We start from the raw sequence: 56,321 nt of genomic DNA, 5'->3' as shown, positions 1-56,321 counted from the left end.
GCGGGCAACGCGGGCCTGAACGTCGGCCGGCAGGACTGGACGACGGGGACGCTGGCGCTGGGCGGCCGTTGGATGGGTCTGGTGGGCAGCAACATCTTCGGCCGGGAATCGCTGGCGGAAATCCGGGTCAACGCGGCGCAGGACCTGGGAGACCGGAGAGGGGAAACGAACGTCTCCCTGCTGGGCAACCCCGGCTTCGCGCAAAGCGTGAGAGGGGCGAAAACGGGAACGACGGCGCTGCAGCTGGGAGCGGGGTTAAGCGTGCCGGTGGGAACGAAGGGAACCATCTACGTGAACGGGAACGCGGACATCCGTGACGGGTCCAGCTCGGTCAACGGAAGCGTCGGCTACCGCTACGACTTCTAAAAGAAAGAAAACCCAAGGAGAAGGCACCCCACCCACCCCCGAAAAGCCTTCCTCCTGGCCCTCCAGAGCCGTTCCGGAATAATTCCGGAACGGCTCTGAGTTTTTGTTTATCGGAAGATTATTCCTTTGGCCTGTTTCCAAAAAGGATGATTAATTCAAATGACGTTTTACAAGAACAAACGGCCAAGATATCAACATTTCTGTTGCGGAAACCATTGTATCCGGCAGATGATCAATTAGGAAACAATTTCTCATTCATTTCCAGAGGAAACCTGCTCTGTAAAAAAATTTCCAGAAACAAAGATAACATCCGGATGAAGAACAAAAACATCCCGGCCTCTCTATTTGGAAGAATAAACCTGAAGCATGGCGAAAAATAATTTTCCGGGCAGTTTTTCTTTCCATAGCCGGGAATACTCGATTCCCGGTACATTGCATTCTGTTATCCCCCTCCAGTAAAAATAAAAAAGACGGCCTCCATGCGGAGACCGTCCTATGATTAATTTGTCTGCCGGCAGGATGCCTTAAGACCGGCGACGGCGCATCATCAGGGCGGCCAGTCCCAGCAGTCCCAGGGAAGCCGTGGCAGGTTCCGGCACTGAAGCCAATTCTCCCGTCATGGAAGCCGTGAATGTAGAATCATTACCCCTTCCCTGATTTGACTCAACGAATACATAAACGTTTTCAGAAGTCAGTTTGTTTCCGGAAAGATCTGCCGTCACAGTAATCGTGCCGGACGTCGCCTGCGACTCTACCGCCTGCCAGCCATTTTCCGTCTGGTAGGCCAGATAAACCCGATAAGTGCCGCCGGTGGAGGTAGCCAAATCCACTGTGAATGTCAGAGAAGAATAAAGCATCAGCAGAATACCCCGCAGCATCCAGGGAAACTTTGAGGCCTACGCCGGAACCGCCATATCCCCGTCTATTGGTATAGGTCACCGTTACAGAACCGTCTTCGCTCCCAACAGCGCTTTTAAAATAACTTGAGGTTTCAGAAGATGTATTGGCTTTAGATCCGCACCATCCGGAAGAATTCGCCAACCACTCATTCAAGTGATTCGCCATGGCGGAAGGATCGCCACGGTAGGCTTGGAAGGAAGAATTAACATCGCTTCCTGAATCATACCCTGACAGATCAATCTGGACGGTTGCGGCCGTTGCGGAAAGAGCGGCAGCCCCCAGCAATACAATTGTGGTTCCCAGTATTTTTTCCATCGTTTACTAATGTTAGTAACTATAAAACGGAGATAGCGGATTTTGAATCCGAATTTATCGATAAAATATTTATTGTTAAAAAATTACAATAAATAATATATCAAAAATTATAGATAGAATATCGGTAAGAACAAAATATTGATTTCTATAATTTTCTTACCACCAATTTTTTTTATTGATACCGGATTCAAAATCCTATTTGTTGAAGAATCAACGTCTCCCATCCGATCCGATTTTTCAAGACAGACGGGGTCATTAACAAATTCAAAACAGTTGTGCTGACGTTTCCCCTGTAAACAAATCGAAGTCCGTTAAAAAAGAATCCGCGGATTCCACTGGCACCAACAAACCCGTTAACATTGCAAATACCGGTATCAAGAAGAATGACGCCGCTATGAACGGCGCATTCCTTCCGCAACCTCAGGGAATGAATGCCGCTGCCGGTGCGCAGGATGCTCTGCTCTTTCGGCCATCCTGGCCGTGAAGCCGAAACGGCAGGCATCATTCATTGTCCATGAAATAGGCCTGCAAAATACAAATGATATGCAGGACAATAGGAACGAGTGCAAAGATGAACCAATACAGGAGGCCGTAAGCCGCACCTACCACCAGGAACCAGAGAATGGCCTGGACAAAGTGGCCCTTGTACAACTGGCCGAGGCCGGGAATAAATAGGCTTAAAATGGCTGCTAAAAAAGATTTCATATGCTGGCTTGGTAAGAAATGGCCGCACGGGAAAAGGTTCGCGTGCCTGTACCAGTTGAGAGCCTTCCTTCTTCCCTCACGTTCAATCTCCCGGCGCAGCCCCTGTCATGAATGACGGTTTTCCCGGAGCGAATGAAGCCGACGCGGCAGGGAACGGGAGGCAGTCATGTTCAAGTCTTGACCGCCGCATGGGCTATGTTACCCTCCCCGCGCACAGGGCACTCATGTTAGAAGGGTAGAGACCACCATGTCCATTGAACTGACTCGCAATTTCTCCATTATCGCTCACATCGACCACGGAAAGACCACCCTTTCCGACCGGCTGCTGGAAAAGACGAATACCATTTCCGAACGGGAGAAGCAGGATCAGCTTCTGGACGCCATGGATCTGGAGCGGGAAAAGGGCATCACCATCAAGTCCCACCCCGTTACCATTTTCTACAAGGCCGGGGACGGAAAGACTTACAAGCTCAATCTTCTGGATACGCCGGGCCATGTGGATTTCTCCTATGAAGTGTCCCGTTCCCTGGCGGCATGCGAGGGAGCCCTTCTTATTGTGGACGCGGCCCAGGGAGTGGAAGCCCAGACACTTGCCAACATGCACCTGGCCATGGATCTGAACCTGGCCATTATCCCCGTCATCAATAAGATTGACCTTCCCAGTGCCAACCTGCCCAAAGTATACCGCCAGCTGGAGGACATCGTCTGCATCCCCCATGAGGAAGCCATCCATGCCTCCGCCAAGATGGGCATCGGCATTGATGATATTCTGGAAGCCGTTGTTCAGCGCATCCCTCCGCCTGAAACGGAACAGGACGGCCTTCTGCGCGCCCTGGTGTTCGATTCCGTTTACGACGCCTACCGCGGCGTAGTCTCCTATGTGCGCGTCATTTCCGGCAGCGTGCACCGCGGCATGAAAGTCAAACTTTTCGCAACGGACGAAGTGTATGAAGTGAAGGAAGTGGGTATCTTCACCCCCAAAATGACCCGAACGGATTCCCTGGAAGCCGGCGACGTAGGCTACATCATCGCCAACATGAAATCCGCGGCTGATGTCAAGATCGGGGACACGTATACGGATTACATGCGCCCCTGCCCATCCCCCCTGCCCGGTTTCAAGGAAATCCGCCCCATGGTCTTTTCCGGCATTTATCCGGTGGATTCCTCCGATTTTGAAGCCCTGAAAGCGGCCATGGCGAAGCTTCAGATTAATGACGCCGCTTTCTCCTTCCAGGCGGAATCTTCCGTAGCTCTGGGCTTCGGGTTCCGTTGCGGCTTCCTTGGCCTGCTCCATATGGAAATCATCCAGGAGCGTCTGCGCCGGGAATTCAACATGGATATCATCTCCACCTACCCCTCCGTGATTTATGAGGTCACCAAGACCAATGGAGAGGAAATCAATGTGGACAATCCCAGCCTGCTCCCGGAACCGCAGGAAATTCAGGAAATCCGGGAACCTATCGTCAAGGTGTTCATTATGCTTCCTGGGGAATACATCGGGGATATCATGCAACTTGTCCTGGAAAAACGCGGCAGCGTGGACAATACGGAGACCATTGACGATATGCGCGTAATGCTCACCTGCACCGTCCCTCTGGCGGAAATTCTGGTGGATTTCAACGACAAGCTCAAATCCATGACGCGAGGCTACGGCTCCATGGATTATGAATACGCCGGCTATCAGGCCGCCAAGCTCATTAAAATGGACATGCTCATCGCCGGGGAACCGGTGGATGCCTTCTCCATGATTGTTCACCAGGACAAGGCAGCCTCCCGCGGCAGGGAACTGGCGGAACGCCTGAAAAACGTCATTCCCCGCCAGCTCTTCACCGTCGCCATTCAGGCCTGCATTGGCGGAAAGATTATTGCCCGGGAAAGCATCTCCCCCATGCGCAAGGACGTGACGGCCAAATGCTACGGCGGGGACGTCACCCGCAAGCGCAAACTTCTGGAAAAGCAGAAGGAAGGCAAAAAGCGCATGAAGGCCATCGGAAAAATCAACATTCCGCAGGAAGCGTTCATCAAGGTGCTGAAAACGGGGGATTAACCCATTTTCTTCCCGGCTTTATATCGTTTTTCCGTTTGAATATGGGAAAACAGTTTATTTGCAGGGAGAATATATTGGCTATTTTGGAAAACAGGGTATTACTCGCGTTTTAATCGGCAGATTTCCTTCCCATTACTCTGATGATAGAGAGTATAACAAGGAACTGTTTCTGTTTTCCCGGGTTCTCGCGGCCTGCGTTTTGGTGAGCATTCATGCCCCGGCTAAATGAGCCACTTCACGTGGTCCTTCTTCCGTAGCAAACATTCGTTCAAAAGCGCCAGAAACAGCCTTTCCATCAGGATTCAATGGATGAAAATGGACCATGAGACACTTCCTGCACTACTTCCCCAACCATTCCCGGGAGGAGGAATGCTACATCAGGCTGCCGGCTACCGGGAAAAGGAGGAAATCGACGAGCTGATCTACCGGACCGTGGGCCGCGTTCCGGAGTCCGAATTCCTGTTCAGGAGAAACCGGGGCAAACGGTACGAAAAGAAGCTGCGCACCGGCAGGGCGAGCCACATCAACGACCGCTACATGCACCCCCCTGGATATCGCCATACGGGACCGGAAGCAGAAGGAACAGGAAGCCAAGAAATACTGAAACCGCTGCGACCGTTGAACAATTCCCGGTTGCGTATTTTTCCCTGTTATGCTATCAGGTCAGTCATGAGTCTGCCCCGGCTGTCCATGTTCCTGTTTGCGTCCGCGGCTCTCTGTTCCTGCGTGGGAACCTCTCCGGAACAGGAAGAACCGAAGGTAAAAAAAAGCCTTTCGGAATACATGCAGGATAACAAGACCAATTCCATCGCCAATGTGCCGACGGGGCTGTTGAGCACTACCCCGAATCAGCAACAGGCCACCCATCTTACCGCCACCACACAGGAGGAAATGACCAGGGCAGACAGCGGGGCCGTCTATTACACGGACGCTCATGACCCGGACGCCCCCATCCCCGGGCTGGAAGAAGCTTTCGCCCAGCGTAAGGAAAACGAACGCTGGATCCAAAGCTATCCCACCGCCCTCCGGGAAGCCCAGAGTACCGGAAAACCCATTCTCATCTGGTTCCACCATTCCGTGGGCAGCCCTCCCAGCAAAAAGCTGGGGGCAGAACTCCTCCATACGAAGGAATTTGAAGACTGGGCGAAAAGGAATGTCGTCCGCGTCTGTTACGACCAGGCGGAAAAATTTGAAAGCGAACCTGTTTACAGGAAGCGCCAGAAGATGCTGGAGTATGTGAAAAAGGCTCCCTCCCTGTTTGGCGTGAGAGGAACGCCCGTGCTTCTGGTCATGTCTCCGGACGGCTCCAAAGTGGATACGTTGCGCGGTTATTATACCGGACAAAACGCCCTTTATTTTGACCAGATCAAGAACAGCGTCAAACTGGCGAAGCAGCAATATGAAGAGTTTAAAAAAACGCTGATTCCCAAAGGCTACCGGGTCTGGACAGGAGTCAACGGAAATACCGTCTTCGCCAAACTTTCCCGTTATTCGGAAAAGACCCAGACCCTCTGGCTTCAGGAGCTGGACGGACACCAGAGCAGAACATCCCTGAAAAAGCTCAGCCTTGAAGATAGAACATGGCTCCTGGAACAGAAAGAATCCCATGAAAACAACGGCCGGAACAAGCGCTCCGGCCCACGTGGCACCTGAACGGCTTTTCCCCTGCCGTCCGGCTGCGGAACGGTTTATTCATGGGCTTCCGCTCCATCCCCATTTTTGTATTGAAATATGAAACTGATGTTTTATTTTTCCTAAAACTCTCTTCCAGCATTTTTTCTTTCGGGGATGTGGTCTTTTCCGTACCGGCAGGAATGCCCTTGCGGACAAATTCCGCCGCTTCCCCCCTCTCCAACCATTGCCTGTTTAATTCATGATTTTAACAATGAACCGTCATGCCGCCACCGCCCTGATGCTTGCGGCCTGTCCCCTGTCCGCTTCCGCGGACCAGCCTCAAAAGCAGACGCCGGACCAGCGCCCCAACATCGTGGTCATTGTCACCGACGACCATTCCTACCAGACCCTGGGCACCTGTGAAAAGGATTCTCCCATGCCTTATCCAAACTTCCGCAAACTGGCGGACGAAGGCATGGTCTTTGACCGGAGCTACTGCGCCAACTCCCTGTGCGGACCTTCGCGGGCTTGTATCTACACTGGCCGCCACTCCCATATGAACGGGTACCTCTTCAACGAACATGCGGCTCCCTTTGACGGTTCCCAGCCCACTTTCCCGAAAATGCTCCAAAAGGCCGGTTACCAGACGGCCATTGTCGGCAAGTGGCACCTGGAAGCCATCCCGCCGGGCGCCAAGGGAGATACGTCCAAATATGAATCCGACCCCACCGGATTCGATTACTGGGAAATTTTCCCCGGCCAGGGCAACTATTTCAATCCGGATTTCATCACTCCCGGCAAGGACGGCAAACGCGTGGTGAAAACGGAACCCGGCTATGCCACGGAACTGGTCACGCAAAAAAGCCTCAAATGGCTGGACCAGAGGGACAAGGACAAACCCTTCATGCTCGTCGTGGGTCACAAGGCACCCCACCGTTGCTGGTGCCCCTCCATTCAGAATCTGGGCCGCGCCAAACAGTATGCGGACGCCATTGACCCGCCCGCCAATCTGGAAGACGATTTTGCAGACCGCCCGGAATTCCTGAAAATGACGGAACAAACCCTGCTCAACCATTTCAACGTATGGTCTGACGAGCACCTGATCAAGGAGGTGGTCCCGGAAGACATCCAGAAAATGCTTTCCTGCCCGGAATCCAAGACCCTGCATACTCAGTATGACTGGGAAATGCCGGAATGGGTGCGCATGGACCCGCAGCAGAAGGAAGCCTGGTACAACTACCACAAGGCCCGTACTGTACAGCTTGTCAAAGATATTAAAAACGGGAAAATCAAAACGCAGCGCGACATTTTGCTGCGCCGCTGGCGCCATTATATGGAAGACTATCTGGGCACCGTTCTTTCCGTGGACGAAAGCATCGGCCAGATCATGGACTATCTGAAACAGAACGGCCTGGACAGGAATACGCTGGTGCTCTACTGCGGAGACCAGGGATTCTACATGGGCGAACACGGCCTGTACGACAAGCGCTGGATTTTTGAAGAATCCTTCCGCATGCCCCTCATCATGAGATGGCCTGGCCACATCAGGCCGGGCGTGCGCTCCTCCGCCATGGTGCAGGAACTGGATTATGCTCCCACTTTCTGCGACGTGGCCGGGGTAAATACCAAGGAAAATATGAATACCTTCCAGGGCCGCAGCCTCACTCCCCTGTTCAAGACCGGAGAACATCAGGATTTCAAAAACCGTTCTCTTTACTACGCTTTTTACGAAAATCCGGGTGAACACAACGCTCCGCGCCATGACGGCCTGCGCACGGACCGCTACACGCTGTCCTATATCTGGACCAGCGACGAATGGATGCTCTTTGACAACCAGAAGGACCCGGCCCAAATGCACAACGTCATCAACAAACCGGAATATGCGGAAACCGTGAAAGAACTCAAAACCCTGTACGGCAAGCTCCGCAAAGACTACCAGGTACCGGAAGGCTTCCCCGGGGCCACCGGCAAACTGGCCGTCAAGCCGCAGTGGGACTGCGCTCCCTCCAGAGATTGACGCCGCCATTCACCGTTCCTCCCGAAACACGGTTGTCCGGAACACGCCATTGACGACGGAGGGACAGGGTTTAAATCCTCACACAAACAACAACCATTACTATACGGCGCCGCATGAAATCAATTTTGCTAGCCGCAGCGTTCCTGGGTTCCCTCTGCTGGGCCGGAACCAATCCCTACAACATTATTCCGGAGCCCGTCAACGTGACGACAACTTCCGGAACTACCAAAAACCTCAAAATCATCCATGAGCAAAAAGTCGCCGGACTGGGCAATGAAGGGTATGCCATGAAACTGACGCCCGGCGGCGTGGAACTCCGTTATACCACGCCCAACGGGAAGGCCATGGCCATGGCGACCCTGTTCCAGCTCCAGGACCAGCTTTCGGATACTCCTGAGGGCCTTCCCTGCGGCAGCATCCAGGATTCCCCCGACTTCGGCTGGCGCGGCATGATGGTAGACGTAGGCCGCTACCACTATCCCATGAAGGAGATCTACAATTTTGTGGACGCCATGCATTATTACAAATACAACGTCCTGCATCTCCATCTGACGGAAGACCAGGGCTGGCGTCTCCCCGTGCCGGGCTACGACAAGCTCCGCACCATCGGCGCCGTCCGCCCTTCCGCTCCGGAAAACCAGAACAATTCCCTGCTGGCCAATGAAGGCATGTATACCAAAAAGGAACTCCAGGACCTGGTAGCCTACTGCAAAGCGCGCGGTATCCAGGTGCTGCCGGAAGTGGAAATGCCGGGCCACAATATGGCCCTGGCCGCGTCCTATCCCGAATTCTGCTGCAACACCAAACGGGCCCAGGTATGGACGCACGGCGGCGTTTCCTCCAAGCTGATTTGCCCGCAGAAACCGGCCACCAAAAAGTTTCTTAAGGATACCTTCAATACCGTCCAGCAGATATTCCCTTTCCCGTACATCCACATCGGCGGTGACGAATGCCCCATGGGAGACTGGAAGAAATGCCCGGACTGCCAGGCCGCCCGAGCCAAAAAGGGCCAGGGGGATAATGTGGAAGTCCAGATGAGCGATTTCACGAAAAGCCTGACGGCCATACTCTCCAAGCACCGGAAAAAGCCCATCCTTTGGTATGACATCAACAAGAGCTATTACCACAAGGGGGAAACCGTCATGTCCTGGCTGCCGGGAGAATTCCCGCGTTGCATTGATAAGACGAAGGAACAGGGCATCGACCTCATCGTCACCCCCCAGTTCAAGTACTACCTGGCGCGTACCCAGATGAAATTCCCGGCGGACGACGTGCGCGCCCGGCCCGGCGGAGCTCCCATCCTGCTGAAAGACTGCTACAACTTCGATCCCCGCAACGGACGGGACAAGAATGACGTCAAGCACATCAAGGGAATCAACCTCTGCATGTGGGCGGAATGGATTCCCTCCGGCGAATTGCTGATGTACATGACCTACCCCCGCGCCATGGCTGTTTCCGAAACCGCGTGGGGCAGCCACAAGAACCGTCCAAGCCTGGAAGAGTTTGAAAAGAAAATGGAAACCCACAAGAAACATTTCCAGAAGCGTTTCGGCTATACTCTGGAACGCACTGTGGAAAACAAACCCTACCGGGAAAAATTCATCACCCAGGAGGAAATCGAACGTATTAACGAGAATTATAAAAAGGGCCAGCAAAACGCGGACAAATAGCGTTTCCTTTTCTCTCGCCATCCTCTGATTTCTTCAAAGCCGGGGACGCGGACAACCGCGGATCCCCGGCTTTCTTTTCCCGCTTGACCGGAAAGCCCTCTTCCCTTCTAATCGTTCCGCCATGTTACACCTTTACGATACCCGCACCAGAACGGCCCAGGCCATTTCCCCCATGGATGGAAAAACACTGCGCTTTTACTGTTGCGGCCCCACGGTGTACGGCCCGGCCCACATCGGCAATTTCCGCACTTTCGTGATGCAGGACGTCTTCCGCCGCGTCCTGGAGCTGGGGGGGGTTCCCACCACGCACATTCGCAATCTGACGGATGTGGATGACAAAACCATCCGGGATTCTCAAAAAGCCGGCGTTTCCCTGGCGGAATTCACCGCAGGCTGGGCGGACCTGTTCCACCGGGACTGCGCCGCCCTTAATTGCCTGCCTCCCCATGCGGAACCCTCCGCCGTGGGCCATATTCCCGAACAGATACGGATGGTCCAAACATTGGTGGAAAAGGGCCATGCCTATGTCTCGGAAGACGGTTCCGTGTATTTCAGAATTTCCTCCTTCCCGGAATACGGAAGGCTTTCCCACCTGGACGAACGTGAACTGGATTTAGGAAAAACCGCCAATACCCGGTCCAACGCAGACGAATATGAAAAGGATTCCGTGGCAGACTTCGTGCTGTGGAAGAGCCGCAGGCCGGAAGACGGCGACAACTTCTGGACCTCTCCCTGGGGAGAAGGACGCCCCGGATGGCATCTGGAATGCTCCGCCATGATCCATAAATACTTCGGCAATGACTTTGATCTCCATTCCGGCGGCGTGGATCTGGTATTCCCCCACCATGAAAACGAAGTGGCCCAGTCCCGCTGCGCCTGCGGAGGCGGCTTCGCGCGCCTGTGGTTCCACATCACGCACCTTCTGGTGGACGGCGGCAAGATGTCCAAATCCCTGGGCAACATGTATACGCTGGCGGATTTGGACAAACTGGGCCACAAGCCGTCCGCGGTCCGGTACGTACTGGCGGGGGGCTATTACCGCCGTCCGTTGAACTTTACCCTTTCCTCGCTGGAAGACGCTAAAGCCGCGCTGAACCGCCTGGCCAAATTCGACACGCAGCTCAGGAACGCCTCCGGAACGGATTCCGTTCCCTCCTATGAGGAATTCTGCGCGGCATTCCCGAAATTGGGAATTTTCCAGCCGGCATGGGACAGCCTGAACGATGACCTGAACACTCCGGAAGCCCTGGGCCATGTTTTCAGCGCCATCAAAAAGGCGGATATCCCCTCCCTTTCACCGGAGGAGGCGCTCCGCCTGCGGAATGCCTTCCATTTTATCCTGGCCGCCTTCGGCATTATTCTTCCAGAGGAGGAACGGGAGGAAGCCCCGGAAAAAGTTCGCATCCTGGCGGATCAGCGCTGGCAGGCCAAACAGAACCGGGACTGGACGGAAGCCGACCGTCTGAGGGCGGAAGTGGCAGCGCTGGGCTGGGTCATCAAAGACCGCAAAGACGGATACGACCTGGCACGCAAATAAACGAATGGACGCCTTTTCTCCCATTCCCGATCATACGGGCTTCAAGGCCAGGAACCTGTTTGCGGACGGGCAGCAAATCCTGAAAGGCGGAGCTTTCGCCAAAATAGCCCCCGGCGGCGGCGGCCCCCTTTCCCCGCACCGCCATGCCCACGCTCATTTATTCATTGTCACCCGTGGAACGGTCTCTGTCATGCTTGACGGAAAAGAAAGAACGGTTCACGAGTACGAATCCCAGCTCGTTCCCGGCGGCGTTCTGCACGCCGTCTGGAACAAAAATCAGGAACCGGCGGAAATTCTGGGCCTGACGCTGGAAACGCCCCCTTCACCCGCACCATGATGCAATGAGTTCCCGCCAGCGTACCCTGGGCCATGCAGCCGCCCTCATGACCATTCTCATCTGGGGAACGACTTTCGTCTCCACCAAGGTGCTTTTGCGGGATTTCACACCCGTCACGGTACTCTTCACCCGCTTTGTAATAGGATATGCTTTTCTCTGGTGCCTGAAACCGCGGTTTCTTCCATTCTCCGGTTGGAAAAAGGAATTCCTGTTCGCCGGAGCGGGATTGACCGGGGTTACCCTGTACTTCCTGCTGGAAAACATCGCCCTGACCTATACCTTTGCCTCCAATGTGGGGATTATCGTGGCAGTGGTTCCTTTCTTCACAGCCCTTCTGGCTCATTTCCTGCTGAAGGGGGAAGGCTTTTCCCGCCGTTTCTTCCTGGGTTTTGCCGCCGCCTTTACGGGTATCTTCCTCATCATGGCAAACGGAGCCTTCGTGCTGGAACTGAATCCGGCGGGAGACATCCTGGCTCTGGGAGCGGCCTTTGTCTGGGCGGCGTATTCCATTCTGATGAAAAAAATCGGCGTCAACACGTCCAACATGATCATCTGCACGCGCCGCATTTTTTTCTATGGCATCGCGCTGATGATCCCCGCCCTGTGGGTCCTTCCGGCAAATATGGACTGGCGTCTGATGGCAAAACCCGTCAATGCCGTTAACCTGCTGTATCTGGGCCTGTTCGCTTCCGCACTGTGCTTCCTGACCTGGAACCGCGTGGTGGAAATTCTGGGAGCCGTCAAGTCCAGCGTTTACATTTACATGGTACCGGTCGTAGCCGTGGTGGCCTCAGCCATCATTCTGGGGGAACGCCTGACCTGGATATCCCTGGCGGGGATCCTGCTTACCCTGTTCGGCGTCACGATTTCAGAGTACAGGAAAAAAACACGGAAAAGCGGGAAGAAAAGGCCATCCTGAAAGAAATCTGATTTTTCCCGTTCCGGTTCTCAATATCTTCCCCCCTTGCAGGGAAATGGACGGAAGCCGCTTTCAGGACATGCCAGGCTTATGATTTCCCGCAACGGACAAACATTCATTTATCACGTTGCGGAAAAGCTTGTCTCCGGATTAGATATCCGGCAACAACAAAGTTTCCTAAAGAAAATCCCCTCAGCTCCCGGAAACGCTTCTTTCCGCCTCTTCTTGAATGCGCGCTTCCGTCTCTTCAATCTTTTCCGAAAGATCTGCCCATTGCGTAAAACAGGTTTCCAGCTGCCGGTCCGTCTGCTGAAAACGGGAGGTAAGCTCCATGACGGCTTCCGTATCAGCCGCCACTTCCGGACGCTCCAATTGAGAAGTAATTTCCGTCTTTTCCGTTTCCAGCCGCGCTATTTCTTCTTCCAGCAGCTCCAGTTTCTCCTGAAGCGGACGTAGCAGGCGCGTCTTCTTCTGACGGATTTCCGCCTCCATGCGCCTGCGTGCCTTGCGATCCAATCCGGCGCCCGGTTCCGCCGCTCCGGAGGGGGGTGAGGCGGCTGCGGCAGCCAGGGCCTGCTCCCTCTCCACCTTTTCCAAATAATCAGAAACATTGCCCAGGTAAACGCGCGGTTTCTCTCCCGGTACAAATTCCAGCACTTTCGTCACGATGGGATCCAAAAAACTGCGGTTGTGGGAAACGATGCAGTAGGAACCCGGATATTCGGACAGAGCCTTTTGAAGCACCTGCTGGGACTGGATGTCCAGATGATTGGTCGGTTCATCCAGAATCAGGAAATTGGCCGGATGCAAAAGCATGCACACCAGCGCCACGCGGGAGCGCTCGCCTCCGGAAAGCACGCCAACGCGCTTGTGTACGTCATCCCCCCGGAACAGGAAACAGCCAAGCAGATTCCGGACCATGGGCGCAGATTCCCGCGTGGCGGCAGCTTCCACGCATTCCAGAATCGTTTTATCCGGATCCAGATCATCAGCATGCGTCTGGGAGAAAAAAGCTACCTGCGTATGGCGTCCCATGGTCACGCTGCCGGAACTGGGGGCCTCTCCGCCGGAAATAAGGCGGGAAAATGTGGATTTCCCCGCCCCGTTTACTCCTACAATGGCAATGCGGTCCCCCTTGACGATTTCAAAATCCACATTCTCAAAAACGGAAACGGAACCATAATGTTTGGAAACCTTTTCCAGCCTGACCACAGAATGGGCGCCAGCGGGAGGAGCAGGAAAGTGAAAGTTCATGACGGCATCATCCTCTTCCACCTCAATCAGTTCCACTTTTTCCAACTGCTTGATGCGGGACTGAACCAGAGAAGCCTTGGTGGCTTTATAACGGAAACGGTCGATAAATTCCTTCGTTTTGGCAATCTCCCGGTCCTGAGCCTTTTTCTGGCGCAGCAGAATTTCCTTCCGCAGCACGCTTTCTTTCAGAAAATAGGAAAAATTGCCCGCGTACTCCTCCGCCCGGCCGTGGTAAAAAGCAATCGTACGGGAAACCAGAGCATCCAGAAGCGCCACATCATGGGAAATAAGGATGATAGCGCCCCGGTAGGAGCGCAGATATTGTTCCATCCACCGTTGGGACTGGATGTCCAAATGGTTGGTAGGTTCGTCCAGAAGCAGCACTTCAGGCTCCCGGAGCAGCAGTTTGGCTAATGCGATGCGCATTTGCCAGCCGCCGGAAAATTCTCCGCAATCCCGGTCAAAATCCCTGTCTTTGAATCCCAGTCCGCGCAGGATGGATTCCGTCCGGGGACGCAGCCGGGCGGAATTATGGGCATGCAGCACCAGTTCCAGTTCCCCGATTTCATTGAGAACTTCAGAGTAGGCGGCGGAACGGGGATCCAGCCCCGCCATTTCCCGCGTCAGGACATCAATGCGCTCCTGAAGATCCATCAGGTCCGCAAAGGCGGACATGGCTTCATCAATCAGCCTGCGCCCTCGGATATGAATTCCTTCCTGGGGCAGATAACCCACCTGGGAATGCCTGGATTTGATAATGGAGCCGGAATCCGGTTCATTCAAACCGGCGATGCACTTCATCAGCGTGGATTTCCCCGCGCCGTTATGGCCCGCGAGGGCAATTCTTTCCCCATCCTCCACTGTAAAGGAAAGGTCATTGAACAGGACGCGCGCGCCATACTGCACACGCAGGTTTTGAACAGACAGAACCATGTACTGAAAAAGCAGAGAGAGGAAAACAGCGGAACGGGCGCCCCCGCGCCGCGCTCCGCCGAGTGAATGCCGGAATGAGGTTATTTACCAAGCGCCTTGTTCCACGCGGCAATGCGGTCGGCCTGTTCCGCAAACAGATCATCCGCATTATCTTCAATCGTAATGCCGGAGATGGTGTCTCCCTGCTTAATGGAATCCACCACGCTCTGGCCTTCCGTCACCTTGCCGAAGACGGTGTGCTTACCATTCAGCCAGTCGGTGGGCACATGGGTGATGAAGAATTGGGAACCGTTGGTGCCGGGGCCCGCGTTCGCCATGGAAAGAACGCCGGGGCCGTCATGCCTGAGGTCCGGGCGGCACTCGTCCTCAAACCTGTAGCCAGGGCCCCCCATGCCTGTACCGGTGGGGTCGCCGCCCTGAATCATGAAATCCGGAATCACGCGGTGAAACTTGAGCCCGTCATAAAACCCCCTAGACGCCAGATTCAGAAAGGAAGCCGCCGTCACGGGCGTCTTGGAAGCAAACACCGTCAGCCTGATGTCGCCCTTGGAAGTATGGATGGTGATATTCTTGTCAGTTGCCATGGGTGCATGTTAAACGCGCAAAAAGGCATGGTAAAGGCTTATTGCGTACAGTCTCCGGGCCCCTCCGTTATTTCCCGCCCGTTTCTCCGCCGCACCTTTCCCTGCCGGGAAAAAGAATACTGCCGCACCTGCCTGTCATGATGGTTCCTAATGACAGGAGGAACGGTTGATTTTCCACAAAGGAAGACCGAATTTGAATGACATGAGCGAAGAACTGGTAGAAGAATTCATTACGGTTGAATCCATCTTTGTCCGCGGACGCAATTGCCTGGCGCTCAGGTCAAAATTTTCTCCCCTGTTTACGGACTACTACCTTCACCTCATGCAGTACGGCCTGCGCAACGAAGAACTCTGCGACAGCCTGCTGAAAGAACTCATGGCCTATTTCACCCTCTATATGGTCGCACGGCCCTGGGCGGAGCAGCATGCCTGGACAGTCAATCTCCGGACGCCTGCCGTCGCCAATCTGTTTGTCACCGGTTCTTCCCTGACGGAATCCGTAGTGGGGCGCGTCTTCACACAGGACATTAAGGAACCTGAAGAAAACACGCTGTATTCCACCCTGCTCCGCAAGGGGTTTGAACCGCAATACTCCGTCGTACCCATTCCGGGAACGTCTCCGGCCCGGTGGGTGGAGGAATTCTACAGGCAAAGCGAACAGAGAAACGCCCGCTGCATTGAGCTCCCGGATGAATGCTACACCATGGTGACGGCCCAGCCTGACGCGGATGAAGAATGGCTTGCTTCCCTCACCCGGGAGAAAATGGCCCATCTGGAAGAAGATGAAAATACCCGAGTGCTGGAAACGCGCCGGTTCCGCTTTTACTGCGGCTGCACGCTGGACCGCATCCTGCCCACGCTCAAGACCCTTCAGGACAACAAGGAAGACCTGTTCCAGGGAGAAGAGGAGCTGGAAGTCACGTGCCCCAGATGCGCCGCCATTTACCGTGTCACGAAAGAAAATCTGGAAGATTGAGACATACATGATTTCTTTCTGACAATTAGTCTTTTCGGCAACGAACTTCGTGCTTAAACTTTCCTTGTGCCGACTTGTCCGAAGTGTTTACATAATTTCCACCGCGGGGCGGAATCATTGTGCCCTCACTGCGGTTTTTCCCTGGAAAACCTGGACAAAAAATACGGCAAAGACGCCATACCCTACCGCCGCGTATGCGACAACGCCGGCGCTCTCCGGCAGCAGGACCGCATGAGGCTGAATGCCCTGCTGGAGAAACTGGAACGCCGCATCCCCCCCGTTCTCCTGTCCGTCTATTTCCCCAACATCCTGGAGCCCTTTTCCCTTATTCCGCACAGTTTCTGGACGATGAACCACCTGACGGTGGATGAGGCCGGCTTCCCTAACCATCAGGGACCGCTGGATCCCCAGTGGCTCCTGGTTCTGGTGCTGGACGTGCGCACGGACACGGCCTGCTTCATGTGGGGCTATGAACTGGACCCTTATGTAGAGCCGGACCTGATCAACAAATCCATCATGAAAGCCCGCATTCCCCTGCGGGAAAGCATGCTGCTCCAGGCTGCGGGGGCCATCATGAAAAACGCCGTCCAGCTCGTAGCCAGGAAAGCGCGCTCCAAAGTCAGGCATCCCATGCGCTACGGATTAACGCCTCCCACCCCCGAGGACCGGAAAGGAGGAGGCGCATGACCCCCCTTTTGTTCCCATGCCTGCTGGCGGCGGCCATCTTTCCGGCTCCCGCCCAGGAATTACCCGCCCAGGAATTACCCGCCCTGAAATGGACCAACCACGACCAGCAATCCCTGATGAGAGGCGCGTGGTGGAATGCCAACCCTCCCTTGCTGCCCCCTGTGGATGCGGCAGCGGCTCCCTCCGACCCCATGCCGGAACCCGCCGCCAATGCAGACTCCCCCGCCGTGGATCCCATTCCGGAGGACTTTACGGACGTCAATGAATATTTCCTGCCGGACTACATCCGCACCTCCACAGGCCTGATTGACCCCCAGAAGCTTCTCGCGGAAGTGGAAAGCAATGACGTCATCGAACTTATCAAGCTCATCAAATCCCGCTACAATGTCAACCTGTTCGTCAGCATCTTCGCGGCCGGACAGAAAGTCCCCCCTTCCGTCAATGCTCCCACCATCGCCCGCCAGATATTCAGGAACAAGGAGCGCAACCTGCTGCTCCATTTCCACATGGGGGATATTAAAAGCGCCCAGATCGCACTGGATCCGGAGCTGAGCTCCCAGCTTAGGGATGCGGGACGGAGGGATCTCCTGTACCAGGTGAAGCAGGACGCCTCCCGATTCACCAATCCGCAGGACGAGCTCATTGAGGCCATGATTTCCCTGGCAAGAAGAACAGAGGCGGACATGGCATCCGCCCCCAGGCCCACCCTTCCCGCACTGGAGCCTGACAACCCTGCCAGCATCCCGGAAGCCAACATCACCATCCAGGAACCGGAGGAAACGCAAGAATCCTCCCTCCATGCCATGATGAAAGCCTGGATGACTTTCGCCCTGGCCAATGTAGCCGGCATCATCCTGCACATCTCCGCACTGGCGGCCATAGTGGTGCTCTGGCTGGTCTGGAAAAACAAGAGAGTGGTGCATCTGCTGCCGTCAGAGCCGGACAAGCGCCTGGGCGCTCCCCACGGCGCCTCCCAGAGCCGCCCCGTGAACTACTGCATGCAGGACAGCCGCGGGCCGAACTCCATCGGACGCAGGCAAATGCGCCAGCACATGCGCGACGTTTCATGATAGAATCATCCCCACCCCCCGGAATCCGCGCCTCCCTGAATGAGGCGGGAGAACTGGTACTTACCGCGGTGAACGCTCCGCCGGAAGCCGTCATCCGAATGGACGTGAATGCGGGCTCTCCCCGCATGCTCTGCACGCAGGGCCGCTATCTGGCTCCGGTGCAGGCCCCGCCCGGCGCACGCATCCGCTTCCGCCTGTTCCGGGGAAAGCGCGGCATTACAGCCCCGGAAACCTTCATCATGCCCGGACCTCCTCCCGCCCGGGCCGTACCCTCCACGCTGATTCCCTGCACCCAGGACCGGGACTTCATGATTTACGACTGGGCATCCCGGCATGAAGCCGCGTGCCGCATCGTGCGCGAAACACACCCGGACCTCCTCTTCATCGGAGACTCCATCACGCATTTCTGGGGAGGTGCGCCCGTGGATGAACCGCACCGGGACATTTTGCAAAAATCCCCGGAAACATGGAACCTGTGCACGGCGGGAATGCGGGCGGTCAATCTGGGGTTCGGCTACGACCGGGTGGAAAACGCCTTGTGGCGGCTCCGCCACGGAGAACTGGACGGTGCGGAAGACAATGCCGTTTGCGTGGTGCTCCTGGGCACGAACAACCTTGCGGAAAACACGGACGGGGAAATCCTGGAAGGCATTCGTGCCGTCTGCCGGGAAATCACCGGCAAACTGGCAAAAGCCGTCATCATCCTCCAGGGATTTTACCCGCGCAACAGCGCCCGGGAAGGTACGGCGGAACGCATTGCCGGCATCAATCTCCTCCTGAACCGCCTGGCCGCGGAAGAAAATTTCATTTATACGGAACCGGGACGCGTCATGGCTAATAGCGACGGATACGTCCCGGAAGAGCTTTCCAGCGACGGACTGCACCCTTCTGCGGCCGGTTACGCACGCATCGCCGCCGTGCTGGCCCCCGTCATCAGACAGGCGTCAGAACGGAAAAAATGACGCCGGCAAGAAACCGGACCCATCTTCCGGTGTTTTTCTTCATAGAACCCTCAGCGGAACCATAACCATGAACGAACAGGACGATACAAAACTCTGGCAGATTCTGGGACATGCCTCCCAACCTGCGCCGGGGGACGATTTTGCCCGCAAGGTCATGATGCGTATTGAAAGGGAAGAATGCACTCCCGCCGTTCCGGTGGAATCCATTCATCACTTCAAGCGGCATTCCTTCCGCATTTGGGGAGCTGCTGCGGCGGCCCTGGTGGCTGCCGTCATCGGCATTGCAGCCCTGATGGAACCCTCTGCCCCGGAAACGGTGCCCCTTTCCATCGCTACCCTGAATATTGACGATGTGCTGGTGGAAGAAGCCGGGCTGGCTCTGGGGCAGGAAAACCTGGTAGACGCCCTCTGCGTACTGTCCTCCACGGAAACAGGCGTCATCTCCTCGGACAACATCCAGGACCTTCTTCTGTAACTCCGGGAACGGAAATACCATCCAATGCCCGTCCGGCGTCACAAGCCTCCGTGCCGGGCGTTTCCGTATTATTTTTCCCGACTGCCTTGAATCCGTATTTCAGAAACCCCGCTTTTTCCGAAAACGGAAATGTAAAGAGTCTGTATCCCGGAGGGGCAACTCATCCGGCAGGAGGAACGGGGCTACCAGCCCCTGTAGGGTCTAGCTTAATTCATACACAAGCGTAGCGATACGTTCCAAACTATTAACATATATATGGCTGGTGCTGAATGGCATCCGCCATTTTTATTGGAGATAATCGGGGATTTTTCTTTCATCACGTCCGGGACGTGTTGTTGTTCTTTTTGGAATTCCTTATGTTCATTTGAGAGCTAAATGGTTAGTTCTCAAACAGGAAACGATCAGGAACATGAATAATTATATACCACTGAACAAGGCGGTCGGTCCGAAGCTTATCTGCGACGGGGAGCAGGCTCTCATCCCTCAGAAACTCGGAGTTGACGCGATGGAGTTCAACTTTGACGGTTCGGCGTGCGAGCACGCCACTTGCGCCGGAGCGCCGGAAATGTTCATCAAGGTCGAGGAAGACGGCCTGTACTATTTCGGCGTGGAAGCCGACGACACAGGCAGCCTGACGATTGCCGGTGAGCAAGCTATAAAAAAGGATGGGACACCACCCAACGGCAAGCTGAATATTGAAACCGATTCCAGGTACCTGAAAGCGGGCTATTACAAGGTGGCTCTGTCGTGGACCAACAACGCCTACACCCCCGTCAGCAACAACGCTGCCGCGTTCAACGTCACGATGGACAGGGAACCCATTCAGGCAGGGAAGTATGAAGGCAACTCGACGATGAAGCGCGAATTCTCGCCGTCCCCCAAAATCAAATTGTGGACGATTGAAAAGGAATCCACCATTACCTGCGAACCGTCCAAAAACGTGGAATTTGAATTTGAGAAACCGGAACCTGTTACCACGGAAGAAGAAGGTAATAGTCAGACAAAAAACACGCCTGTTAACATCGTTGTAACGGTTTGTAAGGATGAAACTGAGAATGTATGGAGGTGTCGCGTTGTTTCTGCTTCTGGTGGCGCTACGGTAGTTGTTCGTACCGGGTCGTTCATTGATGCCCTTCTTACACCTCCCACCAATGAAGAGGACTGCATTATGGCGGTTAACGATTTGAACGGATACCAGAGCGGTGAAGGTCTTGGGATATGGCACACGGCGGAAGCTTCTCTCGCCCACGAAGAACACCACCGCCGTCAATGGGAAGATGCCTACAAATTCTACTGGAAACATTTGAAATTGCAGGAAAAATTGGAAGAGAAAACTCTTTCCTGCGATAAAGTTAAGGATATGGAAACCGCCATAGCTGCGATGGATCTGACAGCCGTAAATGCTAGCATTAACTTTATGACAGAGGTTATCGCTTACATAAAAAAATTGCCGGATAACCCAGGTGACAGACCTTACTGTGCCGGACAAAAGGTCCTGAATAACACTACCCGCAAGCTTATCAGGGTAGCCGAAATCAAGGGATGGAGCAAAGTACCCACAAATGTAACAGAACCCGGTATTATTGAGCCGCCCTGTTTCTTGCCTCCGGTTAACGAAGGTAAAACCCGCAGTATGGCAATTGCAGAGGTATCGACACCTCTTCAGCTCTCCATTGTGGACACTGCCAATTTCATGAAGGGCGAAATTACAGTCTCCTTCCGCAACGAAGGAAACGAGCCTGTCCGGATTCCGGACGAAATCAACGACGAAACAGCCGATTACTTTTTCGTGACTGTATTGAGGACGGAACGGGGAGATGTCCGCATCCTGAACAGGGAAATTGGCACCATGACCTTCCAGCGACCCTTGAACTACCGGGAACTGGCCCCCGGCCGGGAATACAGCGTCACGATTCCGGTATGCCTGGATGAAGTCGATCTGGAAGGCTGGAAACAATGTTCTTGTGAACTCGAAACGCGCTACTATAATCAGCAGGGTAAGGATTGTTTCCTGGGGATGCTCCGGGCGACGGCCAAACTCGCGCTGTAATGAAAAAAATCTTCCGGTATTTAATACTTCTGGCAAACCTGTCCCTCCATGCTGCGGCATGGGGGGACATGGCCGACAACGGAGTGGAATGTTCCGTGGTGATGGAAAAGACCCGGTTTGACACAAGAGAGACGTTCCCTGACTTCAAGCTGGTGTTCACGAACAAGGGCGAAAAGACCGTGCGCCTGTTCGACGACTTTTATCCCCTGAAGGATCATAGCCCTAATATCCACATCGAAATATGGCGAAAGGAAGGCGAGAAAAGAATTGGGTGTATAGGGAGCGTAATAAGCGATGGAAAGAAGCCTTTAGCTTGGTATAGTCCCCTGTATACAGTTGAACGTCTACCGTTTTCCATACGTTTCATTACGTTGCAGCCGGGAGAAAAGCATGAAGTTCCCATCCAGGAAGCTTATTTGTTGCTGACGTATTTAGAGCACCTTCGCAATAACAAGAGGTACGAGCTTGAAGTCAGATTCAAGGATGGATTTGCGAACCCCGGTGTTCGAAGGGAGTATGTAGGGAAAGCAGATTTTGAAACATCGAGCCGGTCTCCCGAAGGAGCCTTGCCTTAATAGCTTTTCTGTTTTATTAAAAAGCTATGGTCTCCTACGCAAAGTTTCCCCAGAATTCCTCAAATCGCTTTCCAGGCATAAAGGCCCGGCTCCTGCGCTGGTGAAGAAAATAGCAATCCGGGCAGAGAAAATTTCCACTGCTGGCGGTTCCCTTTGACGTACACGCCCGTATCGTTTACAACGGGGCATATCCCATGCAGGACTTCCTTTCCACTGTTATTCTTCTGTTCATCGTCATCGACCCGGTGGGTCTGGCGCCCATGATCCAGGGAATGCTGAAAAAATACTCGCCCGCCCAGCAGAAGGCTATTCTGACACGGGAGCTTGTATTTGCGTTGAGCCTGCTGCTCCTTTTCTTCTTTTCCGGAAAATTCCTGCTGAACCTGCTGGGGCTGGAACCTTCCACCCTGAGCATTTCCGGAGGCATCCTGCTGTTTCTCGTAGCGCTGGGCATGGTCTTCCCCGCCAAGGATATGCTTTCTTCTTCCGGACGAGCGGACGGAAAAGACGAACCCTTCATTGTTCCCATCGCCATGCCCCTGATGGCCGGCCCCTCTTCCCTGTCCATCATTATGCTGCACGCCTCCCAGACTCCGGACAGCATTTCCCAGATGACCTATGCCGGGGCCATCGTGACCGCCTGGTTCCTCTCCGGAATGGTGCTTTTCATCGCCCAGAAGTTCCTGCGTCTGCTGGGAGAAAAAGGGACAATCGCCTTGGAACGGATGATGGGCATGGTGCTCATCATGATTTCCGTCCAGATGTTTATGAACGGCCTCGCCGGCTACGGCGTCAAATAGAAAGACGGTTCCGACCATGCTTTGGCTTCTGCACGGCAATCTGGGTTCTCCGGCGGATTGGAAACCCGTCATGGATTTTCTTCGTGCCGGAGGAGTGGAGGCTCGCGCCCTGAACCTCTGGAGGTATCTGGAATGCTGCCCCAAAAGCCTGAAGGATATGGGGCGCGTGCTTTGTTCCGAAATAGCCTCCCAGGATCGTCATCCCCTCATCTGCGGCTATTCCCTGGGGGGCAGGTTGGCCATGCAGGCCGTTTTGGCCCATCCCCCTCTCTGGAAAGGAGCCATATTCGTCAGCGCCAATCCCGGCCTGGAACATGAAGAGGAACGGGCGGCGCGGCGGGCGAAGGATGCGGAATGGGCCGTCCAATGCCTTTCCGCATCTTGGGAAAATTTTTTGAAGGAATGGGATGCCCAGGGCGTATTTGAAGGCAGTCCGCCGCCTCCGGACCGTTCTTCCCTGAAACCGTGGCGCAAATCCATCTCCCGCGCCTTTATTGACTGGTCCGTGGGCGCACAGGAAAACCTGGCCCCGCTTTTGAAGCAATCCCCTGTTCCCCAGCTGTGGATTGCCGGACAGCGCGATGCCAGATTCAGCGCCCTGGCGCGGCGCATGGCAGGAGGGCAAGCCGTCATCATCCCTCATGCCGGCCACCGGCTTCCCCTGGAAACGCCGGAAAGGCTGGCGGAATGCCTGCAACCATTTATTCTGCAAAACCTATGAACGATCCTGAAATACCAGATGCGGAAGATTTGAGAAAACTGGTGGAGGAAATCGCGCAGACCCATATCCCTTTCGGCATGTACGGTCCTGCCAAATACCCGCCCAAGGGATGTCCGCTGATGGACGTCCCCCAGGAATATCTGGCCTGGTTCCAGGCCAAAGGGTTCCCGAAAGGGAAACTGGGCCGTCTGATGGAACAGTGCCTGCTGCTGAAAGGGAACGGGCTGGACTCTCTTTTTGACCCCTTCCGGAAAGCCAACGGCGGGCGGACGAAGAAAAACGCCCGCCGCCGCGTGTGGGATTTTGAAAATGAATGACCTTCCTCTCCGGCAAATCAGGAAGGAGGAACCATCTTCACTTCCAGGCTTGCGCCCCCTTCTTCCTTAACAGCTAGCACGTAAAAAACCCCGTCCTCTTTCTTCCCACGCGTGACCACAATGGTCAGACTGCCGCGGGACAGCCTGACGCCGTCCGCCGGAACGGAAGAGATCCCCAGTTCCGCCAGGAGTTCAAGCGCTTGAATGCCGTCCCTCACACGGATGGTTTTCCCGTCGTCTGCTATCTGCTTCTTTACTTCCTGCCAGGCGGCGGCAAGCTGGCGGGGTTCCCGCTGCCGCATCTCCGCCGGAGACAAGGACGGCAGAACCATGCACAGCACGGCGGACAGGATAATCAACGGTTTCTTCATGACAGGGAGGCGGAGGGAAGCTGCTTGTCTAATGCGTTCTGGAAATTTTCCAGGGCCTGCATGGCATGGCCTGATTCTTTCCGGTCAATGTAAAGCGTCAGGCCGCAATAAGGGCACCTGATGGAGCCGGACAGCAAGTCCGGAATGGTCGTGGGGAAATACACCCCGCATTTGGGGCAGTCAAGGCCCGGAGTACGCTGGTAGGAATAAGTTGTTTTCTGGTCCATATCGTTTCTTTCAATTAATCATTCTTTTCCCGGGAAGGGACATCCTCATAATGCGGCCTGGAAGCCAGCTGGAGAAATTGGGACAGGCCGGAAGGCATGTCAGCCTGCTGCATGGAGACATGGATTTTCATGTTCGCCTGCAGGGAGGAAGAAGCCCCTCTCCCGGACTGCGGAGCCAGGGAAGCCCGAAAATTCAGCCCTTCATCCCGCTCTTTTCCGCCGGGGGACTCCACCTCTCCCCTGTTCAGGGAAAAATGTTCATTCGGCGCGGCGGCTACGGCGTCAATGATATTGATGTCAAAATCAAAATCCGCCTGTTTGATTTGCAGCAGCGGCAGCGTCACCAGGCTGACGAGCGGCACGCTGACCTTCTTTTCCGCGCCGCCGGAAGCGTCGCTGTCCGTAAAATTGAAGCTGATCAACCTCAACGCCCCGGTGGAACCGTCCACAGGATTGTAGGACTCAAAGGCCAGGGACATGAAATGCTTCATGTAGCGTTCCGTGGACATCGCATCCGCGTCAATCGTTGCGACCAGCGGCGCTGAAATCAGCTGCTGCAGGCTCATAATGTGCCCGTTCACCTTGTTATTATTTGTAGAATCACTCATCATCTATCACTATTGCGCGGACAACCCGGAAACATCATTCTGCTCCGCCAGAACGGAGGGAATGGAAGCAGGGGATATATTCAGGCGCAGGGTCTGCACGGCTTCCTCCGGCATCTTTTTCAGCTTGTCCGCCTCTACTTCCACATCCACCACCACACTGCTTTCCTGCCTGGTGAGGACGTACTTTTCCGCCAGAGCGGCCAAGAAAGAGGAAAGGCCTTCCCGGAGATTGGCGCGGCATTCCTGCCTGAGGGGGTCTCCCCGGGTTCCCAGGAACAGGTCCTCCAGCTCCGGATTATCCATGAATTCCCTTTCCGCGACGCCTGCCAGAAGCTCCAGCAGCAATCCCCTGTCCAGCCCGGGTTCCGCCTTCAGGAGCGCGCCCTCATGAGCGGAAACGGCTGCGGAAATTTTCTTCCCCAGGTAGGAGCAGAAATTCTTTTTCCACTGTTCCTCCCTGGCCAGCAGGCTTGAGAAGTCGCTTCTCGCTTCGTCGTCCGGAAGGCTGGAATGCACCACGGCCATCACAATAGAACGGATGGCAAACGCCGGCACGCGCTCTTCCAGTTCCTGCCGGAACAGGCTCCACTGCTCCGTGTCCGCAACCTGTTTCTCCTCCACCCCGGAAGTTCCCGTCACCGCATATTTCAAATCGAATTCCAGGGAGCCTATCTGGGCGCTGGGAAGCGGGAAACCGCACGCACGGCCTCTCTTCCCATACTGGCGCGCCAGTGATGCCGCGTGGCAGTTTGCCGCATGCTGCGCTTCAATAATGTCCTTCAGCAGGGATTCCACGATGAGATTAAGACGGGACATGGCTCTGGAATGGAGGAGAAATCGCTATGGTTCGGTTATCAGGCGCCTACAGCCACCTTCCTCTTGAGTTCTCCAGCGCTCACCGTGCAGTTTCTGGCGTCTTCCCTGGAAAGTGTGTATTCCTTGCCGGAATCCGTTTTCACAATCCTGGCTTCATTCCCCGCACCGTTTTCAAATATTTCCGTCGCTTCGCCTATCCGCAGGGTGATGGCTTCCGGGTCAAACAGCCCCTCCCTGTTTTTGTAGGAGGTTATCAATTTCACGGTTCCGTCGTCCTGGATGGCATGCTGCACGTCCAGGAACCCTTCCGGAGAAACGACGGAAATGCTATTGTTCAGCATCTCCAGCACCTTGGCCATCCCGGCAGGCATACTGTCCTGTCCGGCATGGACGGCTACGTCCATGGTGTATTCCACGCTGTATTTGGAATCCCTGGTCGCAGAGGAGTCCTTTTTGCTGGAATAGCTGGCATTCATGCTGCCGCGCGCCCAAAAGCACCTTGCAGAGGCGGAAACGCTGGTGTCTACGGAACTGGAGGAATTTTCCGTCTCCGTACTGGCGGCGGACGCGCTGATATTCGCCTTGAAATTGATGTCGATGGAGTTAATGGCGATATAGGGAATGGGGACGATGGTCAGAAGGGGAACCGTAATCTGAGCCATGCGGCCGTCCTTGATGAACTGGAAGGAAACGTTCACCGTCTTCTTCTCTTCCCCATCCGCGTACAGGCCCACGTTCTGGATGAATTCCCAGGAAGTCCGGGCCGCCTGGGCCTGTGCTTCCACACAGGCGACCAGGGGACCGCCGATGATGTTGCCGAAAGGCAGCGACTGCAGGGAGGAAGTCGCCGCTTCTGCTGCTGATCTGTCAATTGCCATATATTTAATTTCTATTTCTGGTTTAGATTCATTGATATGCCGCCTTCCGGCGACGTCGTGAATGATGCGGCCATTCCGTTTCTGCTTCCATCCCGCCTTTCCGGCCGTTCCATTTCGCTTTCCCGGAACGCCGCAGGAGCCCGTGCGGCAGGCCGGAACTTATTTGGAAAACGACAGCATGTTCAAACTGCCCAGCACTTTTTTCTTCATGAATTTGCTGATGGGAATGGCAACGACGCCCACCTGGAGGAAGTTGCCCGCAATGGATTCTATATGCAGCTTGTTAACCAGGTAGGAACGGTGCACGCGGATAAAATATTCCCCATCCAGATGCTCGGATACCCGCGCCAGCGGAGCGGATACCAGGATAGCCGGCATGCCGTGCACGTGCAGCGTGCAATAACTTCCGCCCGCCTCCACATACAGGATATGCTTCATCAGGATGCGCTGGAATCCGTCATTCATTTTCACGAATACCATGGGATTCCTGGATAGGGAAATCCTTGCGTTTTTCCCTGCCGGCGGGAAAAGGGCTTCATCCTTCATTTCCATGATTTCCAGCTTATCCCCCTCTTCCACCGGCTCCGGCACCGGAGCATAGCAGACCCTATCTTTTTTAGTGACTTTAATAAATTGAACGGTCATTCAAAAATCATAACAAAAACTTTAAATCATCAATAAATCTCTCAATGAATAACAAAAATGGCCTTTTGAAACCAAAATCCACTCTTTCGGATGGGAAGAGGGAACCATGCCGTTCCATGAATTCAGGGCCGTCCCCCTCCTGCACCGCTGCCTGAATCCCTCTGACGGCAACCCTGAAAAAGCCTCCTAATGGACAGATTCCATCCATCCTCCGCAAAACGGATACTCCAGGGAGCAGGAATCTTTCATGGCAACATAAAAATCAGATTCGAGCCGTGGCCAGGAAGACCACATGCATGACGGAAACCAGCGTTACAAAATACATATCCGCCTGCGCGGACGGCACAGAGGAAAAGGGGCCGGCCATGCCGAGGCTCAAAGCGCCATGCGGACACCGGGAAATACAGTCGCGGCACAAGGTGCAGCGCCGGGAAATGCGGCAGGCCCCGCCCCCGCGCGAGATGGAGAGATCACGGCAGGTGGAGGCGCACCGCATGCACCCGGTGCATGTCTCCCTGACGCGCATGCGCCACGGGGACAGCCTGCCCAGCAAACTGGCGGCCAGCCCCATGGGGCAAAACCTGCTGCAATATTCCCGCACACCGTTTTCGGAACTTTTCTTCCAGGCAAATGGAGCCGTGAGAGCTACGGCGAACGCCGCCGCCAGGGCATACCCCAGCGGAACGCCCCACACGGACAAAAGGAGGGGAATCCCCACTGCCGCAGCAAGGGAAAACCACCTCCAGTCACAGGCTTTTTTTCCACCCGGCACCGGATGCCCCTTCCTGCGGGAAGAAGCGGCGGCCAGGCAGTCCCACACCCCGAAGTAGCACAAATGGCTGCACCAGGAACTCCCGGCCATAAGGACGGATACGCTGAACAATGCCAGCATGAAAAAACCTTCTTCCCGGTAAACCGGGCCGGAAATCATCATAAACGGCACGGGAATATGGAGCTTCCCCGTCATCAGCAGGGAGGGAGCCACCGTCACTCCCAGCAGAAACTGGAGAAAAAAAGCGGAGGCAAACACGGTCCACATCACCTGCCGCCTGCGCGGAGACGTCTGCGGATTCAACAAACCTTCCGCGCAATAGCCGCCCCACCAGGCCAGGAGAAGAATCGCCAGCCCATTAGCCCCCTGCCACGGCAAGATGCGCTCCCCCATCAGCAAACGTAAAGGAACCAGCGCATCCAGCAAAAACAGAAGCAATACGGAAACGGAAAATACGCGGCTGCGGGCCAGCTCCGGGACGGGCAAATTCTTTTCTCCGCGCCTCCGCCATAGAATGGCCACCGCATGAAGCAACAGCGCGGCAGCCGGAATGGAAGTCCAGAGCAGGAAAGGCCCCCCTTCCATCATCCACAGCCTAGCCAGACGCCAGGCTTCCGCCCCCCAGAAAAGCAGGGAAACCTGCAGCAGAAACGTGACGCTCCTGCGAAGCCAGCCGCGACGGGAAAATGAAAAAAACGCCAGGCCCATGCACAAAACAATGCCCGCACACATCCCGCCGCGCAAAAAATAGGCGGCCGTTATCAAAAAACAGAACAAGGAGATGAGTCCGGGGCCGGTCATGACATCGTGGGGCCTGTCTGGTGCCCCCAACATAAGGGAAAAGACCGGTCGCGCCAGAAAAAAACGGTTCATCCGCCTGTTAAGATAGCCCCATTGCATCACGCTCCGCCGGAAACGCGAGGCAGGAAAATATTTCCGCGTCGCCGCTCCGTCCGGATTTTCCGAAACACGCGGAAGAACACCGCTCCACAGCGATGAATACTGCGGAAATACTCCGCCGGAACGGCAAGCTCCATGCGCGGCCGCCGTTTGGCCGGGCATGGAGCCGTATCAGGATGTTAAATTACAATTTTTTGGTGTTCAGCTTTTTATCCACCACTATGCCGTCCGTGAGCTTCGGCTGGAACTTCATGTCGCGACGAGCCTTGAATTTCAGCACAAACAGTTCGGAGGTTCCTTCCACAGGCTCTTTGTCTCCGATGTTGACGAAGGTGGGATACAGGGCCTTGGTCCCGTTCGTATGAAGCCTGTCGTTCGTCAGGTTCTCCATGTTCTTCATGTTCTTCACCTCCACGCCCACGAATTCCAAATCCTTGGGGTCATACGGAAGAGCGAAGCTCAGGGCATTCACCAGCCGGAGGTTCCGGCCCTTTACGGACACCTTGACGGCGTCTCCCCTGGAATACCTTTTCTTATCCGCACTAAGCAAAAGCGTTCCGTCCACGCGGACTTTCTTCTTTGCCTCCTCGGCGGCTTTTTTCTTCTCGTCGTCCCCTACCGCCTTATCCTCTTCCTCATCTTTCTTGTCGGCTTCTTCCTGCGGCTGGTCGGCTTCGTCTTCCAGCTGGGTGGCTACCACGGAAATATCGTAAGCGTCAATAAGGCCATTCTTGTTGATGTCCCCGTTACTGATGTAGCCTTCAAAGTCGGAATCGCCTTTCCGCAGGCCCGTATAGTTGATGTAGGAAGTCAGGTCATTCCGGTCAATCTTGCCGTCGTTGTTGATATCGCCCGGCAAATAGCTTTCCGTACCCGGAACCTTGAAAACGTAGATTTCCCTGCCGGAGCCGTAATCACCCGCGCTTTCCGTGACATGAAGCTTGATATAGCGCGCCGTGGGAGCATCCTTGAAGCCGAATATCTTCACGTCTCCATTTTTATCCCACTGGAATGTTCCTGCCTTCGTCCAGTTCTCCCGGTCCATGCTGTAATAAACAGCGCCTTTCAGCAGCGTTCCGTTGCCGCCGTCCTCGCGGGGAACGTAATGAAACTTCTCAAGCCTGTTAATCGTTTTCAGGTCCATGACCAGGTCAAACGGAACAGCCTTCGCATCATGCTTCGTGTGCCACACATCCTTTTCCTTGAAATCAAACAGCTTCGCCAGGGAGCTGCCCTGGTTTTCCACGCTCGTTTCACCTTCGATTCCCGGAATGGCGAACTCAAGCGGATTGGCTTTCGTCTTCGCGCTGACGGCCGTCCACGCGGAATGGCCGTCCCGGTTGGCGGCCCGCACCTTGAAGGAATAAGGAGTCTCGGCCTCCAAATCCTCAAACAGGAATTCCGTTCCCTTGATGGTGGTGTACAGCATTCCTCCAAACTCGATTTCATAAAAATCGGCGTTCGGGACGGCGTCCCACGTAGGCTTCAGGGTATAGGCCGCCGCGTTTTCCTCCGTCACCGCGGCATTGGCGGGAGCGGTCAGGGCTCCGGAAGAAAGGCGATACTTTTCAGCCGGTTCAAACCGGAACCCTTCCACGGAAAGCACCGTAGGGGCCGCCGTGATATCTGCTGCGGCCAGCTTCACCAGCAATTGCGGATTCCCGGCGATCACCTTTTTTTCAAAATCGCTGCCTTTCGTTGCGAACCTGTTCAGGTTGGGAGCCCGGTCATAAAAATAAACATTCTCCCTGGATTTGAAATCCTCCAGGGAATTCGCTTCCGCCAGGTTGATGCTGTTTTCCCCAATTTTGGCGGAAACCCCGGACGGCTTCTGCGTCACATTGATGCGGAATTCCGTGGCCTTCTTTTTCTGGAAACCGTCGAAATCCCCCACCGCCGGATGAACAGTGACGGTCACGTTGTTTTTGCCGTCCACCCTGGACTCCACCAGAGTGCGGACGCCCCTGCCGGTTCTGTATTCCTCCGTCACGCCATCGTCGTCATACGTGGTAAAGGAGGTGCTGCCGTGCGGATAAAGTTCGTAAATGCGCAGATTGGGATTGATTTCCGAGACATTGTTGCTCGGGTTCGCCATAGGGATGATCGCGCCGTTTTTAACGAACACGGGCAACTTCCACAAAGGAGCATCAACATCATTGTAAATCTTGCCGCCCTCATACAAATCCCCGGTGAAATAATCAATCCACTGCCCTTCCGGCAGGTAAATGCCATGGCGGACGTCATTCCCCTCCTTATCCGCCCTGGTTTCCTGGTAAACGGGCGCCACCAGGAAGTAAGGGCCGTAGAGGAACTGGTACTGCGTCGCTTTGCCCAGCGTGTAGGGATTGGGATATTCCAGGAACATGGCCCGGATCATGGGCAGGCCGGAAACTGATTCCTCCGCAATGCTGTAAGCGTACGGAAGCAGTTCCGACTTGAGCTTGAGGTACCATCGGTTGATGGAGGTGTAAGGTTCCCCGAAAGCATGGGGATACTTCTCATTGGCTCCCCAGCCGTCCATGTTCAGCTCCATGGGGGTGAACGTTTTCCACTGGAAATCGCGGACGTTCACCAACGGGTTCTTTCCGCCGAAAATGCCGTCCATGTCCGAACAGATATTGGGCTGCCCGGAAAGGCCGGAGCCGATGTAGGTGGGAATATGGAAACGGATATACTCCCAGACGCCGCCCGTCTGGTCGCCCGACCAAATGCCGGCATACCGCTGGGTTCCGGCCCAGCCGTCCAGGGAAATAATGAACGGGCGGCTGTTATTCCCGTAGTAAGTCATGATCTGGGCTACGTCCGTAATACCGTTCAGACCGAAGGAATAGCCCGCGCCTACCCAGGCGACGTCCGTCTTCAGCACGCGCACTCCGGCGTCCCGCACTTCCTTCACGATATCGCGCTGGAGCAAAGCGCTGATTTCCGGCTTGGGATGCAGGTCGGACTGGGTCCACAAACCGATTTCCACGCCGTTTTTCCTGGCGTAGTCCGCCAGGCTCTTCAAATTCGCAATATTGCCGTCCAGGGTATCCGTCTGGCCGTACCCGGCTCCGTAGCCGTCGTTCGGCAGAAGCCATCCCAGCGGCATGTCATGGGCCTTGTAACGGTCCACGACGGCGCGGCCGGAAAACTGGTAATTATTCAATTCCCCGTTCAGGGATTCCTTAATGCCTCCGTTATCCTTCTGGCTTTCCTTGTACCGTTTCCCGTCCTCAAACAGGATGCCTTTTTCATCTTCCTTCCAGTAATCCCGGTTATAGGCGTTCAGGTGGCCCTGGTAAAAGGCGAACTTGGGCAGCAGAACGGGAGCGCCGGTAAGCTGGTAGAAATCCCTCAAAAGGCTGACCGGCCCGTCGCTGACCATGAAAAAGACATCCAGATAATTTTCATCATGCGAGAGGTTCACCAGATTCTCTTCCCTGGAACCGAAATCATACTGCCCTTTCTTGAAGGTATGCCACATGACGCCGTACCCGCCGGTGGACCAGTAAAAGGGAGTGGGGGAAGCCACGCCGCCATCCGTCCAGCTGTTCTGGTTTTCTATGGAAATGACCTTTCCCTTGTGGGAAAAACGGCCGTTCTGTACGCCGCCGCCGTAAAAATATTCGTCCGGCTTCGCCTTCAGGGAAAAGCTGGTTTTGCCCTTTCCAAAAAGCACGGGGGACGCCTGCTCCACCACCACGGAATGATCCTTCAGATTGATCACCTTGAAAAGAGAGGTCTTTTTATTTATCTCAATCCTGACCTTCCCCGTAGTGATGACAACCGCATCGCCCTGCTGGTCCACATCCAGCCGGGAAACCGGCCTCCGGGGACTGTCCGCCAGAATGCGGGCTTCCGGTTCCGCCTTGGGATCTCGGATAATACCGCCTCTGTCATCCCGGAAAATCCGAAAAACATTGTCTCCGTAAAAATCGAGCGTCATCCGGCGGTTGTTGTCAAGCAACACTTCCACGGCGGCAGGATTGATTTTTCTGGCGCCTTCAACGGCCTGGGCCTGTTGCTCCGAAACCGGTTCTTCCGATGCGGCAAGCGCGAAGCCCGAGAAGGAAATGGACAATCCGAAAGCCAGCAGGACGGACTTCCGGAACATGCCATGGTCTATTGAGTTTCCCATTATTGTAGTGTTTTATATTATTCAGCGGAACGGCGTTGCGGGAAGAATGCAAACGGTCGTCTCCTGAAGGGCAGCAGACCGCTTTCATTCATCATGCCGTCTAATGGCGCAGGTTATCTTGCCGCACCATACCCTTTGTCCGCAACCGTAACAAGGCCAAAGACGGCAGTAACGGCGCACGATCGCTCCACACGTTCATAAAATACCTGTTCATAAAAGGTTGCCTTTCCAAGATGACGTTATTTCTTCTCCACGGCATAAAACCGTAATATGAATCCGGCAGGCTGAAGCCATTATTGTACCCCCGGCAATACATTCCCTAGGCACCGGAAACTGCCTGCATGTGCCAATAGGAATACCGCGGACAACAGAACAGCTGAAAAAAGATGCATTCCTGTTTATTGCCGTTCGGAACAGAAGATTATTTTCTGTATTCCTGGCCCGGCTATCAATCCGGAACGAACCGTTCCGCTCCAGACAGAATGCCGCAGGCTGTCCGGCGACAGGGAGCGGGCGTCACGCCGACAACCTGAACTCGCTCGGGGAATATCCCGTATTCTTCTTGAACATGCGGCTCAGGTGATGGGGATACTTGAACCCCAGTTCATAGGCGATTTCACTAACGGATTTATTGGTGGCGCAAAGGAGCTCCTTGGCTTTGTCCACCAGCTTGATATGGATATGCTCCTGGGGAGTTTTTCCCGTCTCTTTCTTGACGAGATCACCGAAATAGTTGGCGGAGAGATGCAGTTCATCCGCGAAATACTGCACATAGGGCAGACCCCATTCCTGAGGCTTGTCTCCCTCGAAGTAGGAATCCAGCAGACGTTCGAACTCCGTCAGCACATCCCTGTTCACATTCTCGCGGGTAATGAACTGGCGGTCGTAAAAACGCATGCAGTGGTTCAGGAGAACTTCGATGTTGGCTGTCACGATGGACTTGGTATGCCGGTCAACGCCCCGTTCCAGTTCCTCCCGGATCTCCGTCAGGCCGTTCAGGAATAAATTCCTTTCCCTCTCCGACATATGGAGGGACTCGGAAGCGTCATAGGAAAAAAAGGTATAGTCCTTCATCCTGCGTCCCAGGGAGGTGCCGCGGAGCAAATCGGGATGGAACAGGAGGGCATGGCCCTCTACCCGGAAATATTCCCCGTTGTCATCATTGCCCAGCACCTGGCCGGGAGATACGAAGACAAGAGTTCCCTCCTGGTAATCATAATAATGTCTTCCGTACCGCAGGTCTCCGCATTTCAGGTCTTTCAGGAAAACGGCATAGAACCCGTAAGCCTTGCGGGCATGCCGCAGCGGCGGGACCCTGGAAAAATCAACGACGCTGACCAGCGGGTGCAGCGTTTCCTGCCCCAAAAAGGAGTTGTAGTCCCCTACGGAATCCATGTTCAGAATAATGCCCATGCCCTTTCTCTGCTTTTGACCGGAGCATAGCAGGAAGGGAGCCGGCTATCCAGCTCATTCCGGGAACCTGTAATCATGGTAGCAAAACCTGTAATCCGTCTATCGGAAAAAATAGAAATCCTATGGTAGTCTTGCAAGCATGAAAACAATTAACGGGCAAAACATGCCATGCAGGGAGCTGGGCAAAAGCGGCCTGAAGGTTTCAGCCATAGGCCTGGGCTGCATGGGAATGAGCCATGCCTACGGAGCGCCCGCAGACAAAAAGGAAATGGCGGAACTCCTGTCCCGGGCCGTGGATATGGGATATACATTCTTTGATACGGCGGAAGTGTACGGAACGCCCGGACACCCCCACGACAACGAAGAACTGCTGGGGAAAGCGCTGGCGCCCTACCGGGACAGGATCGTTATTGCGACCAAATTCGGAATCCGTTTCAGCGGCACGGCAGGCCCCGGACCATACCCGCTGATCACCGATTCCCGCCCCGGCACAATCCGCCAATCCGTGGAAAGTTCCCTTAAAAGGCTGGGAGTAGAACGCATCGGCCTGTATTACCAGCACCGCATGGATGATTCCGTACCGCCGGAGGAAGTGGCGGGCGTCATGCAGGAGTTGATCCGTGAAGGCAAAATCGCGCATTGGGGTATTTCCGAAGCAACGGAGGAAGCCATACGGCGCGCGCACGTAACATGTCCGGTCACCGCCATCCAGAACCGTTATTCCATGATGGCGCGCTATCATGAATCCCTTTTTCCCGTACTGGAAGAACTGGGCATCGGCTTTGTAGCGTTCTCCCCCCTGGCCAACGGCCTGCTCTCCGGCCGCTACAACCTAAATTCCACGTTTGAGCCGGGGACGGACTACCGCAGCTCCATGCCTCAGTTCAGACCGGAAAGCTTTGACGCCAACAAGGATCTCTTCCTCCTGCTCCATAATCTGGCGGAAGAAAAACAGGCCACTCCGGCACAAATTTCCCTGGCGTGGATGCTCTGCAAAAAGTCCTGGATCGTTCCCATTCCGGGAACACGAAAGTTCTCCAGACTGAAAGAAAACGCAGAGGCAGCCCATGTAATACTATCCGCGGATGAAGTCCGGCAGATCGACGCAGCTCTCTCCTTTATGAACATGTCCGACGTATTTGGAGGAAGTCCCATCACAGAAAAATCATCAACCCATTAATCAACAAATCACGCTTTTCCTCCCTTGCAAAAGCATGACAACTCAGTCTCCTTCATGAAATGATGAAAAAAAACCGGTTAATCCTCCCTGCCTTTTTCTTATCGATATTCACGCCTCCGGCCATGATTCAGGCGGGAGGCCCCCCCCTGTTCCAGCTGCGGAACAAGCCCCCCTGCTTATTGCAAGGCAGGGCAGTTTTGCCGTGGGCGGGAACATTCTGCAACGCCCGGGAACATATGACAACAGCCGTTTTCCCGGCTGGGGGCAAGCAGTTGAAGCCGGCCAGAGTTACCACGCCGACCACGCCGCCGTGGACTTCCAGATACCGGCCGATGCCCGCATGCTTCCTCTAATCTTCATTCATGGCTATGGACAGTCCGCCCGGTGCTGGCAGACAACACCGGACGGACGGGAGGGCTTTAATGACATGTTCCTGCGCAAAAGATACGCCACCTACCTGGTTGACCTCCCAGGACGGGGACGGGCGGGCAGAACGACGGCGGAAACCGCCATCAGGCCGCTTGCCGACGAGCAGTTCTGGTTCGACATCTTCCGGATCGGCGAATGGCCCGCATTCAACCCGGGAGTACAGTTCCCTACGGACAAGGATTCCCTGGATCAGTTTTTCCGACAAATGACACCCGATATCGGCACGCACGATATGACAAAAGAACTCGATGCCCTGAGCGCCCTCTTCAAGCGCGTGGGCAAGGGCATCCTGGTCACTCACTCCGCAGGGGGATTCCCCGGCTGGCTGACGGCCATCCGCAACCCGGAAGTGCGCGGCATCATTTCCCTGGAACCGGGCACCTACGTCTTCCCGGAAGGGGAGGTTCCCGAAGACATGCCCAGCCTCACCGGCACGATGAAGGGGATCGCCGTTCCGCCGGAGGAATTCAACAAGCTCACCCAAATCCCCATCATCCTCTACTTCGGAGATTATATTCCTGAAAACGTCACCGATAAGCTTGGAGGGGAAAACTGGCGCGTACGTCTGCAAATGGGACGCAAATTTGTGGAGGCCGTCAACAGGCATGGCGGCCATGCTGCTCTGGTGGAACTGCCCAAAATCGGCATCCGGGGAAATACGCATTTTCTGATGTCCGATAAAAACAATAACATCATTGCCGACCATATGGCCGCCTGGCTCCGGCAGAACAAACTTGACAGGTGACAGGCACACTCCCCCGCACATTTACTTTCTGCGTCCGCCATCTGTAATCATGGTAGCAAAACCTGTAATCCGTCTATCGACGGGAAGAGAGCCTTTCATGATAGAATGGAAACTGCTTGAGAAAGCAAAGTACATGCCATGAAAACAAACGCCATTATTTCAATAGCCCTTTCCCTGATTTCCTTCAACCACCAGTTAAATGCGCAGCAAATGAACACAAATGATTCTCCGGTCGTTTCAACAGCCCCAGCCCGCCAATCCCCATTTACGGAAGCAAAAAGCATTAAAAGCCACAACGCCAATCCCTGGGGGCTGGTTTACCGGGGAGCCGTCACGGAAAACATGGAAGGCCGCGTCAACATCCATCCAATCACCTATATGCTGAACGGACTGCAAATTGCCGCCCATGTTTATACGCCCGCCGGATATGATGCCTCGAAAAAATACCCCGCCCTTGTCGTGGCGCATCCCAACGGCGGCGTGAAGGAGCAGGTGGCCGGACTTTACAGCCAGCGCATGGCGGAACAGGGCTACATCTGCCTGGCATTTGACGCGGCCTACCAGGGGGCCAGCGGAGGGACTCCCCGCAATACGGACAAACCCGCCAACCGCATGGAAGACATCCGCCGCGCCGCAGACATCCTGCTGCAATATCCCGGAGCGGACGCCTCCCGTCTGGGCATCCTGGGCATTTGCGGCGGAGGAGGCTACACCCTGAAAACCGCACAGACGGACAAGCGTTTCAAGGCAGTCGCCACGCTCAGCATGTTCAACACCGGCTTGATCCGGCGCAACGGGTTTCTCGACTCGCAGATCAACAGCGTGCAGGAACGCCTTGCCGACGCCTGCGCCGCCCGCCAGCGCGAAGCGGAAGGCGGTCAGCCGGAATACGTGGGAGACATGAAAGGAGTAACGCCGGAACAGGCGGCCCAACTGCCCTTTGACCTCTACCGGGACGGCTACGACTATTATCTGCAAAGCCACGCCCACCCCAATTCCACCTTCCGCTATACCAAAAGCAGCCTGATGGACCTCTTTGCCTTTGACGCGAGCGAAGGTATGCACCTGATTAACCAGCCCCTGCTGATGATGGCGGGCAGCAGAGCCGACACCTTCTACATGACGGAACAATGCTACAGCCGCGCCACGGGAACCCTCAACAAGGAATTGTTCCTCATTCCGGGCGCCACGCATATCAAGACCTACTACGTGCCGGAATACGTGGATCAGGCTGTCGGAAAGCTGGCGGAATTCTTCGGGAAAAACCTGTAAAACTGCTCTCCCAGGTTCATGAAACTTTTATCGTCTGTCCTGTTCTGCCTGATGTCGTGCGTGCTGGCTCTGGCGGCAAATTCCGCCCTTTCCAGCCAGGAATTGACCTCCAGGCAGAAACACATCATCACCATTGCCGCCTATACCGGCAGAGGGGATTTGCATCAGCTGCAGCCGGCCCTGAATGCCGCCTTGGACAGTGGATTGACGATAAATGAAATCCGGGAAGTTTTAGTGCATTCCTACGCCTATTGCGGGTTTCCGCGAAGCCTGAGGGGGTTGCAGACATTCATCTCCGTGCTGGATAAAAGAAAGTCCCGAGGCATAGCCGATGCCCCGGGACAAGATGCCTGCCCCACAAAGGACAAGCGCAGCCGCTACGATCGCGGGTGCGCCATTCTTGCGGAAATCTCCGGCATTCCCGTCAATGCACCGAAAGCTGCCTATGCCGAATTTGCCCCGGTCATGGAACGTTTCCTGAAAGAACACCTTTTTGCAGATATTTTTGAACGGGACGTTCTGACCTATGATGAACGCGAATTGGCTACCGTATCCATCCTCGCGGCCATAGGCGGTGTGGAACCAATGGCCCGCTCTCACATGGGCATCTGCCTGAATCTGGGCATAACACCCGCACAGCTGCACCAGCTGCTTGATATCGTGTCCAGGAACATCGGCCCCGGGGAAGCAGATGCAGTCCGGAAAGAGCTGAACACGCTGTTGCAGGCAAAAGGGCTGCCTGTTGTCCGCAGAACCGGACAAGATGCGGGAAAACCGCTGGTTGTTTATTTCTCCGCAACGGGCAATACCAAAGCGGTGGCGGAACAAATTGCGAAACTGACCGGAGCGGATCTCTACCGGATTGAAGCCGCCGAGGCCTACAATGCCGACCCTTACCGCGACAGCGACCGTGTCAAAAAAGAAGCTTATGAAAACCTGCGCCCAAAGGTCGCTAACTTGCCTGAAGCCTCCCTGATGGCGAAATATGATACTATCTTCGTCGGCTCTCCAATCTGGTGGCATCAGCCTGCCATGGTGATTTGCACCTTTTTAGAGGCATTTGACCTGAAAGGGAAAACGCTCATTCCCTTCTTTACTTATGACGCGACTACTTATTTAAACGAATCCATGCAACAAATTTACAGGCTTACGCCCCATTCCCGGCACATTCCGTCAACTCTTCCAGAAGACCTTGACCCAGGAGATATTACAACTCCCGGACGTGCCGATGATGAGGGGATTGACATGCCGGGCAATGCCGCAGGCGTCAAAACATGGCTGAAAAGAATCGGCATGCTGCCATGACTTTTGCCTGGGCTCTTTCATCCCCCCCTCAGTTTTTCAATCCATATGACCCATTTTGCAATACCATCACCTATGGCCGTTTTTGCATTGCCCTTTTTGCGGGAGGGCCATACCGTCCGGCTAGAGGAACATAACATATGGCTAGGAATAAAAACCGGTCATTTCAACTGATTTCATAGCCCATGGAACAACGTCTATCCAAAAAAGTCATGATATTGACGGGAGCCGGGCAAATCGGCATGGCCATTGCCCGCAGAATAGGAAGCGGTATGAAAATCGTCATTGGCGACAAAAATATCGGGAACGCGCATGCCATTGCCCGGACGATGAATCAGGCCGGATTTGACACCATCCCCTTAGAGATGGATCTCTCTTCCCGGGACTCCATCCTGCATTTGATTGCAGAAGCACAGAGGTACGGCAATATTTCCATGCTCGTCAATGCAGCGGGGGTTTCCCCCAGCCAGGCATCCGTTGAAACCATTCTTAAAGTGGATCTCTACGGAACCGCCGTATTGCTGGAAGAGGTGGGGAAAGTTATTTGCCCCGGCGGCTCGGGAGTAACTATCTCCAGCCAATCCGGTCACCGCATGCCCGCTCTGACTGCCGAACAGGACGAACAACTGGCCATGACTCCAACAGAGGAATTGCTGAACCTCGAACTCCTCCAACCCGGGAATATCAAGGACACTCTGCATGCCTACCAGATGGCGAAACGCTGCAACGTCAAGCGTGTCATGGCGGAAGCCGTCAAATGGGGTGCCAAAGGCGCACGCATCAACTCCATTTCCCCGGGCATTGTAGTCACCCCTCTGGCAATCGATGAATTCAACGGTCCCAGAGGTGATTTTTACAAAAACATGTTTGCGAAGTGCCCTGCAGGAAGACCCGGTACGGCGGATGAAATAGCCCATGTAGCGGAATTGCTGATGGGCGGCAAGGGGGCTTTCATCACCGGCGCGGACTTCCTGATTGACGGGGGAGCCTCCGCCTCCTATTTCTACGGTCCGTTGAAACCGCACGATTCAAAAGAGAAAACCTCTCAGACAATCGAAAACGGCAGGCAAAGCATAAAATGAAGCTTACTGAAATCAACGCAGCATCAAAAGGAAAACACCGTAGATCATAAGCACAAAACAACATGAAAAAAACGACCAGCCACATTGCTGGCGACGTTTCTCATGTTACCCATTTATAATAAGGACCAAAACGGATAACGGGCCTCTGCCCCTGACCGCACGGCTGTTCCGTCATCTTGGCATCCAGCCATGCAATATCCCCCCGCGAAGTTATGATGGACTCCAAATTCCGGTCACCGAAATTAAATATACGTTCCACATCCTGCACATCCCCATCCCGGGCATTTTCCTGAATCATCAGGCGGATTTCCTCTTCCGTCACCCTGTCAGTCGTATTACTGACGCCCAGCAAATTGCATGCGAAAACTATGCTTTTGGAAAGCACCCATACGAAGGGGGCTGCAGCACAAGAAAAGGCTTTCACCGGCACAGCCGCCAGTTTGGAAATTACTTCCGGAGCACACATTCCAACTCTCTTGGGCATCAGTTCCCCGAATACAAAAGCTCCCGGAAACAACAGACTCCCAATACCCTCCGGATGCTTTTCCATTCGTAACGAAAAAACCCTGCAAGCAATGAACTTGCAGGGTTTTCAAATGGTTACGGGAGCAGGATTTGAACCTGCGACCTTCAGGTTATGAGCCTGACGAGCTACCTGGCTGCTCCATCCCGCGATTTAGAGAGCATCTGTAGAGGAGTGCGCAACTGTTATAAGGCATTTCCGCAGCATGTCAAGTACTTTCAAATAATTTTTTTATACCCGCAATTGTATGACAAAGACGTTCAAACGTATTCCGAAGACGACGGAAAGCGATAAACGGAAACGGCCGCTCCCCGATTGATTGGCTCACAACAGGTAGGAGAGCCGCCCAGGTCCGGCATATGGAAACGGAAACAGAAAAGTGCCTTTCCCCGCACGCGAAAAAAAGAAAGGATTCCTCGACAAACATTGTCAAATCTGTATATCTTGAAAGGTGCGGACGGGGTCCGCGCATTAACATCAACTAGAAAGAGGTACGACAATGCAAAAGGTAAACGTAAACACACCCATTACGATCACGGGGCGCCACGTGGAAGTCACAGACGCGATTCGGGAATTCGTAACGAAAAAAATTGAGGGGATCCGCCTGGATTTCCCGCGCATTATGGAGGTTAAAGTACTGCTTGATGTGCAACGCGACCGCAAGATTTCTCAGGTAATCCTGTTCTGCTCGGATCATATCACCATTGACGCGTCCACGGAAGGGACGGACATGTACGCCTGCATTGATGAGACGATCACCAAAATCATGCGCCGCATGCGCAAGCACAAAACGCGCCTGATGAAGAATTTCCGTCCCCATCACCAGGAAACTATCCGCAAGCTGGATGAAACGGTATATGACGATTCCGTGCTGGATTACCCAGGAGATTCCCCGGAAGACCCGGAACCCCTGCTCATTCACAGAGAAAGCTACAATCTCAAAAAGCTTTACAAGGAAGAAGCCATCATGGAACTGGAACTTTCCGATAAGCCATTCGTACTCTACAGGAATGCGCGGCGAGACGTGCTCCAGATCGTATACCGGAGGCCGGACGGGGACTACTCTATCATTGAGCTTGGGAGCAGCCTGTAAGCGCAAAAAACGGTTTTGAAACAATCCGTTTTCCATAACGCATCAAAAAGAGCAGGACTTCAGAAACCGGGGGTCCTGCTCTTTTCTGTAATGCCGTGACATGGAACAAGAAAATCTCTTGATTTCTACTTGCCACCATTTACATTGGTGCCAGCAAACCTCCGTGGATGCGGAGGTTCCAGTAGTTAACAAACACTGTATTTAATTCGAATTATGAAGAACATCGCTATCCTCGCCATCGCCGGCGCCGCTTGCCTGGTCGCTTCCTGCTCCCAGCAGCAGCAGCAACAGCAAACCACCGCTCCTGCTCCCGCTCCGGTTGTGCAGGCCAAGGGCAAGTAAGTTTGCAGCGGGGTTTTGCCCTGCAACACTAGCAAATTATCCAATTAATCCGCACTCGGTGTACGCACTGAGTGCGTTTTTATTTGCCCTGAGTCCGGATTCCCTCCGCCATTTGCCGATTCGCCGGGATTTTCCTTAAAAACGGCGGATACCGCAAACCGCCGCGGCGCAGCACCGTGTGCCGGTTCCTGCCGGATCAGGCTTCCCCTTTATTCAGCGGCCGCCTTCGCCTCATTCTGCTGATCGGACTGGAATATCCGCTGAACCAGAATGGGGCGTTTCCTGGCCCACCCGGGCCAGACCAGGTGATGTTCCATGCCGTAGGAATGGCCCTCCGGAAAGGCCTTGGAAACAAATGGTTCCCGCCAGTCCTCCTCCCATTTGCCGCCTTCCCGGTCCTTCTGGGTCAGCGTCACCAGATGCCCGCAGTTCTTCCAGGCATCCAGAACAATGGAGCCCTGCAATCCCTTCCCCGCGGCATTGACATACACGCAACTGTGCTCCCTGCCCGTTCCACGGTCTCGAATCGTCAGCCCTATGCGGAAATACTTCACGGGGCGGCGGCGCAGGTCCCGGTACAAATCCTGCTGGACCTGCCAGCACAGCCCCCTGTCGCGCAGGTTGGAATTGACCAGAATATTGTTCAGCCAGCCAAACAGCACAGTCCTGTTGTCCCGGGCAATCGCTGCGGACTGGACCACGGCCGTGTCCGCCAGCCACCTGGCCTCCGCTCCGGCAGCGGGAAGAGAGGCCTGATCCGGCGGCAGCAGCGCCAGGAAGGCATTAGCCAGCCCGGACATTTGCTGCTGCACGTAAGTTTGTTGTATATAATCCTCCGCCGGAGGAGTACAGCAGGAACTCCATCCGCACAAAAGGGCGGCAGCAAGCAAAAGCCTGAATGTCTGCGTGGTCGGCATGGCGCGCCAAGGCTAGCAGACTACGCGTAAAAATCCAGTAAAGCTTTCAAAAATGCCAGCCTCCGCCCTGACGGCTCTTGCCTTCCCCTTTCCATCCCGGTAGAATACATCCTCTCTTCACCATGCTGACGATCAAAAATCTCACAAAATCCCACGCCGGACGGACCTTGTTCAGGGAAACGGAAATGACCATTAACTGGGGGGAACGGGTGGCTCTGGTTGGCCCCAACGGAGCAGGCAAATCCACCCTGTTCCGCATGATTCTGGGAGAAGACACGCCGGACGAAGGCTCCATCAGCATGGATGAATACGCCATCGTGGGCTATCTTCCCCAGGAAGCCAGCGAACCGAAGGATGAAACCGTTCTGGAAATCGCCCTGGGCATCACGCCGGAAATGGAACAGGCCATCCACACCATCCGGACGGCGGAAAACGCCAACAAAACGGATACGCCGGAATACGCGGAAGCCATTGACACTTTCAACGCCGCCAACGGTTACCAGCTGGAGCCCAAAGCCAAGAAAATTCTCAAAGGGCTGGCCTTTCGGGAAAGCGACTTCCATCGCCCCGCCCGGGAAATGTCCGGCGGCTGGATCATGCGCGCGTACCTGGCCAAGCTCCTTGTCCTGGAGCCGGACCTCCTGATGCTGGACGAACCTACCAACCACCTGGACCTCCTGTCCCTGCTGTGGCTCCAGCGATACCTGAAAAACTACCCCGGAGCCATCCTGATGATTTCCCACGACCGGGATTTCATGGATGAGCTGGTGGAAAGCGTGTACGACATCGACAACGAAGAACTGGTGGAATACCGAGGCAATTACTCGGACTTCCTCCAACAAAAGGACGTGCGCTTCGAGCAGCTTCAGGCGGCCTACCGCAACCAGCAGAAGGAAATAGCGCACATTCAGGAATTTATTGACCGTTTCCGCTCCATCAATTCCAAAGCCGGGCAAGTCCAGAGCCGCATCAAGCAGCTGGAAAAGATGAAAATCATTCAAAAACCGGTAGCCCGCAGGAAGGTATTTAAATTCAACTTCCCCCAGCCTCCGCGCAGCACCCAGAAAGTCATTGAGCTGGAAAAAGTCTGCCAATCCTATGGCGACCGCAGGGTTTATGAAAACCTGGACCTGCTGGTGGAACGCGGGGAGCGCACTGTTCTTGTAGGTCCGAACGGCGCGGGCAAATCCACTCTTCTCAAAATCCTGGCGGGCATCATCCCCATTGACTCCGGACAACGCACTCCCGGTACCACGACGCGCATCGGCTACTTCTCCCAGGCGCGAACGGAAAACCTGAATCCGGAAAATACCGTGCTGGAGGAAATCATGAAATGCAGCGCTGAAATCCGGGAGGAAGAAGCGCGTTCCATCCTGGGTTCCTTCCTGTTCCGGAGGCTGGATGTGGAAAAACGCGTCAGCGTTCTTTCCGGCGGGGAAAAATCGCGGCTCAGCCTGGTCAAATTCCTAGTGGATCCGCCCAACCTCCTGCTGATGGACGAGCCGACCACCCACCTGGACCTTTTGTCCGTAGAAGCCCTGGTGCAGGCTCTGAAGCATTATGAAGGAACACTGGTCTTCATCTCCCACGATGTGCACTTCATCCGTTCCCTGGCACAAAAAACCCTGCATGTGAACCGGGGGACCATCACCGCCTACGCAGGCGGATATGACTACTATCTGGAAAAGTCAGGCATTCTGGACGATGAAAAAGGCGGCATCACGGCGGAATAAGGCTCTTTTTTCAGTTTCCCCTTTTTCCTTGCCGTGGATTTCATCCTGCCTCAAAAGAACAGGATGAAGGCTTTTCTTGTTCCTCTCTTATATTCTGCGCTTCTGTCCGGAGCCTCTCTTGCATTTGGTGAAACGGCCGCCGGAACGGCTTCCCCACAGCAGCGGCTCCGGCGGAAAAAATTCCTTCCGCGGAATCCCTGATCAACCAGGCCTTTTCCTTTGCCATCAATATCCAGCAGACGTTGGCAGGCGTTCAGGACAAGGAAAGCGCGGACAACGCCGTCAAAACGCCGCAGGACATTCAGAAGGACATCCGGCATTTCCTCCAGCTTCAGGATAAATTGAACGATGCGGAAAAGGAGAAAGAAGACGCCTTGATAGAAAAAATGAAAAAACGAATGGAAATGCTGGACAACCGCTGCAGGCAGGAAGGCAAACGCCCGTTTGAGGCCCGTTATTACGGTTCCGCCGCCTTAAAGGACATTTTGGAAAATTCGGATGAATTCAGCGGCCTGGTAGAACCGGATGAAGACGGGGCGCCCCCCAATGCAATCCGGGAAAATGAAGAGGCCGGACAGTAGCCTCCCCCTCACCCCGTTTCTCCCCCTTTTTTCATTCCCGGCCCGCCCTTTCCCCATATGGGGTCCTGCGCGGCCAGGTCCATTTCAAGCTTGCCGGAACCGTGAAAAACGGGTTTACTGTGGGCAGCATGCAAAAGTTAGCAGGTAAAACAGCCATCGTTACCGGCGCGGGCCGCGGAATCGGCAATGCCGTCGCGCGCCGCTTCGCTTCGGAAGGAGCCAGGGTCATCCTGATCAGCCGCAGTCCATCCAGCTGCGGGGGAGCCGCAGAAGAAATCAACAAGGAATTTCCGGATTCCTGCAAGGCCTACCCCTGCGACGTAGCGGATTACGCGGCCGTTCAGGAAACCATGGCCGCCATTTTGAAAGACTTCCTGCAGATTGACATCCTGGTGAACAACGCCGGCATCACGCGGGACTCCCTGATGCTCCGCATGAAGGAGGAAGACTGGGATGCCGTTCTGGACACCAACCTGAAAAGCGCGTTCAATACGGTCAAGGCCCTCCAGCGTGTTCTCATGAAATCCCCGGCCGGGCGCATCATCAACATGAGCTCCGTCATCGGTCTCGTCGGCAACATCGGCCAGGCCAATTACGCCGCTTCCAAGGCGGGCCTCATCGGCTTCACCAAATCACTGGCCCTGGAATTCGCTCCGCGCAAAGTCACGTGCAACGCCATTGCTCCCGGCTTCATCTCCACGGAAATGTCCAATGCCATTCCCGACAATCTCAAGGAAGAAATCGTCAAGAAAATACCTTTGAAAGAACAAGGTTCCGTGGAAGATATCGCCGCCCTGACGGCCTTCCTTGCCTCTGACGATGCCCGTTACATCACCGGGCAGGTCATTGCCTGCGACGGAGGCATGACGATGTAGGGCATTCCGGTTTTCACCATTCCATGCGCGGCATTTTCCTTGTTTCCTGCTTTCTGGGAGGAAGCGCCCTGCTGGCCGGGTGCCGGGAAGAAAATAATTCCCCCCGCCCGGCCACGGAAGATGCCGCGCGCATTACCAGCGCACGCCAGTGGGGAGAAAGCCGATCCGCGCTGCAAAAACGGGAACTGGACCGCGCTGCCGGTCCTGCCCTTCCCATTCCGGATGACCTGCCGTCCCGGGAGCTGGTCGGCACGACGCGCCAAATCCATCAGCTCATTGAAGCTTCCGGAAATCCGGCACGTTTTGAATCCTACACGGAAACGGTTCCCGCGGCGGGAGCTTCCCTGCGCATGGTCGCCATACCGGGAGGAACGTTCCTCATGGGGAGTCCCGCGGAAGAGCCGCACCGGAAACCGGACGAAGGTCCGCAGCATAAAGTGAGCATCTCCCCCTTCTGGATCTCGGAAACGGAAATCCCCTGGGAACTTTATACGGCCTTCATGGAAAACGGGCGTCCGCGCGCCAAGGACGGCCAGCTTCTGGAGGAACAGCCGGATGACGAACTGTGGGACTCCGTCACGCAGCCTACCGCCCCCTACGCCGCCATGAACCTGGGCATGGGCCACGGCTATGAACACGGCCTGCCCGCCATCTCCATGTCCCACCACGCCGCCAGCAAATTCTGCGAATGGCTGAGCGCCCAGACCGGGCATTACTACCGCCTGCCCACGGAGGCGGAATGGGAATACGCCTGCCGGGCCGGTTCCGCCGGCGCCTATTCTTACGGAAACGGGGAAGCCTCTCTGGACCAGTACGCCTGGTACTGGAACAATTCCAATGACCGCTACCAGAAAACAGGCTCTAAAAAACCAAATAAGTGGGGACTCCGGGACATGCACGGAAATGTGGCGGAATGGGTTTTGGACTCTTACGTTCCGGATGCCTACGGCAAACGGAGCGGCTTGCCCACGAAAGACCCCCTGGTCATCATCCCCGGCGCCCCTCACATCGTTCGCGGCGGTTCGTGGGAAGACGACCCGGACAGCCTGAGAAGCGCTGCGCGCCGCGCCAGCACCCCCGCCTGGAACCGTCAGGATCCTCAAAACCCTAAAAGCATCTGGTACCTGACGGACGGAGGCATGATCGGGTTCCGCGTGGTGCGCCCCATGAACATTCCGGACATTATGACGATGCACCGCCTCTGGAATTTCTCCAAGGGGGAGCCGTAAAGAACAATCTTTCATGACCATTGCATTAAGAACGGAACAATCCTCAGACCATGCCGAAACGGAACATGTCACGAGAGAAGCGTTCTGAAACTATTTCGTCCCCGGCTGCAATGAACATTACCTGCTCCATATCATGCGCGTCAGTCCTTCCTTCATCCCGGAGCAGGATGCAGTCGCCATCCACGGCAGCCGCATCGTCGGGAAACATCGTTGATGCAACGTCCGTCATCAGGGCAGACGATGGAAAAGAATATGAAGTGCTGGGCATGGGGCCCATTGCCGTTCTTCCGGAATACCAGCGCCGGGGAATAGGACGGCGGATGATCGGCTACACCAGGAACCGGGCGCGTGAAATGGGCTTCCGTGCCATTTTCCTGTACGGCGACCCGGACTACTCTTCACACTGTGGATTCGTTCCCGCGGAAACGCTGGGCATCAGAACGGCGGATAATAGGTATGCGGCGGCCCTCCAGGTCTGTGCGCTGCAAAGGGGTTCCCTATCCGGCCTGAAAGGCCGCTATGTGGAAGCTGCCGTGTACCATATGGACGAAAAGCGCGCTGCCGAATTTGACCGGCATTTTCCGGTAAAGAAAAAGCTTTCCGGTATTGCGTCTCAAAAACGTTTCCAGCAAATTGCCGCCATGCGGAGAAAACCGGATACGGCCCCCTGCCCCCGGAAATCCCGTACCTTCCGGAGGGCATGAATCCCGCATGCGGATAAGCAATTCTTCCTCTCTGGATATAAAAAACAAGAGCTGTTCCGCAAGAACAGCTCTCATCCGCCGATTTTTCGCCATCAGGAAGCTCAAGCCCTGCGGCGGCGCATCATCAGCGCGGCCAGTCCCAGCAGGCCCAGGGAAACCGTGGCTGGTTCCGGCACCATTTCCCCTCGGATTTCCGTGAAAATCGGAGATAATAAGCTGAAAGTATTGGTTCCGTTGGCTCCCGTAATAACAACAGAATCACCAGGCGCTCCCTCGGCGTCATAATGGCCGCGGATGCCGGGAGCAGTCAATCCGCCGCTGATCGTTACGGTATCTCCTTCCGTGTTAGCAGTAGGGGCGGCTGTCCCCCCCGCAGCATATAAATACGTTTTAGACGTATCCTGCATCAAGCCCATCACGGACTGGCTCACGGCCAGGAAGCGGTATGTCAATGCCGCGTCAAGAAGCAGGGGAGAACCATCCAGGGAAGAAAAACTGAACGTCAGATTAATCCCTGCTGCAGTAGTTCCCGTATTGGTGCTCCAGCCGATGACCGAATTGTCGGAGCCATTCAGCACCAGGAAGCCGTAAGTGACATTAGCGCCCAAATTGTTGGCGGCTCCGCGCAGCGTAAAACTGTCCAGTCTGATCTCTCCGGACAGGGAGGAGGGAGAAGAGGAATCGGAAGGAGCCAGGGAAGAAGACCCCAGGCTAAGATAAAACCCATGGATGGTACTATTGTAATTATCCGTACCGGGAGTGTAATAATTAAAAACGGTCGCTGCCTCCGAGGAAACAGCAAAGCTTCCCATCGCGATTAAAAGTGTCAGTGTTTTCTTCATATTTATTATTCCTTTTGGATGGCAACTTGTAGCGAATTTGGAATTCCCCAATCGGATTTGGAATCCGCAAGCAATTAAAAATATTAAGAGTTAGTATATTGTGTTTATAATTCATTGAAAATAATGATTTTTTAATATCTCTGGTCCTTTTGTCAAGATGACGGGTCAGTCTTTGTTATTCATTGGTTTCATGATTGATTTGGCCTCTTTTTCATTACTTGACGGATTCCAAATTCGTATGATGCCCAAACAAAATATGAGCGTTTTCACCGCCGGGAATGTCCCATGCAGAGAATAACGGAACGCCGGAACAGGGATGCCCGTTTTCCCTGTTTCAACAGCTCTTCCGGTATTCATCTCCGCCATGAAAAACAAGACCTTTCTCCCAACTACCTTTATACCGGAATTCCCGGCAGGCACCGGAAACGCTTTCAGCTTTTCCCATTCTTCTTCATGACCTGTTGAATTCCTTTTATGCCGACTATCTCTCCCTTATCCGGCATGGCGGAACCTCCCGTTTCCGTCATGTTCGCCGTCACTTCCTCCTGGCTCATCCCGCTGGCCGTGGCGATACGCTCCCTTTGCGTGCATTCCGATCCGCGGCGGAATTATGAACTCCATATCGTTCATCATGGATTGGAGGAAGAGCAGATGAAGGAACTGGGAAAAGCCGTTTCCAGCTATCCCCGCGTCTCGCTGGGGTTTTGCAGGCTTCCGGAGAGGCTGCTTCGCATTCTGCAGCACAGGGATTGCGGACGGTTCTCCCCCCTCACATATGGACGCCTGCTGGCCGCCGCCCTGTTCCCCCGGCACGACAGGGTGGTTTACCTGGACGTGGACGTGCTGCTGAATGGAGACGTGGCCGAACTTTACGATGCGGACCTGCACGGCGCGCCGATAGGCGCCGTCCGGGACTGCGCCGTCCTGCAAAGCATCAGTACGGGCCGCCTTCCCGACCATCTGGAATACATCAGCGGCATGGGGGTAACGAATCCGCGCCTGTACTGCAATACCGGGGTCATGGTCATGGACCTGGTCCAGATGAGGGAGCAGGAAACGGAAGACAGGCTGCTGAGGCTGCTTGAGGCCCATCCGGATTCCTTTCCGTACGTGGACCAGGACATTATCAACATTGTCTTTCACGGCCGCATTGCTCCGCTGCCCCTCCGCTGGAATTACCACTTCCAGTTTGAGCTGCACCATGCGGGAATGGCGGACCTCATCTCCGGCACCGAGTTTGAAGAAGCTCCGGCCCTGTTTGAAAGCCGTTCCTGGAAGCTTTTCCACCTGGTGGGTGATTACAAGCCGTGGCTGCCGCCGGATATGGAAAAAATCTACCACCGCCTGTATCTCGCCCTCTGGTGGCCCCTTGCCCGGCAAACTCCGGCTTTCCGCAGGGAGCTGCGCGCCCTGTACCGGCAATTCACGCGCGCCTTCCGTTCCCGGCTGCGCCACCACCAATGGAGCCTCCCCGTCTCTCCGGGCCGGAATTTCCGGAAACGCCGGGAGAAAATCAAAACCCTTCAACGCCAACTGGCCGTGTTTGACGGCTCATGGCCCTGATTCCATCCCATCCTTTAACATCATGCCCTCCTCCCTTTCCGCCGCACCGCCCACAGCCTTCCATGCTGCCGCTGCGCCTCCTGCCATAGACGTCATGTTTGCCGTCACCTCCGCCTGGACCGTGTGCCTGGCCGTCACCCTGCATTCCCTGGCACGCCATTCCAACCCGGAACGGAACTACAGGCTGTGGGTGGTCCATGACGGGCTGGAAGAAGAAAACATGCAGGAACTGGACAAGGCCGTTTCCGGTTATCCGAACGCAGCCCTTCAGTTCATGACCATTCCCGGCAAGCTGGAACAGATGCTGCGCCGGAGGGACGTGAAACGCTTTTCCGCCCTGGCCTACGCGCGCCTGCTGGCACCCAGCCTGTTCCCCCGGCATTCCCGGATTGTCTATCTGGATGCGGATACGGTCCTGTATGCGGACGTAGCGGAGCTTTACGATACGGACCTCTGCGGGGCGGCCGTGGGCGCCGTACGGGATACGGCGGTGCTGAGCAGCCTGGTAGCGGGGTATCCGCGGCGCCAGCTCCGGAAACTTCAACCTTTGGGCCTGCACGATCCCTTCCACTATTTCAACTCCGGCGTGCTGGTCCTGGACCTGGACCGAATGAGGGAGGAGGATGCGGAAGTCCGCCTGCTCCACGTCATTGAAGAACACAATGAGCTCCTGGAACATCCGGACCAGGACGCGCTGAATATCGTCTTCCACCGGCAGATTTTTCCGCTGCCTGTTGAATGGAACTACCATTTCCAATTTGAACTGGGGAAAAACGGACTGGAAGAGTCCTGCGCAGGCACGGAATTCGCCGGGGTTTCCAACATCCACGCCACCTGCTCCTGGAAGCTTTTCCACATGATCGGCTCCAAAAAGCCCTGGCTGTTCCCGGAAAAATCAGAGGAATACATCGTGTCTGCGGCCGTCTGGTGGAAGCCGGCCATGGAAACGGCCTCCCTTCGGCCCCATCTGTCCCAATTGCTGGAGGAATTCACGCAATGGACGCGACGGCAATTGCGCCACAATCAATGGCACCTGCCGTTCTCCTTCGGGAACGGCTTCCGGAAACGCAAGGCCAGAATCAACCTGCTGAAACGCCTGCTGCGCGTCTTTGAAGGCGTATAGCCCCGCCGGCGGCAACAGGCGTTCGAGAAGAGCCGCAGTCTCCAATCACTCCGGCAGTTTGATGATTTCCCCCGTTTTAGGTTCCCGGTCTTTCAGAACCGGATTCAGGCGGATAATTTCCCCGGCGCGCTTTCCGTCCTTCAACCGGCTTTCAGCGATGGACGCCCGGGTTTCCCCGGCCTTCACCTGGTAATCCCGAGCTCCTTCTGCCGGGCACGCCTGTACGTACGCCACTTTTCCCACATCCACCACCTGGTCCCGGCCATTCAGGCGGAATACCAGCGTTTTCCGCTTTTCCTGCGGACGGCCGTAATCCGTGTACACTTCCGCGTACAGGGTAACGGGAGCCAGCATTTTCTGCGACCGGGTGCCGTAATAATGCGTCTGGACCAGATAGGGACCGGGAAGAGCCTTGCGCACCAGGTATTCTTCCGGCCCGTAGCCCTGCGTCACGTCACGGGACAAATGGCCGCCATGAGTGGTCAGCCGATGGGAGTAATAGCATTTTTCTCCGGTGATGTCCGTGACCCAAAGGTCCATGTCAGACGCATCTGTGTCCCAGTTGATGACCACGCGCAAATCAGCCTCCACCGGCTGGAGAAAGGCAGGGTTCAGCCCCCCGGTATCCAGCTTCACTCCCGCCGCCCTGCTCCGGGAAACAAGCCGGTTCAGTTCCACCAGCACAATCTGCTCCACGCCGGTGAAGCGGCGGGGCATCGGGCGTTCCAGCACCTCCCGGTACATGTCGAACGCCTTTTGGGATTCCCCCAGTTCATCCAGCACCAGCGCCAGATCCCGGTAGGACTGGGGTTCTTCCGGAAACAGCGTTTTTACGGTTTCAAAAATGAACCTGGCTTGCCGGAGTTCTCCCATGTAACGCAGCTTGTAGCCCAGCATGCGCAGCAGGGAACGGTTTTCCAGTTCCAGCTCCGCCAGGTTGGACAGAATCTGGACAGCCAGCGCCTTGTCCCCCTTCCCGGCAAACCAGTCAGAGCAGTCCATGTAAAAACCGGGGCTGTCCCCATACTTTTCCTTGAGTTTCATATAGACCGCAAAAGGGCGGTCAGCCGCATCCAGAGCCGCCAGATACGGAGCCTTGGAGTCCCACGCCTTCACGTTCATGACGGGGGAAGAACCGGCATCCTGTTCCCGCGCCTTTAGTCCATTTAATGTTTCTCCCCCTCCCAGGAACAGGGACCCTACCACCTCTTGATTTTCCGGAGCGGAATTCTCGTTCTCCAGCAGATCCGGGGAGGCGGAGTCCGGAGAACTCCCGGCTTCTGCACTAAAACTTCCGGACGCCCTGATGACAGCACCGGAATCTCCGGATATATTGTTACCTTGAACTATAACAGGCGCCGGAGCGGATTCCCCCGAATTTTCATCCTCCGGAGAGGATCCGGCCGGACGCTCCCAGAGAGAATCCACTTCCGCCAGCATGGCGCTCCTTCTTTCATCATAAGCGGCGGAGTAATAGGCAGTTTTTCTGCGGGCCACAGTCTCCGCACCCCTTCTTGCCGAAACATTTTCCGGAGCCTTTTCCAATATCCTGTTAAACAGGGAAAGGGCCTTATCGTAATCCCCAAGGTCATAAAAGCCGTAGGCCAGGCGGAGGCTTCCCGCTATGTCCGCAGGCTCCCTGTCCAGTTCTCTGTTCAAGTTTGCTCTTGCCTCAGCCAGCTCCCTGTCACGGGCAGCGTTTTCCCCAGAGGCTTTTTCAGCCTGTGCTTCTTTTTCCCGGAGGCGCCTTTCCATGACCGTGACGCCCTTCAAGGCCGTCCGGTTATTACGCTCATCCTTCAATACTTTCCGGTAGATTTCCAGCGCCTCCCGGTCATTGCCCCGGCACGTATGAATCAAGGCCTGTTTCAACCGGTCATCTTTCAAGACGCTTTCCATCTCTTCCGGATTGAAAAATTCCTTTGCGTACCATTTCTGCATTTCTTTCCAGGAAGCAAGGCACGCTTTCAAGCGGTTTAATCTTGCGGTCTCTTCAGCCATGTCCTCCTTCCGTTCGCGTTTCAGCATCCTCTTGTCATATTCCGCCCGCAATTCTGAAGCGGAAGCGGGAGGACGCACACCATATTTCAGGTATTGCTCCAGGGAGTCCAGCACCAGCAGAGAGGTACCGGGCGTCACGATTCCATATTCCATTCCCAGGTTCCCCACAGCTTCATCCCTAACGGCAGAGGGTGGACGGCAGAGAAGTTCCTGGAGCCTTGCCTGGGCATACAAGGCCCTCAGCATGGTTCCGGGCGTCCCCCCGGAGGCATCAGCCGCCACGGGAATTTCCACTCCGGCAACCTCCACCGTCCCGCGGTAGGAACCCGGCTCCAGTTCCGCCAGCAAAAGGACGGAATCCGATGGCATTCCAGGAATTTCATACCTTGAAAACGTCCTCCAGGGCATATTCCCCCTGTCAATAATGTAACGGATGGAAATTTCCCCCCTGACGAGGCGCTCCATCGCCTGCTCCGCCGTTTGACTGGCCAGGTCGATCACAGGAATGCCCATCCGGATGAACGTATTCGCATCCTTGCGCGGTGTCACCATCAGGGCGAAGGTTTTAGCGGAGCTAGTCCCCCGCTTTTCCGGCACGGGGCTGAAATTGATAAATCCATCACTGACAACCAGGCAGTCCGACGCCCCGGAACAAGCGCTCAGCTTTTCCCGAACAGCGCTCCAGTCACACGTGGCCCCGTCATAGTCCAGAGCCAGCAGTTCGCGGGCCAGCTCGTCCAGATTGTCCGGAGCGACCTCGAACGTTTTTGAAGGCATGATCCGGTCCCGGAAAACAGTCAGGTTGATGCGGGTTTGCCGCCCCTGCGTTCTGCCGCAAGCAAGATATCGTTTCAGAAAATCCAGGAATTTCCGGACATCCGCTCCTTTCATGGAACCGGAAGCGTCCCAAAGCAGCTCTATCGTGGGCGCGGCTTCCACGCCGCTCTTTCCGTCCGTCCGCTCAGGCCGGGGAATAATCACGGCGGCATAGTCCCTGCCGTCAAAGGACTCCACAAATACCTTCGCTCTCCCCGCATCTTTTCCCTGCGCACGCGGCAGGGAGATGAACAGGTCTTCCGTCAGGGACAGACCCTTCCATTCCTTTTCCGCCAGGAAGGCGCTGCACCAATCCTTGAATTCCACGTTGTCCAGCGGGGAGGAAACGACAACGGGCTTCCGGCCGGCGAACACTTCCACCCTCAGCTTGAGGGAATCCAGTTTCTCCTTGAAATTCATCGGAAGCTGCAGGGACGGCGCTCCTGCGGCATCCACGGGAAGAACCGTGGAATAGCGCAGCCGCACAGTGCGGGTTCCTCCCGCAGGAATGGGATATACGCGCGTCTTGAACATGTTGCCGCCGGACCATTCCACCAGTCCGGGATCAACCTGTTTGCGCACCTCTTCTTCAAACGCCACGCGCGCCTTTTGCCTGGGTACCGGCACGCCATCCACCATGCGGCCGTTGATGTCCAGCGCATACCCCTGTACGATGGCTCCAGCCGGGAGAGGGTACACCAATTCCCCTTCCATCACACGCGTGTTGGGGTTGTGAAAAACCAGCGTCACTTCCGTTTCCGCCAGGAAATCCATCACGCGAGACTTGATTTCCGCCCGGGAAATGGAAACGGGGCTCTCATCCGCGCGGCATTCCACTTTCATGGAAGGAGGAGGGAGAACAACGGAACGCAAGGAAGCCGTCTGGGCCAGAGAAACGCAGCAGGCAAGAATGCACAGGCAGAGAGAATATGTAAATTTCATCATTCTAGGGGGGGTGGGGAGAGATGGAAAAAGGCGGGCTTTCCCATCTCCCTCCCTTCCTACCACAAGGCACAGTCCAGGGCAAACTATTTGTTGTAAACGGCTCCCGCATGATTGCCCGCAAAAGGGCCAATCCCCCGGGAGGAAAGGAATCTGCCCTTCCCCGTTCAAAAGTGGAACCTGACGGCGGCAAACCAGGTCCATCCGCTGAAGCACCTGGCGCCTTCCGGCGCTCCGCTGGTCGTCGTATATTCCCCCCCTGCCATCAATTTCAGCATGTCCGGGTCTTCCGGGAAAAAATAATAATTCAGGCCGAAGTAAAAGGAGTTCATCGTGCTGACCCATTTGGGATAGGTGGTCACCGCGGGAACATAGCGGGCGTACATTTTCACGGCGTCCCGCCCATGGGAGAGCTGGTAGCGGAACACGCCTTCCAGATGCGGGGA

Annotated in this window: 49 protein-coding genes, 1 tRNA gene and 3 pseudogenes (1 of these 53 only partly in view); 33 read left to right on the top strand and 20 right to left on the bottom strand. The window is 55.2% G+C overall.

Features of this window, described 5'->3' with window-relative positions:
- Positions 1–366, top strand: a 366-nt coding sequence (locus tag WW58_RS00860; protein ID WP_046434511.1) for an autotransporter domain-containing protein, incomplete at its 5' end; no start/stop codon positions are given.
- Between the two features lie 524 nt (positions 367–890).
- On the opposite strand, the gene WW58_RS00850 is transcribed toward WW58_RS00860, so the two are convergent.
- Positions 891–1,244 (bottom strand): PEP-CTERM sorting domain-containing protein, encoded by a 354-nt coding sequence (locus WW58_RS00850; RefSeq protein WP_046434507.1) that lies wholly within the window; start codon positions 1,242–1,244, stop codon positions 891–893.
- A gap of 838 nt (positions 1,245–2,082) precedes the next feature.
- Positions 2,083–2,286, bottom strand: a complete 204-nt coding sequence (locus WW58_RS00845) for a hypothetical protein (RefSeq protein WP_022197112.1) — start codon at positions 2,284–2,286, stop codon at positions 2,083–2,085.
- Positions 2,287–2,533: 247 nt separating this feature from the next.
- On the opposite strand from WW58_RS00845, the gene lepA reads away from it, so the two are divergent.
- From lepA to WW58_RS00805, 7 genes are all read left to right on the top strand, one after another.
- Complete coding sequence (gene lepA / locus WW58_RS00840; RefSeq protein WP_012420077.1) at positions 2,534–4,333, top strand: translation elongation factor 4; 1,800 nt, start codon at positions 2,534–2,536, stop codon at positions 4,331–4,333.
- Between the two features lie 369 nt (positions 4,334–4,702).
- Positions 4,703–5,986 (top strand): thioredoxin fold domain-containing protein, encoded by a 1,284-nt coding sequence (locus tag WW58_RS00835; RefSeq protein WP_046434503.1) that lies wholly within the window; start codon positions 4,703–4,705, stop codon positions 5,984–5,986.
- 220 nt (positions 5,987–6,206) lie between these two features.
- Entirely contained in the window at positions 6,207–7,964 is a 1,758-nt protein-coding gene (locus tag WW58_RS00825; RefSeq protein WP_240452140.1) for a sulfatase family protein, read from the top strand.
- Positions 7,965–8,077: 113 nt separating this feature from the next.
- On the top strand, positions 8,078–9,634 hold the full coding sequence (locus tag WW58_RS12680) for a beta-N-acetylhexosaminidase (RefSeq protein WP_253822234.1): 1,557 nt from the start codon (positions 8,078–8,080) through the stop codon (positions 9,632–9,634).
- A gap of 121 nt (positions 9,635–9,755) precedes the next feature.
- A complete protein-coding gene (gene cysS / locus WW58_RS00815; RefSeq protein ID WP_046434499.1) occupies positions 9,756–11,171 on the top strand; it encodes a cysteine--tRNA ligase in 1,416 nt (471 codons plus the stop codon).
- Positions 11,172–11,175: 4 nt separating this feature from the next.
- A complete protein-coding gene (locus tag WW58_RS00810) occupies positions 11,176–11,508 on the top strand; it encodes a cupin domain-containing protein (RefSeq protein WP_046434497.1) in 333 nt (110 codons plus the stop codon).
- Positions 11,509–11,512: 4 nt separating this feature from the next.
- Positions 11,513–12,427 (top strand): DMT family transporter, encoded by a 915-nt coding sequence (locus WW58_RS00805; protein WP_046434495.1) that lies wholly within the window; start codon positions 11,513–11,515, stop codon positions 12,425–12,427.
- Between the two features lie 192 nt (positions 12,428–12,619).
- On the opposite strand, the gene WW58_RS00800 is transcribed toward WW58_RS00805, so the two are convergent.
- A complete protein-coding gene (locus WW58_RS00800) occupies positions 12,620–14,614 on the bottom strand; it encodes an ABC-F family ATP-binding cassette domain-containing protein (RefSeq protein WP_046434493.1) in 1,995 nt (664 codons plus the stop codon).
- A gap of 80 nt (positions 14,615–14,694) precedes the next feature.
- Complete coding sequence (locus tag WW58_RS00795; protein WP_022197469.1) at positions 14,695–15,198, bottom strand: peptidylprolyl isomerase; 504 nt, start codon at positions 15,196–15,198, stop codon at positions 14,695–14,697.
- Positions 15,199–15,400: 202 nt separating this feature from the next.
- Between WW58_RS00795 and WW58_RS00790 the strand changes: the two genes are divergently transcribed.
- The 10 genes from WW58_RS00790 (at position 15,401) to WW58_RS00745 (ending at position 23,831) form a co-directional block, all read left to right on the top strand.
- On the top strand, positions 15,401–16,174 hold the full coding sequence (locus WW58_RS00790) for an Hsp33 family molecular chaperone HslO (protein WP_022197470.1): 774 nt from the start codon (positions 15,401–15,403) through the stop codon (positions 16,172–16,174).
- Between the two features lie 117 nt (positions 16,175–16,291).
- Positions 16,292–16,861 carry a hypothetical protein gene (locus tag WW58_RS00785; RefSeq protein ID WP_031930698.1) on the top strand — a complete coding sequence of 190 codons (570 nt, stop codon included), beginning with the start codon at positions 16,292–16,294 and terminating at the stop codon, positions 16,859–16,861.
- The gene (locus tag WW58_RS00780; protein WP_046434490.1) at positions 16,858–17,931 is read left to right on the top strand and encodes a hypothetical protein; all 1,074 of its coding nucleotides are present in this window, start codon (positions 16,858–16,860) and stop codon (positions 17,929–17,931) included. The genes WW58_RS00785 and WW58_RS00780 overlap by 4 nt, the downstream gene beginning before the upstream one ends.
- Positions 17,928–18,893, top strand: coding sequence for a GDSL-type esterase/lipase family protein (locus WW58_RS00775; RefSeq protein WP_102758841.1), 966 nt, complete (start codon positions 17,928–17,930; stop codon positions 18,891–18,893). Before WW58_RS00780 ends, WW58_RS00775 begins: the two co-directional genes overlap by 4 nt.
- Before the next feature lie 67 nt (positions 18,894–18,960).
- Positions 18,961–19,368: a hypothetical protein gene (locus tag WW58_RS00770; RefSeq protein WP_046434488.1), complete on the top strand. Its 408-nt coding sequence runs from the start codon at positions 18,961–18,963 to the stop codon at positions 19,366–19,368.
- A 409-nt stretch (positions 19,369–19,777) separates the two neighbouring features.
- Positions 19,778–21,418, top strand: a complete 1,641-nt coding sequence (locus tag WW58_RS00765) for a PA14 domain-containing protein (protein ID WP_046434485.1) — start codon at positions 19,778–19,780, stop codon at positions 21,416–21,418.
- Positions 21,418–21,993, top strand: a complete 576-nt coding sequence (locus tag WW58_RS00760) for a hypothetical protein (RefSeq protein WP_046434483.1) — start codon at positions 21,418–21,420, stop codon at positions 21,991–21,993. Before WW58_RS00765 ends, WW58_RS00760 begins: the two co-directional genes overlap by 1 nt.
- Positions 21,994–22,187: 194 nt before the next feature.
- Complete coding sequence (locus WW58_RS00755; RefSeq protein ID WP_012420059.1) at positions 22,188–22,793, top strand: MarC family protein; 606 nt, start codon at positions 22,188–22,190, stop codon at positions 22,791–22,793.
- 16 nt (positions 22,794–22,809) lie between these two features.
- Positions 22,810–23,514: an alpha/beta fold hydrolase gene (locus tag WW58_RS00750; RefSeq protein WP_046434480.1), complete on the top strand. Its 705-nt coding sequence runs from the start codon at positions 22,810–22,812 to the stop codon at positions 23,512–23,514.
- On the top strand, positions 23,511–23,831 hold the full coding sequence (locus WW58_RS00745; RefSeq protein WP_012420057.1) for a DUF3820 family protein: 321 nt from the start codon (positions 23,511–23,513) through the stop codon (positions 23,829–23,831). Before WW58_RS00750 ends, WW58_RS00745 begins: the two co-directional genes overlap by 4 nt.
- Before the next feature lie 17 nt (positions 23,832–23,848).
- Here the strand turns inward: WW58_RS00745 and WW58_RS00740 are convergent, their stop codons facing one another.
- The 9 genes from WW58_RS00740 to WW58_RS00700 all read right to left on the bottom strand — a co-directional run bounded on the left by WW58_RS00740 (position 23,849) and on the right by WW58_RS00700 (position 34,581).
- The gene (locus WW58_RS00740) at positions 23,849–24,202 is read right to left on the bottom strand and encodes a hypothetical protein (RefSeq protein ID WP_046434477.1); all 354 of its coding nucleotides are present in this window, start codon (positions 24,200–24,202) and stop codon (positions 23,849–23,851) included.
- On the bottom strand, positions 24,199–24,429 hold the full coding sequence (locus WW58_RS00735; protein WP_012420055.1) for a hypothetical protein: 231 nt from the start codon (positions 24,427–24,429) through the stop codon (positions 24,199–24,201). Before WW58_RS00735 ends, WW58_RS00740 begins: the two co-directional genes overlap by 4 nt.
- Positions 24,430–24,443: 14 nt before the next feature.
- Positions 24,444–25,037, bottom strand: coding sequence for a DUF2589 domain-containing protein (locus tag WW58_RS00730; protein WP_042448886.1), 594 nt, complete (start codon positions 25,035–25,037; stop codon positions 24,444–24,446).
- Positions 25,038–25,046: 9 nt separating this feature from the next.
- Positions 25,047–25,853 carry a hypothetical protein gene (locus tag WW58_RS00725; protein ID WP_046434476.1) on the bottom strand — a complete coding sequence of 269 codons (807 nt, stop codon included), beginning with the start codon at positions 25,851–25,853 and terminating at the stop codon, positions 25,047–25,049.
- Between the two features lie 38 nt (positions 25,854–25,891).
- Positions 25,892–26,731, bottom strand: a complete 840-nt coding sequence (locus tag WW58_RS00720) for a DUF2589 domain-containing protein (RefSeq protein WP_012420052.1) — start codon at positions 26,729–26,731, stop codon at positions 25,892–25,894.
- Positions 26,732–26,890: 159 nt separating this feature from the next.
- A complete protein-coding gene (locus tag WW58_RS00715) occupies positions 26,891–27,376 on the bottom strand; it encodes a LytR/AlgR family response regulator transcription factor (RefSeq protein ID WP_065528652.1) in 486 nt (161 codons plus the stop codon).
- A gap of 262 nt (positions 27,377–27,638) precedes the next feature.
- A complete protein-coding gene (locus tag WW58_RS00710) occupies positions 27,639–28,982 on the bottom strand; it encodes a 4Fe-4S binding protein (protein WP_219723616.1) in 1,344 nt (447 codons plus the stop codon).
- 250 nt (positions 28,983–29,232) lie between these two features.
- A complete protein-coding gene (locus tag WW58_RS00705) occupies positions 29,233–33,168 on the bottom strand; it encodes a TIM-barrel domain-containing protein (protein WP_046434471.1) in 3,936 nt (1,311 codons plus the stop codon).
- A gap of 516 nt (positions 33,169–33,684) precedes the next feature.
- The gene (locus WW58_RS00700; protein WP_046434469.1) at positions 33,685–34,581 is read right to left on the bottom strand and encodes a helix-turn-helix domain-containing protein; all 897 of its coding nucleotides are present in this window, start codon (positions 34,579–34,581) and stop codon (positions 33,685–33,687) included.
- A 163-nt stretch (positions 34,582–34,744) separates the two neighbouring features.
- On the opposite strand from WW58_RS00700, the gene WW58_RS00695 reads away from it, so the two are divergent.
- The 6 genes and pseudogenes from WW58_RS00695 to WW58_RS00670 all read left to right on the top strand — a co-directional run bounded on the left by WW58_RS00695 (position 34,745) and on the right by WW58_RS00670 (position 40,591).
- Entirely contained in the window at positions 34,745–35,761 is a 1,017-nt protein-coding gene (locus WW58_RS00695; protein WP_046434630.1) for an aldo/keto reductase, read from the top strand.
- A 202-nt stretch (positions 35,762–35,963) separates the two neighbouring features.
- Entirely contained in the window at positions 35,964–36,935 is a 972-nt protein-coding gene (locus tag WW58_RS00690) for an alpha/beta hydrolase (RefSeq protein WP_215841785.1), read from the top strand.
- A gap of 138 nt (positions 36,936–37,073) precedes the next feature.
- A complete protein-coding gene (locus WW58_RS00685) occupies positions 37,074–38,207 on the top strand; it encodes an alpha/beta hydrolase (protein WP_046434465.1) in 1,134 nt (377 codons plus the stop codon).
- A gap of 18 nt (positions 38,208–38,225) precedes the next feature.
- Positions 38,226–38,858, top strand: a pseudogene (locus WW58_RS13755) (carboxymuconolactone decarboxylase family protein); the annotation flags it as partial.
- A gap of 117 nt (positions 38,859–38,975) precedes the next feature.
- A pseudogene (locus WW58_RS13750) lies at positions 38,976–39,512 on the top strand (flavodoxin); the annotation flags it as partial.
- A 182-nt stretch (positions 39,513–39,694) separates the two neighbouring features.
- Positions 39,695–40,591, top strand: coding sequence for an SDR family oxidoreductase (locus tag WW58_RS00670; protein WP_046434463.1), 897 nt, complete (start codon positions 39,695–39,697; stop codon positions 40,589–40,591).
- Between the two features lie 100 nt (positions 40,592–40,691).
- Here the strand turns inward: WW58_RS00670 and WW58_RS00665 are convergent, their stop codons facing one another.
- Positions 40,692–41,141: a CNNM domain-containing protein gene (locus WW58_RS00665; RefSeq protein WP_046434461.1), complete on the bottom strand. Its 450-nt coding sequence runs from the start codon at positions 41,139–41,141 to the stop codon at positions 40,692–40,694.
- Positions 41,142–41,188: 47 nt separating this feature from the next.
- Positions 41,189–41,265, bottom strand: a tRNA-Met gene (locus WW58_RS00660).
- A 348-nt stretch (positions 41,266–41,613) separates the two neighbouring features.
- On the opposite strand from WW58_RS00660, the gene hpf reads away from it, so the two are divergent.
- Positions 41,614–42,207: a ribosome hibernation-promoting factor, HPF/YfiA family gene (hpf, locus tag WW58_RS00655; RefSeq protein WP_012420042.1), complete on the top strand. Its 594-nt coding sequence runs from the start codon at positions 41,614–41,616 to the stop codon at positions 42,205–42,207.
- Positions 42,208–42,420: 213 nt separating this feature from the next.
- A complete protein-coding gene (locus WW58_RS12670) occupies positions 42,421–42,549 on the top strand; it encodes a hypothetical protein (protein ID WP_012420041.1) in 129 nt (42 codons plus the stop codon).
- Positions 42,550–42,758: 209 nt separating this feature from the next.
- Here the strand turns inward: WW58_RS12670 and WW58_RS00650 are convergent, their stop codons facing one another.
- Positions 42,759–43,466, bottom strand: coding sequence for a hypothetical protein (locus WW58_RS00650; RefSeq protein ID WP_102742029.1), 708 nt, complete (start codon positions 43,464–43,466; stop codon positions 42,759–42,761).
- Between the two features lie 122 nt (positions 43,467–43,588).
- Between WW58_RS00650 and WW58_RS00645 the strand changes: the two genes are divergently transcribed.
- From WW58_RS00645 to WW58_RS13745, 5 genes and pseudogenes are all read left to right on the top strand, one after another.
- A complete protein-coding gene (locus WW58_RS00645; protein ID WP_022197439.1) occupies positions 43,589–45,199 on the top strand; it encodes an ABC-F family ATP-binding cassette domain-containing protein in 1,611 nt (536 codons plus the stop codon).
- Between the two features lie 242 nt (positions 45,200–45,441).
- Entirely contained in the window at positions 45,442–45,780 is a 339-nt protein-coding gene (locus WW58_RS00635) for a hypothetical protein (protein WP_046434456.1), read from the top strand.
- Between the two features lie 128 nt (positions 45,781–45,908).
- Positions 45,909–46,655: a 3-oxoacyl-[acyl-carrier-protein] reductase gene (gene fabG, locus WW58_RS00630; RefSeq protein WP_022197437.1), complete on the top strand. Its 747-nt coding sequence runs from the start codon at positions 45,909–45,911 to the stop codon at positions 46,653–46,655.
- 23 nt (positions 46,656–46,678) lie between these two features.
- Positions 46,679–47,884, top strand: coding sequence for a formylglycine-generating enzyme family protein (locus tag WW58_RS00625; protein ID WP_022197436.1), 1,206 nt, complete (start codon positions 46,679–46,681; stop codon positions 47,882–47,884).
- 13 nt (positions 47,885–47,897) lie between these two features.
- A pseudogene (locus WW58_RS13745) lies at positions 47,898–48,588 on the top strand (GNAT family N-acetyltransferase).
- 101 nt (positions 48,589–48,689) lie between these two features.
- On the opposite strand, the gene WW58_RS00615 reads toward WW58_RS13745, so the two are convergent.
- Positions 48,690–49,430, bottom strand: a complete 741-nt coding sequence (locus WW58_RS00615) for a PEP-CTERM sorting domain-containing protein (RefSeq protein ID WP_022197433.1) — start codon at positions 49,428–49,430, stop codon at positions 48,690–48,692.
- A gap of 165 nt (positions 49,431–49,595) precedes the next feature.
- Complete coding sequence (locus tag WW58_RS12655) at positions 49,596–49,796, bottom strand: hypothetical protein (protein WP_288143381.1); 201 nt, start codon at positions 49,794–49,796, stop codon at positions 49,596–49,598.
- Positions 49,797–49,904: 108 nt separating this feature from the next.
- On the opposite strand from WW58_RS12655, the gene WW58_RS00605 reads away from it, so the two are divergent.
- On the top strand, positions 49,905–50,993 hold the full coding sequence (locus WW58_RS00605; protein WP_102728589.1) for a glycosyltransferase family 8 protein: 1,089 nt from the start codon (positions 49,905–49,907) through the stop codon (positions 50,991–50,993).
- Between the two features lie 22 nt (positions 50,994–51,015).
- Positions 51,016–52,116, top strand: a complete 1,101-nt coding sequence (locus WW58_RS00600; protein ID WP_164917404.1) for a glycosyltransferase family 8 protein — start codon at positions 51,016–51,018, stop codon at positions 52,114–52,116.
- A gap of 45 nt (positions 52,117–52,161) precedes the next feature.
- Here WW58_RS00600 and WW58_RS12650 read toward each other — a convergent pair whose 3' ends face one another.
- Positions 52,162–55,875 (bottom strand): VIT domain-containing protein, encoded by a 3,714-nt coding sequence (locus WW58_RS12650; RefSeq protein ID WP_215842015.1) that lies wholly within the window; start codon positions 55,873–55,875, stop codon positions 52,162–52,164.
- Positions 55,876–56,042: 167 nt separating this feature from the next.
- Positions 56,043–56,321: the 3' portion of a hypothetical protein gene (locus WW58_RS00590; protein ID WP_022396886.1), read on the bottom strand. Its footprint extends 1,017 nt past the window's final position; 279 of the gene's 1,296 nt are visible here — the last part of the coding sequence; its start codon lies beyond the right edge, outside the window; its stop codon occupies positions 56,043–56,045.

Source organism: Akkermansia sp. UNK.MGS-1 (genome assembly GCF_000980515.1).
GTDB lineage: Bacteria > Verrucomicrobiota > Verrucomicrobiia > Verrucomicrobiales > Akkermansiaceae > Akkermansia > Akkermansia muciniphila.
This window is presented reverse-complemented; position numbering and strand designations above follow the sequence as displayed.

Bases quoted from the DNA above. Each gene is read 5' to 3' on its own strand.
- lepA (WP_012420077.1), top strand. From the start codon at position 2,534: ATGTCCATTGAACTGACTCGCAATTTCTCCATTATCGCTCACATCGAC.
- WW58_RS00730 (WP_042448886.1), bottom strand. From the start codon at position 25,037: ATGAGTGATTCTACAAATAATAACAAGGTGAACGGGCACATTATGAGC.
- WW58_RS00825 (WP_240452140.1), top strand. From the start codon at position 6,207: ATGATTTTAACAATGAACCGTCATGCCGCCACCGCCCTGATGCTTGCG.
- WW58_RS00600 (WP_164917404.1), top strand. From the start codon at position 51,016: ATGCCCTCCTCCCTTTCCGCCGCACCGCCCACAGCCTTCCATGCTGCC.
- WW58_RS12655 (WP_288143381.1), bottom strand. From the start codon at position 49,796: ATGGCGGAGATGAATACCGGAAGAGCTGTTGAAACAGGGAAAACGGGC.
- WW58_RS00790 (WP_022197470.1), top strand. From the start codon at position 15,401: ATGAGCGAAGAACTGGTAGAAGAATTCATTACGGTTGAATCCATCTTT.
- WW58_RS00665 (WP_046434461.1), bottom strand. From the start codon at position 41,141: ATGGAAAAGCATCCGGAGGGTATTGGGAGTCTGTTGTTTCCGGGAGCT.
- WW58_RS00725 (WP_046434476.1), bottom strand. From the start codon at position 25,853: ATGTCCCGTCTTAATCTCATCGTGGAATCCCTGCTGAAGGACATTATT.
- WW58_RS00765 (WP_046434485.1), top strand. From the start codon at position 19,778: ATGAATAATTATATACCACTGAACAAGGCGGTCGGTCCGAAGCTTATC.
- WW58_RS00770 (WP_046434488.1), top strand. From the start codon at position 18,961: ATGAACGAACAGGACGATACAAAACTCTGGCAGATTCTGGGACATGCC.
- WW58_RS00710 (WP_219723616.1), bottom strand. From the start codon at position 28,982: ATGTTGGGGGCACCAGACAGGCCCCACGATGTCATGACCGGCCCCGGA.
- WW58_RS12670 (WP_012420041.1), top strand. From the start codon at position 42,421: ATGAAGAACATCGCTATCCTCGCCATCGCCGGCGCCGCTTGCCTGGTC.
- hpf (WP_012420042.1), top strand. From the start codon at position 41,614: ATGCAAAAGGTAAACGTAAACACACCCATTACGATCACGGGGCGCCAC.
- WW58_RS00605 (WP_102728589.1), top strand. From the start codon at position 49,905: ATGCCGACTATCTCTCCCTTATCCGGCATGGCGGAACCTCCCGTTTCC.
- WW58_RS00695 (WP_046434630.1), top strand. From the start codon at position 34,745: ATGCCATGCAGGGAGCTGGGCAAAAGCGGCCTGAAGGTTTCAGCCATA.
- WW58_RS00800 (WP_046434493.1), bottom strand. From the start codon at position 14,614: ATGGTTCTGTCTGTTCAAAACCTGCGTGTGCAGTATGGCGCGCGCGTC.
- WW58_RS00615 (WP_022197433.1), bottom strand. From the start codon at position 49,430: ATGAAGAAAACACTGACACTTTTAATCGCGATGGGAAGCTTTGCTGTT.
- WW58_RS00810 (WP_046434497.1), top strand. From the start codon at position 11,176: ATGGACGCCTTTTCTCCCATTCCCGATCATACGGGCTTCAAGGCCAGG.
- WW58_RS00685 (WP_046434465.1), top strand. From the start codon at position 37,074: ATGAAAACAAACGCCATTATTTCAATAGCCCTTTCCCTGATTTCCTTC.
- WW58_RS00735 (WP_012420055.1), bottom strand. From the start codon at position 24,429: ATGGACCAGAAAACAACTTATTCCTACCAGCGTACTCCGGGCCTTGAC.
- WW58_RS12680 (WP_253822234.1), top strand. From the start codon at position 8,078: ATGAAATCAATTTTGCTAGCCGCAGCGTTCCTGGGTTCCCTCTGCTGG.
- fabG (WP_022197437.1), top strand. From the start codon at position 45,909: ATGCAAAAGTTAGCAGGTAAAACAGCCATCGTTACCGGCGCGGGCCGC.
- WW58_RS00740 (WP_046434477.1), bottom strand. From the start codon at position 24,202: ATGAAGAAACCGTTGATTATCCTGTCCGCCGTGCTGTGCATGGTTCTG.
- WW58_RS00645 (WP_022197439.1), top strand. From the start codon at position 43,589: ATGCTGACGATCAAAAATCTCACAAAATCCCACGCCGGACGGACCTTG.
- WW58_RS00750 (WP_046434480.1), top strand. From the start codon at position 22,810: ATGCTTTGGCTTCTGCACGGCAATCTGGGTTCTCCGGCGGATTGGAAA.
- WW58_RS00670 (WP_046434463.1), top strand. From the start codon at position 39,695: ATGGAACAACGTCTATCCAAAAAAGTCATGATATTGACGGGAGCCGGG.
- WW58_RS00845 (WP_022197112.1), bottom strand. From the start codon at position 2,286: ATGAAATCTTTTTTAGCAGCCATTTTAAGCCTATTTATTCCCGGCCTC.
- WW58_RS00775 (WP_102758841.1), top strand. From the start codon at position 17,928: ATGATAGAATCATCCCCACCCCCCGGAATCCGCGCCTCCCTGAATGAG.
- WW58_RS00805 (WP_046434495.1), top strand. From the start codon at position 11,513: ATGAGTTCCCGCCAGCGTACCCTGGGCCATGCAGCCGCCCTCATGACC.
- WW58_RS00835 (WP_046434503.1), top strand. From the start codon at position 4,703: ATGCTACATCAGGCTGCCGGCTACCGGGAAAAGGAGGAAATCGACGAG.
- WW58_RS00705 (WP_046434471.1), bottom strand. From the start codon at position 33,168: ATGGGAAACTCAATAGACCATGGCATGTTCCGGAAGTCCGTCCTGCTG.
- WW58_RS00720 (WP_012420052.1), bottom strand. From the start codon at position 26,731: ATGGCAATTGACAGATCAGCAGCAGAAGCGGCGACTTCCTCCCTGCAG.
- cysS (WP_046434499.1), top strand. From the start codon at position 9,756: ATGTTACACCTTTACGATACCCGCACCAGAACGGCCCAGGCCATTTCC.
- WW58_RS00755 (WP_012420059.1), top strand. From the start codon at position 22,188: ATGCAGGACTTCCTTTCCACTGTTATTCTTCTGTTCATCGTCATCGAC.
- WW58_RS00745 (WP_012420057.1), top strand. From the start codon at position 23,511: ATGAACGATCCTGAAATACCAGATGCGGAAGATTTGAGAAAACTGGTG.
- WW58_RS00795 (WP_022197469.1), bottom strand. From the start codon at position 15,198: ATGGCAACTGACAAGAATATCACCATCCATACTTCCAAGGGCGACATC.
- WW58_RS00780 (WP_046434490.1), top strand. From the start codon at position 16,858: ATGACCCCCCTTTTGTTCCCATGCCTGCTGGCGGCGGCCATCTTTCCG.
- WW58_RS12650 (WP_215842015.1), bottom strand. From the start codon at position 55,875: ATGAAATTTACATATTCTCTCTGCCTGTGCATTCTTGCCTGCTGCGTT.
- WW58_RS00760 (WP_046434483.1), top strand. From the start codon at position 21,418: ATGAAAAAAATCTTCCGGTATTTAATACTTCTGGCAAACCTGTCCCTC.
- WW58_RS00715 (WP_065528652.1), bottom strand. From the start codon at position 27,376: ATGACCGTTCAATTTATTAAAGTCACTAAAAAAGATAGGGTCTGCTAT.
- WW58_RS00700 (WP_046434469.1), bottom strand. From the start codon at position 34,581: ATGGGCATTATTCTGAACATGGATTCCGTAGGGGACTACAACTCCTTT.
- WW58_RS00850 (WP_046434507.1), bottom strand. From the start codon at position 1,244: ATGCTGCGGGGTATTCTGCTGATGCTTTATTCTTCTCTGACATTCACA.
- WW58_RS00650 (WP_102742029.1), bottom strand. From the start codon at position 43,466: ATGCCGACCACGCAGACATTCAGGCTTTTGCTTGCTGCCGCCCTTTTG.
- WW58_RS00625 (WP_022197436.1), top strand. From the start codon at position 46,679: ATGCGCGGCATTTTCCTTGTTTCCTGCTTTCTGGGAGGAAGCGCCCTG.